This window comes from Pseudomonas sp. 05N433 (assembly GCF_056396925.1).
The window spans coordinates 1-57,671 of sequence record NZ_JBFTML010000029.1 but is presented as its reverse complement, the minus strand read 5'-3'; the positions used below and the strand labels follow the sequence as shown (position 1 = coordinate 57,671).

Annotated in this window: 43 protein-coding genes and 1 pseudogene (1 of these 44 running past the window's edge); 25 read left to right on the top strand and 19 right to left on the bottom strand. The window is 60.4% G+C overall.

The features are described from left to right. Together AC1DIS_RS16670 and AC1DIS_RS16665 are read left to right on the top strand one after the other, a co-directional pair. On the top strand, window positions 1-315 hold the 3' end of the coding sequence (locus AC1DIS_RS16670; RefSeq protein ID WP_018928794.1) for a threonine aldolase family protein. It extends 726 nt beyond the left edge of the window; only the last 315 of its 1,041 coding nucleotides appear in the window; its start codon lies off the left edge, out of view; its stop codon occupies window positions 313-315. 343 nt (window positions 316-658) lie between these two features. Further along, window positions 659-1,483, top strand: coding sequence for an SDR family oxidoreductase (locus tag AC1DIS_RS16665; protein WP_428636150.1), 825 nt, complete (start codon window positions 659-661; stop codon window positions 1,481-1,483). Between the two features lie 72 nt (window positions 1,484-1,555). On the opposite strand, the gene gbcB is transcribed toward AC1DIS_RS16665, so the two are convergent. Continuing rightward, the gene (gbcB, locus tag AC1DIS_RS16660; protein ID WP_018928792.1) at window positions 1,556-2,656 is read right to left on the bottom strand and encodes a glycine-betaine demethylase subunit GbcB; all 1,101 of its coding nucleotides are present in this window, start codon (window positions 2,654-2,656) and stop codon (window positions 1,556-1,558) included. A gap of 282 nt (window positions 2,657-2,938) precedes the next feature. Here gbcB and gbcA point away from each other — a divergent pair, with 282 nt between their 5' ends. Next, complete coding sequence (gbcA, locus tag AC1DIS_RS16655) at window positions 2,939-4,234, top strand: glycine-betaine demethylase subunit GbcA (RefSeq protein WP_064621364.1); 1,296 nt, start codon at window positions 2,939-2,941, stop codon at window positions 4,232-4,234. Between the two features lie 48 nt (window positions 4,235-4,282). Here the strand turns inward: gbcA and AC1DIS_RS16650 are convergent, their stop codons facing one another. The 10 genes from AC1DIS_RS16650 to AC1DIS_RS16605 form a co-directional block, all read right to left on the bottom strand. Then, window positions 4,283-5,527 carry a metallophosphoesterase family protein gene (locus AC1DIS_RS16650; protein ID WP_018928790.1) on the bottom strand — a complete coding sequence of 415 codons (1,245 nt, stop codon included), beginning with the start codon at window positions 5,525-5,527 and terminating at the stop codon, window positions 4,283-4,285. 26 nt (window positions 5,528-5,553) lie between these two features. Further along, window positions 5,554-7,422 carry a c-type cytochrome gene (locus AC1DIS_RS16645; protein WP_477780979.1) on the bottom strand — a complete coding sequence of 623 codons (1,869 nt, stop codon included), beginning with the start codon at window positions 7,420-7,422 and terminating at the stop codon, window positions 5,554-5,556. A 191-nt stretch (window positions 7,423-7,613) separates the two neighbouring features. After that, entirely contained in the window at window positions 7,614-11,066 is a 3,453-nt protein-coding gene (locus AC1DIS_RS16640) for a GMC family oxidoreductase N-terminal domain-containing protein (RefSeq protein WP_477748752.1), read from the bottom strand. 1,641 nt (window positions 11,067-12,707) lie between these two features. Next, on the bottom strand, window positions 12,708-13,274 hold the full coding sequence (locus tag AC1DIS_RS16635) for a GNAT family N-acetyltransferase (protein WP_018928787.1): 567 nt from the start codon (window positions 13,272-13,274) through the stop codon (window positions 12,708-12,710). Between the two features lie 99 nt (window positions 13,275-13,373). Further along, window positions 13,374-14,150 (bottom strand): electron transfer flavoprotein subunit beta, encoded by a 777-nt coding sequence (etfB, locus tag AC1DIS_RS16630; RefSeq protein ID WP_018928786.1) that lies wholly within the window; start codon window positions 14,148-14,150, stop codon window positions 13,374-13,376. Window positions 14,151-14,165: 15 nt separating this feature from the next. Next, entirely contained in the window at window positions 14,166-15,386 is a 1,221-nt protein-coding gene (gene etfA / locus AC1DIS_RS16625; RefSeq protein WP_064620846.1) for an electron transfer flavoprotein subunit alpha, read from the bottom strand. Beyond that, window positions 15,386-17,335: a dimethylglycine demethylation protein DgcB gene (gene dgcB, locus AC1DIS_RS16620; protein ID WP_018928784.1), complete on the bottom strand. Its 1,950-nt coding sequence runs from the start codon at window positions 17,333-17,335 to the stop codon at window positions 15,386-15,388. The genes etfA and dgcB overlap by 1 nt, the downstream gene beginning before the upstream one ends. Before the next feature lie 210 nt (window positions 17,336-17,545). Then, window positions 17,546-19,606, bottom strand: a complete 2,061-nt coding sequence (gene dgcA / locus AC1DIS_RS16615) for a dimethylglycine demethylation protein DgcA (protein WP_086944436.1) — start codon at window positions 19,604-19,606, stop codon at window positions 17,546-17,548. Between the two features lie 15 nt (window positions 19,607-19,621). Then, a complete protein-coding gene (locus AC1DIS_RS16610) occupies window positions 19,622-20,152 on the bottom strand; it encodes a DUF5943 domain-containing protein (protein WP_007926354.1) in 531 nt (176 codons plus the stop codon). A gap of 79 nt (window positions 20,153-20,231) precedes the next feature. Next, window positions 20,232-21,209: a dipeptidase gene (locus AC1DIS_RS16605; RefSeq protein ID WP_007907542.1), complete on the bottom strand. Its 978-nt coding sequence runs from the start codon at window positions 21,207-21,209 to the stop codon at window positions 20,232-20,234. A gap of 235 nt (window positions 21,210-21,444) precedes the next feature. Here AC1DIS_RS16605 and AC1DIS_RS16600 point away from each other — a divergent pair, with 235 nt between their 5' ends. Then, complete coding sequence (locus tag AC1DIS_RS16600; RefSeq protein WP_018928783.1) at window positions 21,445-21,846, top strand: lysozyme inhibitor LprI family protein; 402 nt, start codon at window positions 21,445-21,447, stop codon at window positions 21,844-21,846. A gap of 78 nt (window positions 21,847-21,924) precedes the next feature. After that, on the top strand, window positions 21,925-22,341 hold the full coding sequence (locus tag AC1DIS_RS16595) for a DUF3010 family protein (protein WP_019580672.1): 417 nt from the start codon (window positions 21,925-21,927) through the stop codon (window positions 22,339-22,341). A 117-nt stretch (window positions 22,342-22,458) separates the two neighbouring features. On the opposite strand, the gene AC1DIS_RS16590 is transcribed toward AC1DIS_RS16595, so the two are convergent. Further along, window positions 22,459-23,406, bottom strand: a complete 948-nt coding sequence (locus AC1DIS_RS16590) for a GlxA family transcriptional regulator (protein WP_064620848.1) — start codon at window positions 23,404-23,406, stop codon at window positions 22,459-22,461. A gap of 210 nt (window positions 23,407-23,616) precedes the next feature. On the opposite strand from AC1DIS_RS16590, the gene AC1DIS_RS16585 reads away from it, so the two are divergent. The 6 genes from AC1DIS_RS16585 to AC1DIS_RS16560 all read left to right on the top strand — a co-directional run bounded on the left by AC1DIS_RS16585 (window position 23,617) and on the right by AC1DIS_RS16560 (window position 29,137). After that, window positions 23,617-24,561, top strand: a complete 945-nt coding sequence (locus AC1DIS_RS16585; RefSeq protein ID WP_007937989.1) for a choline ABC transporter substrate-binding protein — start codon at window positions 23,617-23,619, stop codon at window positions 24,559-24,561. A gap of 100 nt (window positions 24,562-24,661) precedes the next feature. Then, window positions 24,662-25,549, top strand: a complete 888-nt coding sequence (cdhC, locus tag AC1DIS_RS16580; protein ID WP_477780978.1) for a 3-dehydrocarnitine:acetyl-CoA trimethylamine transferase CdhC — start codon at window positions 24,662-24,664, stop codon at window positions 25,547-25,549. A 153-nt stretch (window positions 25,550-25,702) separates the two neighbouring features. Next, window positions 25,703-26,668, top strand: coding sequence for an L-carnitine dehydrogenase (locus tag AC1DIS_RS16575; RefSeq protein WP_018928778.1), 966 nt, complete (start codon window positions 25,703-25,705; stop codon window positions 26,666-26,668). Between the two features lie 179 nt (window positions 26,669-26,847). Continuing rightward, window positions 26,848-27,324: a thioesterase family protein gene (locus AC1DIS_RS16570; protein WP_477743640.1), complete on the top strand. Its 477-nt coding sequence runs from the start codon at window positions 26,848-26,850 to the stop codon at window positions 27,322-27,324. Window positions 27,325-27,337: 13 nt separating this feature from the next. Beyond that, window positions 27,338-28,501, top strand: a complete 1,164-nt coding sequence (locus AC1DIS_RS16565; protein ID WP_477743639.1) for a gamma-butyrobetaine dioxygenase — start codon at window positions 27,338-27,340, stop codon at window positions 28,499-28,501. A gap of 372 nt (window positions 28,502-28,873) precedes the next feature. After that, the gene (locus AC1DIS_RS16560) at window positions 28,874-29,137 is read left to right on the top strand and encodes a hypothetical protein (RefSeq protein ID WP_019580667.1); all 264 of its coding nucleotides are present in this window, start codon (window positions 28,874-28,876) and stop codon (window positions 29,135-29,137) included. Window positions 29,138-29,201: 64 nt separating this feature from the next. On the opposite strand, the gene gbdR is transcribed toward AC1DIS_RS16560, so the two are convergent. Then, window positions 29,202-30,305 carry a choline metabolism transcriptional regulator GbdR gene (gbdR, locus tag AC1DIS_RS16555; RefSeq protein WP_007975492.1) on the bottom strand — a complete coding sequence of 368 codons (1,104 nt, stop codon included), beginning with the start codon at window positions 30,303-30,305 and terminating at the stop codon, window positions 29,202-29,204. A gap of 490 nt (window positions 30,306-30,795) precedes the next feature. Next, on the bottom strand, window positions 30,796-32,172 hold the full coding sequence (locus AC1DIS_RS16550) for an L-serine ammonia-lyase (protein WP_018928774.1): 1,377 nt from the start codon (window positions 32,170-32,172) through the stop codon (window positions 30,796-30,798). A gap of 436 nt (window positions 32,173-32,608) precedes the next feature. Here AC1DIS_RS16550 and AC1DIS_RS16545 point away from each other — a divergent pair, with 436 nt between their 5' ends. From AC1DIS_RS16545 to choV, 3 genes are all read left to right on the top strand, one after another. Next, the gene (locus AC1DIS_RS16545) at window positions 32,609-33,556 is read left to right on the top strand and encodes a choline ABC transporter substrate-binding protein (RefSeq protein ID WP_018928773.1); all 948 of its coding nucleotides are present in this window, start codon (window positions 32,609-32,611) and stop codon (window positions 33,554-33,556) included. Between the two features lie 66 nt (window positions 33,557-33,622). Further along, complete coding sequence (gene choW / locus AC1DIS_RS16540; protein ID WP_477780977.1) at window positions 33,623-34,468, top strand: choline ABC transporter permease subunit; 846 nt, start codon at window positions 33,623-33,625, stop codon at window positions 34,466-34,468. Continuing rightward, window positions 34,465-35,643 (top strand): choline ABC transporter ATP-binding protein, encoded by a 1,179-nt coding sequence (gene choV / locus AC1DIS_RS16535; RefSeq protein ID WP_018928771.1) that lies wholly within the window; start codon window positions 34,465-34,467, stop codon window positions 35,641-35,643. The genes choW and choV overlap by 4 nt, the downstream gene beginning before the upstream one ends. 256 nt (window positions 35,644-35,899) lie before the next feature. Here choV and AC1DIS_RS16530 read toward each other — a convergent pair whose 3' ends face one another. Continuing rightward, window positions 35,900-37,849, bottom strand: coding sequence for a BCCT family transporter (locus AC1DIS_RS16530; protein ID WP_231508959.1), 1,950 nt, complete (start codon window positions 37,847-37,849; stop codon window positions 35,900-35,902). Window positions 37,850-38,229: 380 nt separating this feature from the next. Between AC1DIS_RS16530 and betI the strand changes: the two genes are divergently transcribed. From betI to yccS, 9 genes and pseudogenes are all read left to right on the top strand, one after another. After that, window positions 38,230-38,823, top strand: a complete 594-nt coding sequence (gene betI, locus AC1DIS_RS16525) for a transcriptional regulator BetI (protein WP_018928769.1) — start codon at window positions 38,230-38,232, stop codon at window positions 38,821-38,823. A gap of 110 nt (window positions 38,824-38,933) precedes the next feature. Then, on the top strand, window positions 38,934-40,406 hold the full coding sequence (gene betB, locus AC1DIS_RS16520; protein ID WP_477743638.1) for a betaine-aldehyde dehydrogenase: 1,473 nt from the start codon (window positions 38,934-38,936) through the stop codon (window positions 40,404-40,406). Window positions 40,407-40,620: 214 nt separating this feature from the next. After that, on the top strand, window positions 40,621-42,318 hold the full coding sequence (betA, locus tag AC1DIS_RS16515) for a choline dehydrogenase (RefSeq protein WP_064620863.1): 1,698 nt from the start codon (window positions 40,621-40,623) through the stop codon (window positions 42,316-42,318). Window positions 42,319-42,576: 258 nt separating this feature from the next. After that, window positions 42,577-44,019 (top strand): TldD/PmbA family protein, encoded by a 1,443-nt coding sequence (locus AC1DIS_RS16510; protein ID WP_018928766.1) that lies wholly within the window; start codon window positions 42,577-42,579, stop codon window positions 44,017-44,019. After that, a complete protein-coding gene (locus AC1DIS_RS16505; protein WP_477743637.1) occupies window positions 44,019-45,368 on the top strand; it encodes a TldD/PmbA family protein in 1,350 nt (449 codons plus the stop codon). The genes AC1DIS_RS16510 and AC1DIS_RS16505 overlap by 1 nt, the downstream gene beginning before the upstream one ends. Before the next feature lie 25 nt (window positions 45,369-45,393). Continuing rightward, entirely contained in the window at window positions 45,394-46,980 is a 1,587-nt protein-coding gene (mdtD, locus tag AC1DIS_RS16500) for a multidrug transporter subunit MdtD (protein ID WP_256663648.1), read from the top strand. 230 nt (window positions 46,981-47,210) lie between these two features. Continuing rightward, window positions 47,211-48,434, top strand: a pseudogene (gene dbpA, locus AC1DIS_RS16495) (ATP-dependent RNA helicase DbpA); the annotation flags it as partial. 94 nt (window positions 48,435-48,528) lie between these two features. Then, a complete protein-coding gene (locus AC1DIS_RS16490; RefSeq protein ID WP_428632040.1) occupies window positions 48,529-49,707 on the top strand; it encodes a BaiN/RdsA family NAD(P)/FAD-dependent oxidoreductase in 1,179 nt (392 codons plus the stop codon). A gap of 138 nt (window positions 49,708-49,845) precedes the next feature. After that, on the top strand, window positions 49,846-52,029 hold the full coding sequence (gene yccS / locus AC1DIS_RS16485; RefSeq protein ID WP_086944428.1) for a YccS family putative transporter: 2,184 nt from the start codon (window positions 49,846-49,848) through the stop codon (window positions 52,027-52,029). Between the two features lie 61 nt (window positions 52,030-52,090). On the opposite strand, the gene AC1DIS_RS16480 is transcribed toward yccS, so the two are convergent. Next, the gene (locus tag AC1DIS_RS16480) at window positions 52,091-52,828 is read right to left on the bottom strand and encodes a substrate-binding periplasmic protein (RefSeq protein WP_018928760.1); all 738 of its coding nucleotides are present in this window, start codon (window positions 52,826-52,828) and stop codon (window positions 52,091-52,093) included. Window positions 52,829-53,085: 257 nt separating this feature from the next. Here AC1DIS_RS16480 and AC1DIS_RS16475 point away from each other — a divergent pair, with 257 nt between their 5' ends. Next, window positions 53,086-53,538, top strand: a complete 453-nt coding sequence (locus tag AC1DIS_RS16475; RefSeq protein ID WP_477748751.1) for a GNAT family N-acetyltransferase — start codon at window positions 53,086-53,088, stop codon at window positions 53,536-53,538. A gap of 98 nt (window positions 53,539-53,636) precedes the next feature. Here AC1DIS_RS16475 and AC1DIS_RS16470 read toward each other — a convergent pair whose 3' ends face one another. The 3 genes from AC1DIS_RS16470 to AC1DIS_RS16460 are packed head-to-tail and all read right to left on the bottom strand — an operon-like array spanning window position 53,637 to window position 56,625. Then, the gene (locus AC1DIS_RS16470) at window positions 53,637-53,933 is read right to left on the bottom strand and encodes a winged helix-turn-helix domain-containing protein (protein WP_007937940.1); all 297 of its coding nucleotides are present in this window, start codon (window positions 53,931-53,933) and stop codon (window positions 53,637-53,639) included. A gap of 31 nt (window positions 53,934-53,964) precedes the next feature. After that, window positions 53,965-54,456: a M48 metallopeptidase family protein gene (locus AC1DIS_RS16465; RefSeq protein ID WP_007937938.1), complete on the bottom strand. Its 492-nt coding sequence runs from the start codon at window positions 54,454-54,456 to the stop codon at window positions 53,965-53,967. A gap of 45 nt (window positions 54,457-54,501) precedes the next feature. Next, a complete protein-coding gene (locus AC1DIS_RS16460; RefSeq protein WP_018928758.1) occupies window positions 54,502-56,625 on the bottom strand; it encodes a putative bifunctional diguanylate cyclase/phosphodiesterase in 2,124 nt (707 codons plus the stop codon). Window positions 56,626-56,944: 319 nt separating this feature from the next. Here AC1DIS_RS16460 and AC1DIS_RS16455 point away from each other — a divergent pair, with 319 nt between their 5' ends. Beyond that, window positions 56,945-57,613 carry a polysaccharide lyase family 7 protein gene (locus tag AC1DIS_RS16455; RefSeq protein ID WP_018928757.1) on the top strand — a complete coding sequence of 223 codons (669 nt, stop codon included), beginning with the start codon at window positions 56,945-56,947 and terminating at the stop codon, window positions 57,611-57,613. The last annotated feature ends 58 nt before the right edge of the window (window positions 57,614-57,671 follow it).

Sequence of the window (57,671 nt, the reverse complement as noted above, 5' to 3'; positions counted from 1 at the left end):
TTCCTCTCGGCCCCCTGGGTCGGGATTCTTGAAAACGACGCCTGGCTCAAATACGCCCGCCACGCCAACCACTGCGCGCAGTTGCTGGCCGAACTGGTGAGCGACATTCCTGGCGTCGAGCTGATGTTCCCGGTGCAGGCCAACGGTGTGTTCCTGCAACTCTCCGAGCCGGCCATCGCCGCACTGACCGCCAAGGGCTGGCGCTTCTACACCTTCATCGGCAACGGCGGCGCACGGTTCATGTGCTCGTGGGACACCGAAGAAGAACGCGTGCGGGAACTGGCGGCGGATATCCGGCACGTGATGACAGCCTGACTCCCTCCCCCTCACCACAGGCTCTGTGTTCCACCTCAGCTATTTGGTTGAAATGCGACTTTGTGGCGAGGGAGCTTGCTCCCGCTCGGCTGCGCAGCAGTCGTAAAACCAGCCAACGCGGTCCACCTGACAGACCGCATGCTCAGGCTTTGGGGCTGCTTCGCAACCCAACGGGAGCAAGCTCCCTCGCCACAGGTTCTGCGCTCGACCTCAGCTATTTGATTGGCAAGAGATCTTATGGCGAGGGGGCTTGCCCCCCCTTGCCACAGTCCCGCACGAGTTGGTCTACATTGACTGCGAGCCGTTTCGATCCGCTCGGATCACGCCAATCGGGAGCGTCCGCATGTCACTACAAGGCAAAACCCTGTTCATCACCGGCGCCAGTCGCGGGATTGGTCGTGAGATTGCGCTGCGGGCCGCGCGCGACGGGGCCAACATCGTGATTGCCGCGAAAAGCGCCGCCCCTCACCCCAAACTGCCTGGCACCATCTTCAGCGTGGCAGCGGAAGTCGAAGCCGCGGGTGGCAAGGCGCTGGCCCTGGAGGTGGATGTGCGCGATGAAACCATCGTGCGCCAGGCCCTGGCTGACGCCAATGAGCATTTCGGCGGCATCGACGCGCTGATCAACAATGCAGGAGCGATCAAGCTGACCGGCGTGCAGCACATCGAACTCAAGCGCTTCGACCTGATGCACCAGATCAACACCCGCGCCGTGCTGCTGTGCAGCCAGGCCGCCCTGCCCTATCTGAAAAAATCCAGCGGCCACATCCTCAACCTGTCACCGCCGTTGAACCTGGCCACCAAATGGTTCGCCCAATACAGCCCCTACACCGTCACCAAGTACGGCATGAGCATGCTCACCCTGGGCATGAGCGAGGAATTCGCCGCCTACGGTATCAGCGTCAACTCTCTATGGCCGCAGACCATGATCGCCACGGCCGCGATCGAGTTTCAGCTCGGATCGCGCGAATCTTTCAAACATGCCCGCACACCCGCGATCATGGCGGATGCCGCCCACGTCATTCTCGACAGCAGCGGTCGCAGCATTACCGGTCGGTTGCTGATCGATGAGGAGATTTTGCGCGAGCAAGGGGTGACGGATTTTGAAGGGTATCGGTATGCGCCTGATTCCACCGACAAACTGATGCCAGACCTGTTTGTCGACTGACTGAAGCGCGCCCTCTACGGGAGCTGCCGAAGGCTGCTCCTGTAGAGGTTATTCAGCGATCATCTCGACCGATCAATACTCGATCCGCACGTCACCCTTCGGCACGCTGCAGCAAGACAGGATGAACCCCTCGGCTTCGTCTTCCTCGGTAATCCCGCCGTTGTGTTCCATTGCCACTTCGCCGGCAAGCTTCATTACCTTGCAGGTACCGCAGATACCCATGCCGCAGGCCTTGGGGATCATCAGGCCCAGCTTGGCGGCAGCGGCGTGGACGGTTTCGCCCGGAGCCACGCGGATGCTCTTGCCGGAGGCGGTGAATTCCACCTGGTGCAGGTCGGCGGCGTCGATTGCAGGGGCGTCGGCCGCTTGTTCAGCGTGTTCCTCTGCATCGGCGATAGCCTCTGGCGGTGTGGCGCCGAAGGACTCTTCGTGGTAGCGCTTCATATTGAAGCCGGCGTTTTCCAGCAAACGCTTGACCGCATTCATGTAGGGCGTCGGGCCGCAGCAGAACACTTCCCGCTCAAGGAAGTCCGGGACCATCAGTTCGAGCATCTTGTGGTTGAGATAACCGCGGTATCCGGCCCACGGCTCACCGAAACCGTGTTTCTCGCAGATCAGGTGCAGGCTGAAGTTTTCGATCCGCGCCGCCATGTGCTCCAGCTCGCGGTGATAAATGATGTCTTTCGGCGAGCGGGCGCTATGGATGAAGGCCATATCGACATTGCCGTTGGTATCGAAGAACCAGCGCGCCATGGACATCACCGGGGTGATGCCCACGCCGCCGCTGAGGTACAGCACTTTCGGGTTCGGAAAGTCGATGGCGTTGAACAGCCCGACCGGGCCGTGCACCGCCAGCTCGTAACCTTCATGCAGGGTGTCATGCAACCAGTTCGAGACCTTGCCGCCCGGTACGCGCTTGATCGTCACCGAGAAGCTGTACGGCACCGACGGCGAGCTGGAAATGGTGTACGAACGCATGATCTGCTGGCCTTCGATTTCCAGCTCCAGGGTGACGAATTGCCCCGGTTTGAAGAAGAACATGATCGGCTGGTCGGCCATAAAGCAGAAGGTGCGCACATCCCAGGTTTCCTGGATGACTTTGACGCAACGGACAATGTGTCGACCATTGGCCCAGGTCTGGGTGGTTACCGGGTTCAGGAAGTTGTTGGACATGCTGATCTCCACGGCCGACTACCGGCCTTTATGTTGGCGATTCTGCGTATAGCGCAGCCCCGCCATTTACCTATCTGCGACATTGACATACTTATCGCGACCAGCCCCCAATTACCGGGGGTTGGGCGTCGGGAACAGATTGGGCCATGTCGCCCATGGATAAGGTTCCGGGGAGCGCCGGCCCCACACTCGCCCCATACCAAGACACAACCTTTACACCTTGCGTAGCAAACCTGATCAGCCACTTTCGCGGCCACGCAGATGGCCTTGAGGAAACACATGATGGACGTCACCACTACCCTGAGCCTCGGCGATCCACTGGAACCCGCACGCAAGGCCACCGCGCAGATGCTGCATGAGCGCGAGCGCACTTTCTCGCTGCCGCAGCCTTTTTACTCTGACGAGCGGCTGTTTGATATCGACATGCAGGAAATCTTCCAGAAAGAGTGGTTGATTGCCGGCATGACCTGCGAGATCCCGACCAAGGGCAACTACCTGACCCTGCAAGTCGGCAAGAACCCGATCATCGTGATTCGTGGCGCCGATGGCGTGGTCCATGCGTTCCACAACGTCTGCCGCCACCGTGGTTCACGCCTGTGCACCAGTGAAAAAGGCAAGGTCGCCAAACTGGTCTGCCACTACCACCAGTGGACGTACGAGCTGGACGGTCGCCTGCTGTTCGCCGGCACCGAAATGGGCGCCGACTTCGACATGAAGCAATACGGCCTCAAACCGGTGAACGTGAAGACCGCCGGCGGTTACATCTTCATCAGCCTGGCAGAAAACCCGCCGGCCATCGATGACTTCCTGTCGACGCTCAGCCATTACATGGAACCGTACGACATGGAGAACACCAAGGTGGCGGTGCAAACCACCTTGATGGAAAAGGCCAACTGGAAACTGGTGCTGGAAAACAACCGCGAGTGCTACCACTGCGGCGGTTCACACCCGGAATTGCTGAAAACCCTGCTGGAATGGGACGACGTCACCGATCCGCGTGCCGACCAGGCCTTCAAGGACCACGTAGCCGCTTCCGCCGCTGCCTGGGAAGCCGAGAAGATCCCTTACGCCCACGCCAGTTTCGGCCTGCGTAACCGTATCGTGCGCATGCCGCTGCTCAAGGGCACCGTATCGATGACCATGGACGGCAAACAAGGCTGCGCCAAACTGATGGGCCGCATCAAGAACCCGGACCTGGGCTCGATGCGCATCCTGCACCTGCCGCACTCGTGGAACCACTGCATGGGCGACCACATCATCGTGTTCACCGTGTGGCCGATCAGCGCCCAGGAAACCATGGTCACCACCAAGTGGATCGTCCACAAGGACGCGGTCGAAGGCGTGGACTACGACGTGGAGCGCATGCGCCAGGTCTGGGATGCGACCAACGACCAGGACCGTCGCCTGGCCGAAGAGAACCAGCGCGGGATCAACTCCACCGCGTACCAGCCAGGGCCTTACTCCAAGACCTATGAATTCGGCGTGGTGAACTTCGTGGACTGGTACAGCGAGCGGATGCTGAACAACCTGGGGGCCGAGCCTGCGCCTTACCTCAAAGGTGTTCCGGTTCAGGGTTAATCGAAATCTGATCGTTCCCACGCCAGGCGTGGGAACGATCCTTCCTCGCTAAATTGAAGACCACCGCACCGAACCATCCTCGCCAATAAACGTCTCTTCGATGTTCTCCCCCACCAGCCGCACCTTCACATAACCGTTCAACACCCGATCCGGGTACGCCTCATCCCGCGCATTTTGCGTTTCCGACCACAGCACCCCCGGATGCCCGTTCAGCTCGCTGGCATTGCCATAGGGAATCGCCCCGTGCCCGGCGCAACGTGCATGCAAGCCACCTTGAGTGGCATAGCAGATGCCGTTATGCAAATGCCCCCAATACCAGTAATCCGGCTCGCGCCCCAAGGCATCGCAGACCGGCTTGTACAGCGCGGTCTTGTCACGCCCGGTAATGTCAAAGCCCTGGTGATGACTGAGCACCATGATCTTCTTGCGTTTGGGCAGGTCTTTCATCCAGTCGATCTGCTGCTTGTTCAGCGCGCCGTCCATATACAGGTTGATTGGACTGGAGGCATAAGCCGAGTCGATCCCGACCACCAGCCAGTCATCGTTGTACAACGCAAAATAACTGGTGCCCTGCTGCGCCGGGAAACGTTTGGCCAGTTCCTTGAAGTAGCCATGGGCGCCGCTGTACATCTCGTGGTTGGAGTTGAGAGTGAATGAGCCCTGCTTGCCCATCGGCCAACCGACCATGTCGACGTCTTCCTGGGAGCGGGTGCCGGCGTAATACACATCCCCCAGATGAATGGTGAAGTCGGCCTGGGCCAGTTGCATCTGATCGGCCACCGCCACTGCCGGGGCATGACTGTCGAACGGCCCGGTGCCCCAGTCGCCGGCAATGGCCAGGGTCACGTCACTGTCCATGCGCATCAACGCCGGGTTGGTAGCGAACGGTGCGTGATGCCGCAGGTTCTCGATCCACTTGAGCAACGCTTCGCTCCACAACAGATCCAGCAGCTCCCATTTGCGACAACCGAGCAGGCTGCCATCCTTGAGCACTTGGGTCTGCAGCTCATCTACCGATTGCGGCAAGGGGCTGGCGTTGCCGATGTGCAGGATCGACAAACCGTGGGACAACTCCCACGGCACACTCGGTTGATCGTCCGGCAAGTCGCCGTGCTTGAGCACGTATTGCGCCTGATCGTGCCCCCGCTGCAGCAGCGCGACGATGGCTTGGTACTCCTCCGGTTCAAGCTCGCTGACGAGCTTCTTCCAGGCCATTTCCAGCCGTGTGAACAGCCCGTGCAGGCGCACCTTCACCTTGTCGTATTCATGTTCCCAATGTCTGACCAATGACATGTCGCTTTCCTCCATCCGTAGTGGAATCACAGGGTTTTCATGAACTCGATGAGCGCCCGCTTATCGAGCTCCGACAACTGCGTGCCGTACAGGTGGCCACCGTTGTGGTTGCCCTCCAGGCGCGTGTCGTATTTGAAGTCCGCCGAGGCTTTCACCTGCTCGCCACTGGTGATGAAGCCGACCTTRTCCTTGTCGTAAATGTCGGAACCGGTGAAGAACACCTGCGGCCGCAGTTCCGGCGGCTGCAGCAAATCCCACAGGGTCGGCACCGAGCCGTTGTGCAAGTACGGCGCGCGCAACCAGATGCCGTCGGTGGGCGTATTGCTGTAGCTCTGGGTCTTGCGGTAAGCACCAAAGTCGAACGGCGGTTTCTTGAAGCCGTGGAAGGCTGTCACTAAACCGGTGGTGAACGAGTTCAGCCGATGGGGATCGGTGCCCAGTTCATCAATCGTGGTGGTGACCTGACCGGTGTCGGTGCGGCCGAAGTCATGGCAACCGRCACAATTCTTTTCCCAGACCGGCTTGCCCCGGGCGACCTTGGCCTGATCCAGCGCGAACGGCCAGGCCGGTGCCTTGTGGCCCAGCAGCCAATTGGTCACCCGGTTGAAACTGTCCGGCAGCACCGACTCCGGCGTCGCACCCACGGCCATGGCCGCCGCGTAGTTGCGCTCATGGATATCGTTGTTGTTGCCGTCCCAGTGCAGGTACAGCGATTCCCGGGGTTTCTGGTTCCAGACTTGCGGCAAGTCGACGGTGCCGATGGTCGAGTCATCCGGGAAGCCGAACACCACCATTTTCGTCGGGTTGAAAGTGTCGGTACGCCCCGGCCCTTGCGGTGCGCGCAGCTTCTGCCAGGCATAAGCCTGTTTCTGTTTGATCAGCGCGCTGGTGGCCATCGGGATGATCAGATAGCGGTTGTACAGGCGCTCGAAGAACCCGAGCTGGAACTTGCTGTTGATCGCAGTCATCACCGCGTCGGGGGTGAATTTGGGGTCGCTCGCGCAATCGTAGGCGAACCACTGGAAGGCCTGCAGTTGCAGGGTATTGGCCGGTGCGGAGGCCACCGGGGTAGCAACATCGCTGGCATTGGCGCGGTAGGAGCCGGTGTGGCACAAGGCGCAGTTGGGCTCCACGGTCGGGTAGCCGATCTGCCGCTTGGCCATGCCGATCGGCAGGTCCTTGCCGTTCTCGTAGAGGAAACCGAACACTTCGTAACCGCCGGGCTTCGGCAGTTTCTCCGGGCACATCTGCGGCAACACGGCGAACAGGTAATAGGGAATCCGTGCTTCGATGCCCAGGCCGATGGCGGCGTATTTGTAGTGGTCTTCGTCAGAAGCGTATTGCTCGGCCGGCACCACTCGCAGCATCTGGTACCAGGTTTCGTAACCGATAAACCCCAACGCCAGCACCACGACCAGCGTGGCGACCTTGAAGCTGTGCCGCCGCCAGCGTCGCGCCCACGCTGCGCACCACTCACGCCAGCCATCGCGAAGCAGGGCGAACGGCCGATTGGCCGGCGCGCTGCCCAGATACAGCAGAATCCCGAGGATCAGGAACATGCCCAGATCGCCCAGCAGCATCGGCACGAACACCTGGGCCTGGTTGCTGGTGTTGATCAGGTAAATCCAGAACGCCACGGCGACCAACCGTGACAATACGCACAGCCACGAATGCACCACGTATTTGGGGGCATTGAAGCCTGACGGCATGTAAAAAAGGCTGATCCCCACCAGCAACATGCCGGCGTTCTCCAGCCAAGGATCGGAGAGCTGCGGAGGCATCCCGAGCATCGAGGTCAGCAACGCCGGCGCGAACAGCGCCGGAATCGCGAAGACCATGTTCATTGCGATGCCTATCCAGATGAAGCGTTGAAACCAGCGGATGTAACTGTCCATGGCATCCATTTCCTTGTAGTCGCCAATCCCAAGTCAGCACACGGCTTTTGTGGCGAGGGAGCTTGCTCCCGTTCGGCTGCAAAGCAGTCGTAAAACCAGAAAACGCGGTGTATCTGATCGATCGCATCCTCAGGTTTTGGGGCTGCTGCGCAACCCAGCGGGAGCAAGCTCCCTCGCCACAAAAAGCCCGATCAACCGAGGGCGGTTTTCTCCAGGTGCTGCAGGATGATCGGGTACACATCGACCACCGCGTTCTTGCCGAACATGCAGTCGATATGCCCATAACCCGGCACCACATGCCGGCTGTAGCGTTCCGGTCCATGGATTTTGCACACGCGCTCATAGGTCCTGAGCGTGCTTTCGGGCAAGTAGCACTGGTTGTCTTCGCCACTGATGAAGCAGATCGGCATGGTCAGCCGGTCGAAGTGCGGCATGTAGACGTCCTGGCCCTTGAAGTCCACCAGATGGCCTTTGCGCAGGATCAGCGCCAGGTGCTCGAAGGTCTGTATGTTCGACTCGCCGAACAACTCGTGCAGGTTGTCGTGCAGGGTTTCGTTGAGTGTGTCGTGGCGGTACAGCGACGCGTACATGAAGGTGATGCGGTGGCACACCGGGTTGGTGCAGTAACCTTGAGCCTCGATGCGGGCGTAGATGTTGAGGGCCTTGTCATAGAGTTTGTTGAACCAGCTCTCCTTGTTGTCGGCATACGCGGTGAGGGATTTGATGCCGATGGCGTCGAGCATCCCCGGCAAATGCAGACCGGCCTTGAGCCCCGTTGCCGTGGCGACCACCGTGTCCGCGGCGATCTGCGAACAGACCACCGAACGCACGCCCTGCAATCCGGCCAGCAGTGACATGAAGAAGGTCGTCGCGCCGTAGCAATGCACCACGCACTGCACGTCAGCGGCGAGGGTGGCCTGCTGGATATGCTCGATGGCGGCCTTGAAGTCGTACTGGGCAATCTGGTCGCCGTTCCATTCATGTTTGCTGGCCGGCAGCAGGATGCTGACCCGGAAATCCAGGAGCCAGACGTCGTACTCGTGCTTGCACAGGTACTCCAGCAGGTTGGTCTGGATGGTGTCGGTGGAGAAAATATTCGAGCCCACACCCAAACCATGCACCAGCATCACCGGCCCCTTGGTGCCGCCCTGATAGCGGGTCAAGCGTAGCTGGACGCTGTCTTCGGTCTGGAAGAACTGCACGCTTGGCGTCGGCGCATCCAGCGGCCGTTTCTGCCGGGGCGGCGCATCGGGGTTGAAGTAGATGTCGCCCGCGAACACCCCGCCGTAGCTCTCCCACAAGATGCCGGCGAAGAACTTGCCGAACCGCGCCAGCCCTTCAATGCGCTCACGTTCGTTGCGCGCGTTGAGCACCTTCATGGTGGTCATCTGCTTGGCAAAATCGGCCGGCTCGATGTGCATCACCCCCGAGCCGATCACCTCGCCCGTCTTGTCCGGCCCGCGATACAGCGTCACATAGAGCGTACTGGTGTCGTGCCAGACGTTCAGCACGCCGTTGTCTTCGGGCACGGTCTTGAATGCGCTGAAGTAATAATCGCTGCCGTCCTCGGCGGTCAGTTTCATGTCGTAATTCATGTGCCGCACGCCGACCTGTTCCTGATATTCCTCGAACAGATTGAACACGCCATTGCTGGCGGTCAGCGGCTCTGGCGACAGGCCCGGCGCATCCAGGGTGCCGACCAGTGTCGCGGCATGTTCCGGCTCCTTGATCATGCGATTGAGGTCGTTGGCGGTGATGGTCAGGGTGAACTCGATCGGCGAGTTATCCGACTTGCCGCGTTTGGCCGCCGCTTCGTAGAGTTTGAGATCGGTGCCCTGGGGCTGGGTGAAATCTTTGGAGAAATAGCCCTTCATGGTTTCGGTGAACTGCACGCCGAGGGTCGGTGCCACCACCGGTTTGCGCGGTGCCGAGGGCAACGTGTAGTCGATGTGCCACCCGCGATCGGCGGCCAGCAGCCCCATGTTGCGCTCGCTCACGGCAGAGATGGTCAGCAACGGATTGACCGCCAGTGAGGTCGGGATCACCGCACCGTCGGCCACGTATAGCCCGGCATAGACATCGGTGCCGCTGACGCCGCTGAACACCTGGCCCTTGTGGTTGACCACGCCTTGCGTCGCATCCTCGCCCATCACACAACCGCCCAATGGGTGCACGGAAACGATGCTGTGTTTGAGCAGCTCGGTCCAGATCGGGTTCTCGACCCAGATCCCGCCCAAGGCCTTGGTGCTCTGGTGCAGGCGCTCGTTGCCGATCTTGACGTTTTCCTGCTCGCCAACGCCCGGCCAGTCGATGCGCAACTGATCCTTGCTGTCGAGCACCATGTGGCCCTTGCCGTCGTCGTGGCTCATGATCAGGTAGGTCTGCATGTTGTGCAGGGCGCCGTGGTACGGACCTCGCAGGAAGCTTTCGGCTTCGCGCTCGGCGTATTTGAGCTTGCCGGTGAAGCTGTCATCGGTGGGTTTGCCGATCAACCCGGCGAATGTGGCCATGCTCGGCACCATGGGCCGGCCGAGTGCGCCGGGGATCGAGCCTTCTTCGATGACCATGCGGCTGCGCCAGTCGCCTTCGGTGCGCATGTCGATGATCGAGGTGATGCACGGGCCGACCGGTTTCATCTCCTTCGCCGGATGGGCACCGAAACCGATGCCGTTGATCGTTTCATCGCAGTTGTGGCCGAAACCGAGGATGTCGCCGTTGCCGCTCATGTTTTCGCCAAGCTGATTGGACGTCGACAGGCCTTTGTCCCGAGAGCGCAGGAGGATTTCGGTGGAACCCAGAGTGCCGGCCGACACCACGACGATGTCCGCCTTGACGAACAGCGTCGGCGCGGAGAATTTCTCGCGGCCGCTGTCCAGGTATTGGAAGTGCACGATCCAGCCATCGCCGTCGCGCTCCAGATGCCGGACCTCGGCCTGGCAGAAAATCTCTGCGCCGTGGTTGCAGGCATCCGGCAGGTAATTCATCAACGTGGTGTTCTTGGCCTTGTTGTTACAGCCCGAAACGCAGTCGCCGCAGTGGTTGCACGGCAATTGCTCGACGCCGACGTGGTTGAGGTTGTTCGGCAGCTTGTCGAAGGTCACGTTGATCGGCGGCTTGTAGAAGTGTGCGCCTTGCTTGAGGTAATCGGCGGACTTCTGGTTAGCCTCGAGTTTGGGCAAGGTCGGAGCGGTTTTCGGATAGGGATTGGGCTTGAGCATCTCCCGAGCCCGGGCGTAACCGTCCTTGAGCAGCGTGTCGCGATGTTCACGCACCGCCAGCGGCCAACGCGGATCATCGAACACACCGGGTTCCGGTTCCAGCGCGACGTTGGCGTTGATCAGCGACGTGCCACCCAGGCCGCAACCGACCACTACGTTCTGCTGGGCGTTGACGTGCAGGTCGAACAGCCCGGTGCGCGAGCCGATGTGCCCGTCCGGGTCATGCACTTGCAGCTCTTCAGTGGCCGCCAGCATCGTATTGGGGTATTCGCCGGGCTGGATTTCCCGGCCTCGCTCCAGCAGGCACACCCGCTTGCCGGCCCGGGACAGGCGCGACGCCGCGATCCCGCCGCCGTAGCCGGAGCCAATGACGATCACGTCGTAATGTTCCTTGATATCGCTGATGGGCGTGGCGATCCGTGTCATGGGTCATTTCCTCTCGGGCAGATGGGGCAACTCTGCGGTTGCCTGCAATCGATAGACGAACAAACGCCTGGTCACCGGGCACGGTCGGGCCTCAATGGCAGCGGTGTTATGGCATAAGGGGGCCAGGCGCTATAGACGAGCGCGCTGATTGGCGGCGCGACGATGAATCCGCTTGTGCAACGAGGTGGCGGATGTCGGAACACAGGTCACGCAGGGGCTGGGGTGCGAATGTGGCTGCGAGCGATGTGGCTGGCTATCCATCACGCGTTCTCCCTGAACCAGATGTGGATAAGTGACAGTTGTCCTTATGCGATGAGAGTGAAGACAGGCGACAGATCGAAGTCAAGGAAGTGCCTTAGAACTGTATGAAATCTGATCTATCGCGTTCCGGCCTATACGGGCCGTGGCTTACAGGGTTCAGCGAACAAGTTATCCACATCTCCACCCACAGCAAATGGGGACAACTGTGGATGACAGGCTAAATCTATTCACAAAAACCGAAGAAAAACCGTGACTTATCCAGAAGCAGGGTTTTAGCCAGGCACTGGTTGTTTTTTAATCAGAAGCTTGCAGACCACGTTTTACATAGCGTGCAGGGGATGGCGAACACCTTATCCACAGAAGCACCAACAGACTTTGGGGGCAACTTTGCGGTCTCTGTGGAAAACCGCTGAAACCCGCGAGTATTCCGGGTTTACGGGACGATTAGCGGAGGAAAACGTCGAATTGAACAATATTTGATCAACCCACTGAAAGCCGCGATCTGTATGGCCTGTAGCGGACAGCGAACATCTTATCCACAGAGGCGCCAACAGAGATTGGGGGCAAGTGTCGGCCAGTGAGCGACGTTACTCTGTGGAAAAAGCCCGAAAAAACCGTGGGTTAGGCTGGTTGTTTTTTGTACGGAGGGCTGCAGGGCTTGATTGGCATGGGGTGTAGCGAGGGGCGAACATGTTATCCACAGAAGCGCTAACAGGGATTGTGGGTAACCCAAGTGCGTTAGGAGTACATATCCGTTTCTGCGGTAACGGCGGCTYATGGTTCCGCTCTTACAGCGGGTCACTTTGGAAAAGCGCCAAAGTAACCAAAACGCTTTTGCCCCGCCATTCGGTGCCTCGCCTAGGCTCGGCATACCCTCACTCCGGCATTGCTCCGGGGGCCCGCCGCCATCGGCCATCCATGGCCGGGGGCGGCTACCGCGGCATCCTTGCCGCGGTGCCCCCTGCGCAACGCCTGCGTTCGGCCTCTGGGAAAGGGGCGTACAGATCAAGATCAAAAACCAAAGCAAAGCAAAGCAAAAGCAAGATCAAAAGATCGCCACCTCGCTTCGCTCGACAGCTCCTACAGGGAAATGCGTGCACGTGAGATCAGGCCGGCCGGTAGGCCGCCTTGCTTTTGATTTTGACGCACCGCCCCCTCGAGAGGCCGAGTGGAGGTTCTGCGCAGTGGGCCCACGGAGCAGGACCGGAGTGAGGGCATGCCGAGCCTAGGCGAGGCACCGAATGGAGGGGCAAAAGCGCTTTGGTTACTTTCGCCTGGGCCGGCATTCCGGCTTTTCGAAAGTGACTCGCTGTAAAAGCGAAACCGCCAGTCGCCATTACCGCAGCAACGGATATGTGCACAATCAAAAACGGGAAGCCCCTAAGGCCGATGCATGAGATAGGCATCACCCGTCACCCGAATCATCGGATGAGGAACGACCTGGCAAGTTTTGACGATCCCAAAACCATGGCGCTCATAAAAACGCCGGGCCCCGGTATTCGCTGCATAGTCGATCAGGCTCAGGCCGTTGAGTTCCAGTTGATCGGCGCGCTGTTGAGCATGCTCGAGAAAGCGCACACCCAAGCCTTTGTTGCGCCAACCTTCATGCAGGGCCAGGCTCGAAATATAGAGGGTATCGGGAACTTCCATGTCGGCGTAAGGCGCCAGGACCGGATCAGTCACGGGAGCTGCCAACGGATCGTGACGCGTCACGTAACTGTGCATCATGCCGATGACCCGCCCCTGTGCCTGCGCGATAACGCAGTTCTGATAGGAGAAATCGACATCTTCACGGGCGTAACGAATGGCCCCCACTTCAAGCAGATCCTGCCCGGGCTCCGCCAGCTGGCTCCAGATGTAATCCGAAGCCCCCTCTGACGAAATCTGGAACAAACGGGCAATCTCGCGCGCATCCGTGCGCAGAGCCGGACGAAATTCAACTTCCATTGATGTAACTCCCCAGAATACGAGCGACCTGCTTAGCGTGCAGGTTGATACGTAACAACCGGCCAGGCCAACGGTTTTATGGCCGGTTGTCGCTGTGGATCAACCCTGACGGACCACGCCTTCTTCAATCAGCAACTTGAGGATGGCTTCGGCGCCCGCCTGCGCGGTCACGCCCTTGAGCACTTGCCCACCGCCGCCACTGGCCTTGGCCGTCGCGGCCTTCATGCGGTCAGCACCGCTCTTGGCCTTGATCACTTTCAGGCGCTTGGGTCGTGGCTTGGCCGGTTGCAGCGTGGCCACTGCCAGCAGTTCATCGTCGACCACTTCAACTTCATCTGCCTGCAATACCCCGCGTCGCGCCGGACCGTAGGCACTTTGCCGAGGCTTGGGCGCTGCGTTATCCACAGTCGCCAGAAACGGCAGGCGCACTTTCAAGCGACGGCGCTGACCGCGCGGCAAGGCCTGCAGAACCAGCGCCGAACCACCGTCGATGGATTCGACTTGCGCCAAACCCACCACCAGCGGCCAGCCGAGGCTTTCGGCCAGCAGGAACGGCAACATGCCCGAGCCTTCACCGGTTTCCGCCTGGCTGCCGGTCAACACCACCTGCGCCCCGGCGTCACGCAAATAGTCGGTCAACGCTGGCAGCGCATCTGCGCCGACCGGTTGTTCCAGCACATGCAACTGTTCCAGGCCCATGCCCAGATAGGCACGCAGCGCCGGTTCCGCAACGTCGCCGGCGTGCAGCACTTGCAGGTTATCCCCAGCCAGCTGCAGACCCAGCTCAACGGCCCGCGCGTCCTGCTCGGCGCGGCGTGGCCGGCCGGAGGTCGGGTGGGCACCGATGGACACCAGGCTGATGATTTTCGTGCTCATAACCCTTTCCTTCCCTTAAGCCGCATCGCGCTTGGCGTCGTTGCGGTAAGCCTCTACCGCATCGATCAAGGCTTGAAGAATCTCGGCGCTCTCGCCGATCACCGACAGGTCGGCCCGTTTGATCATGTCGCAACCCGGATCGAGGTTGATCGCCACCACCTTGTCGCAGGCACCGATGCCTTGCAGGTGCTGGATCGCCCCGGAAATCCCCACCGCCACGTAAACCCGCGCGGTTACCCAGGTGCCGGACGCGCCGACCTGACGGTCGCGCGCCATGAAACCATCGTCCACCGCCACCCGCGACGCACCTTCGGTCGCGCCCAACGCTTCGGCCGTCCTGTGGAAAAGTCCCCAGTCCTTGACACCGTTGCCGCCAGAGAAGATGAACTCGGCTTCGGCCATCGGAATCGCCGCCGGGTCCACCGCCACCGCGCCCAGATCTTCGATCCGCGACAGGCTGCGAGCGACCGTTGTGGATAACTCCACCGGCAACGCTTCGTGACGGGTTTCGCTGACCGGTTCGGCGCATTCGGCAGCCGCCAAAATCAAGCGGGCCACCGGCCGCGCAAGGTCCTGCAAACCGGCACCGGCACGGCCGATGCATTCCTGATCCTTGACCTGCCAGACCCGTGTGGCCGGACGTTCGCCCAGTGCGGCAGCAAAGCGTCGACCCAGTTCGCCGCCACCACTGCGGCTGTCCGGCAGCAGCCAGTGACGCGGGCTGAACTGGTTATCCACAGCCCGCAGGCCCTGGACGCGTTGTTCCGGTGCATAACCACTGAATTCGTCGCCTTCCAGTACCAGCAAGCGGTCAACGCCTGCCGTGGCGAAGGCGTTTTCCTTGTGCTCACCGAAGACCACCGCCAGTACCGCGCCGTCCTTGCCGGCCAACTGATGGGCCAGGCCGAGCAAATCGCGGTCGTGGCTGCTCAAGCGGCCGCCGACCATGTCCGGCACCACGCTGATGTAGAACGCGGGTGCAGCCACTTGATGCAGCGGCAATTGCACTTCAACCGCGGCCGAGCGTTTAGTTGCCCCGCCCTGCTGAGCGCCACTGCGGTCGATCCGTTTGATCCCGTTGGGACCGATAAAACCGATCCCGTGGGGATTCTTGCGGATGACGCCGTTAGGCCCCATCCAGCTGTGTTGCACCGGTTGCATGGCCGCGTGCAGCGGGTGCAGACGGTTGCGGGCGATCCATTCAGCGCGAGGGTCGCGGCGGATAATGTCGCTCATCAATGCACCTCCGCAGGTTCACGTTTGGCCGGTGCCGAAGGCTTTCCCGGCGCGGCGTCTTCAAGCAGCGCATCAGCCACCAGTTCGGCGATGTCCTTGATCAATGGCCGTGGCTCGACCACGCCCTCAAGCATCGCGGTGCACTGTGGACAACCCACGGCCACCAGTTCGGCGCCGGTTTCGCGGATGTCTTCCATGCGCATGTCAGGGATCCGTTGCTTGCCCGGAATGTCGGTGATCGGCGCACCGCCACCGCCGCCGCAGCAGCGCGAACGGAAACCGGAGCGTTGCATTTCCTTGATCTCGATGCCCAGGGCGCGCAGCACTTCGCGTGGCGCCTCGTATTCGCCGTTGTAGCGGCCGAGGTAGCACGGGTCGTGATAAGTCACGCTGTTGCCTTTGTGCTGACCGAGGTTCAGTGCGCCTTCGCCAATGATCTCCGCCATGTAAGTGCTGTGGTGCTGCACGAGGTAGTTGCCATCGAAGGCGCCGTATTCGTTTTTCAGCACATGGAAGCTGTGCGGGTCGCAGGTGACGATGCGGTTGAAGCGGTATTTGGCCAGGGTCTGGATGTTGCGTTTGGCCAACAGCTGGAACGTCGCCTCGTCGCCCAGACGCCGGGCCACGTCACCGCTGTCGCGCTCTTCAAGGCCCAGCACTGCGAAGTCGACCTTGGCCGCTTTCAGCACTTTGACGAAGGCACGCAGGGTGCGCTGGTTGCGCATGTCGAAGGCACCGTCGCCGACCCAGAACAGCACGTCGGTGGTTTTCTTTTCGCTGAGCAGGTTCAGGTTCAGATCCGCCGCCCAGTTCATCCGCCCGCCCGGCGCGAAGCCGCCAGGGTTGTCGGTGGCGATCAGGTTTTCCAGGACCTCGGCGCCCTTGTTCGGGGTCGCGCCTTTTTCCAGAGTCAGATGGCGGCGCATGTCGACGATGGCATCGACGTGCTCGATCATCATCGGGCACTCCTCGACGCAAGCGCGGCAGGTGGTGCAGGACCACAGGGTTTCAGCGTCCACCAGACCGTTGACGATCGGTTGATGCGGATTACCGGCGTGCTCACCGATCGGCTTGCCTGGGTAAGGGCTGCCGGCAAACTTGGCATCCGTACCACCCGCCAGGCCGACGACCATGTCCTGAATCAGTTTTTTCGGGTTCAGCGGCTGGCCGGCGGCGAACGCCGGGCACGCAGCTTCACATTTACCGCACTGCACGCAGGCGTCGAAGCCGAGCAGTTGGTTCCAGGTGAAATCCTTGGGTTTTTCCACGCCCAGTGGCGCGGTCGGGTCGTTCAGATCCAGCGGCTTCAAGCCAGTGGAACGACCGCCGCCAAACCGTTCGGAGCGACGGTGCCAAGCCAGGTGCAAGGCACCGGCGAAGGCGTGCTTCATCGGCCCGCCCCAGGTCATGCCGAAGAACAGTTCCGACACGCCCCACAGCACACCGACGCCGAGAATCGCCGCCAGCACCCAGCCACCGAAGTTTTCCGGAAGGATGCCCGCCACCGGCAGGGTCAACAGGAAGAACGACGCCGAGAACGCCAGCAGGCTTTTCGGCAGGCGCATCCACGGACCTTTGGACAAGCGGGCCGGCGGGTTGCGGCGACGCAGGAAGACAAAGATCGCACCGACGAACATCACTGCCGTCATCAACAGCAGTGCATAACCGAGGATGCGGTTATGCAGGCCGAAACCGTGAACCAGAATCGCCAGCACAATGGACGCCACCGCACCACCGGCCGTGGCGACGTGTGTATTGGCGATGTATTTGTCCCGCGCGACGACGTGGTGCAAATCGACCATGTAACGCTTGGGCATGGCGAACAGACCGCCGATCAGGTCGACTTTCGAAGCCCGGCCCTGACGCCACATAGCCACCCGCCGCAACGCGCCCAGGACAGCCAGGCCCAGGGCAGCGAACAACAGGATTGGAAGAAGGGTGTTCAACATGGTGGAGCTCCCAAAGACCTCGGGGTCATGTGCGTGCCGATGAGAGCGACGCACCTACTTGTGGCGAGGGAGCTTGCTCCCGCTGGAGTGCGAAGCGCTCCCAAAACAGTCTCAGGTGTACACCTGATACACCTCGACTGCAGGTTTTGGGGCTGCTTCGCAGCCCAGCGGGAGCAAGCTCCCTCGCCACAGGTGATGGTGGTAAATCCGTTAGAAATCCTTGCACAACCGCAGCGCGTCGTAGATCGCCGCGTGAGTGTTGCGCTGGGCCACGCAGTCACCGATGCGGAACAGCAAGTAGCCGTCGCCCGCCTGGCTCAGCGAAGGTTGTGGCTTGATCGCGAACAGGGCTTCGATGTCCATCTGGCCTTTGTTGCGCGAGCCTTCCTTCATGGCGTAGTAGATTTCTTCGTCCGGACGCACGCCGTTCTCGACGACCACCTGGTCAACCACCCGCTCCTCTTTGGCGCCGGTGTATTCGTTTTCCAGTACCGCCACCAGCTTGTCGCCTTCGCGATAGACCTTTTCCAGCATCATGTCGCCGGTCATGATCACTTCTTTCGGGTACATGCTGCGGTAGTAAGTCGGGAACGACGTACCGCCGATGGCCACGCCCGGCTTGATGTCGTCAGTGACGATCTCGACCTGGCTGCCTTTGTCGGCGAGGAAGTCGGCTGTCGACATCCCGGTGAACTCGCAAATGGTGTCGTAGACCAGCACGTTCTTGCCCGGCGCCACTTTGCCGTCGAGGATGTCCCAGCTGCTGACCACCAGGCCTTCAGCCGCACCCCAGTGCTCGTTCTGCTCCAGGAACGGATGGCCGCCAACGGCGAGCACCACGACGTCCGGACGCAGGTCGAGAATGGTCGCCGCATCCGCCGCCACGCCCAGGCGCAGGTCGACTTTCAAACGCGCCAGTTCCAGCTGGAACCAACGGGTGATACCGGCGATCTGGTCCCGTTGCGGGGCTTTCGAGGCGGTAGTGATCTGCCCGCCGATGAATTCTTTCTTCTCGAACAGGGTCACGTCGTGGCCACGTTCAGCGGATACACGAGCAGCTTCCATCCCGGCAGGGCCGGCACCGACGACCACAACTTTGCGCTTCGGCCCGGTGGATTTCTCGATGATGTGCGGCACGCCCATGTATTCACGGGAGGTCGCGGCGTTCTGGATGCACAAGACGTCCAGGCCCTGGTACTGACGGTCGATGCAGTAGTTGGCGCCCACGCACTGTTTGATCTGGTCGACCTGGCCCATCTTGATCTTGGCGATCAGGTGCGGGTCGGCGATGTGAGCGCGGGTCATGCCGACCATGTCGACGTAACCGCCTTCCAGAATACGGGTTGCCTGGTTCGGGTCCTTGATGTTCTGCGCGTGCAGCACAGGAGCCTTCACCACTTCCTTGATACCGGCGGCCAGGTGCAGGAACGGCTCCGGTGGATAACTCATGTTGGGAATAACGTTGGCCAGGGTGTTGTGGGTATCGCAACCCGAGCCCACGACACCGATGAAGTCGATCATGCCGGTGTCGTCGTAGTACTTGGCGATCTGCTTCATGTCCTCATGGCTCAGGCCATCAGGGTGGAATTCGTCACCACAGATACGGATACCAACGCAGAAGTCCGGACCGACTTCCTTGCGCACAGCCTTGATCACTTCCAGGCCGAAACGCATGCGGTTCTCGAAGCTGCCGCCCCATTCGTCGGTACGCTTGTTGACTCGCGGGCTCCAGAACTGGTCGATCATGTGCTGGTGCACGGCAGACAGCTCGACGCCATCCAGGCCACCGGCCTTGGCACGCGCCGCGGCGCTGGCGTAGTTGCCGATCACCCGCCAGATTTCTTCCGGCTCGATGGTTTTGCAGGTCGCGCGGTGCACCGGCTCGCGGATGCCCGACGGCGACAGCAGGGTTGGCCAATGCTCACCGTCCCAGCGGGAGCGGCGACCCATGTGGGTAATCTGGATCATGATCTTGGCGCCATGCTTGTGCATGGCATCGGCCAGATTCTGGAAGTGCGGAATAATCCGGTCGTCGGCCAGGTTGACCGACTTCCACCAGCCTTGCGGGCTGTCGATGGCCACGCTGGAGGAACCGCCGCAAATCGCCAGGCCGATCCCGCCCTTGGCTTTCTCTTCGTAATACTTGACGTACCGATCGGTGGTCATGCCGCCGTCGGTGGCGTAGACCTCAGCGTGCGCGGTGCTGAGCACGCGGTTGCGGATGGTCAGTTTGCCGATCTGGATCGGCTGGAACATTGCTTCGAAAGCCATGGCGGGTTCCTCGACTTACAACGGCTTGACGGTGAACAAACCGTCGTCGTGGCCTTCTTCGGAGCCACCGTAAACTTGTTCGGCGACGGTGCGGATCTTGCTGCCGCGAGCAGCCAGGATCTGGTCCATGGCGCCGGCGAACCAGCCAGTGAACATGTAGTCGACCTTGCGCCCGACCTTGCCGTACACGTAGACGAATGCGGAGTGTTCGAGCTTGACGCTGGCGGTGCCTTTGTCGAGGTCGATGTCCTGGATCTTGAACAAGCCCCAGCCGCGCTGCGACAGGCGCTTCATGTAGTGCTCGAACACCGCGACGCCTTCCAGGCCATGGCATTCAGCTTCTTTTTCACACCAGTGCCAGGCGGATTTGTAGCCGGCCTTGTAGAGGATTTCGGCGTAGGCGTCGGCGCCCAGCACTTCCTCGATGCCCATGTGGTTGTTGACGAAGAAGTGACGCGGCACATACAGCATCGGCAGGGCGTCGGAGGTCCAGACACCGGTTTCGCTGTCGACTTCGATTGGCAATTGCGGGGCGATCTTGGCCATGGAAACTTAACTCCAGAAAATTCGTTGTGTTGCCCCCGGCACGGACGGCCGGGGGAAAGGATTCTTCAGATGCGGCGGCTTATTCGCCCCAAACGTCTTTCAAAACGTTGACCCAGTTTTCGCCCATGATCTTGCGCACCACGCGCTCGGAATGGCCGCGCTTGAGCAGGGTTTCGGTCAGGTTCGGGAACTCGCCCACGGTGCGGATGCCCAGCGGGTTGATGATCTTGCCGAAGCTGGTCAGACGGCGGGCGTAGCCCTTGTCATGGGTCAGGTATTCGAAGAAGTCCTGGCCATGGCCCTGGGTGAAGTCGGTGCCGATGCCGATGGCGTCTTCGCCGACGATGTTCATGGTGTATTCGATGGCTTCGGCGTAATCGTCGATGGTCGAATCGATACCCTTGGCCAGGAACGGCGCGAACATGGTCACGCCGACGAAACCGCCGTGATCGGCGATGAACTTCAGTTCTTCATCGGACTTGTTGCGCGGGTGCACTTTCAGGCCCGACGGCAGGCAATGGGAGTAGCAGACCGGCTTCTTGGATTCGAGGATGACTTCTTCGGAGGTCTTCGAGCCGACGTGGGACAGGTCGCACATGACACCGACGCGGTTCATCTCGGCAACGATTTCACGACCGAAACCCGACAGGCCGCCATCGCGCTCATAGCAACCGGTACCGACCAGGTTCTGGGTGTTGTAGCACATCTGCACAATACCGACGCCCAGCTGCTTGAAAACCTCGACATAGCCGATTTGGTCTTCGAAGGCGTGAGCGTTCTGGAAGCCGAACAGGATGCCGGTCTTGCCCTGCTCCTTGGCTTTGCGGATGTCGGCGGTAGTGCGCACCGGGATCACCAGGTCGCTGTTCTCGCGAATCAGCTTCTGACTGGCGGCGATGTTGTTGACGGTGGCCTGGAAGCCCTCCCACACCGACACGGTGCAGTTGGCCGCGGTCAGACCGCCCTTGCGCATGTCTTCGAACAGCTCACGGTTCCACTTGGCAATAATCAGGCCGTCGATAACGATGCTGTCGGCGTGTAATTCGGCTGGGCTCATCAGGCAGTCCCCTATTAACGATTCATGCGCCGAATCGTGTGCCGGCGCTTTGGGGCCAGCATATGCCTGAGGGACGGTGCAGCCGGGTGCAAAAACGACAGGGGAATTGCCGAAAGCGTCAATCCGCGACAAAGGGTCGCCAACCGACATGATTGCCTACCTGTTCAAGCCCGTTCGCATGGGCCAGAATTCGTCGCATCACCGAATGTTTCACTGAATTAAGGGCGGCGACGCAATGAAATCCATCTTCTTGGCTTTGGCACTGATAGCGACCGGCGTACAGGCGGCCGAAGGGGCCGACGACAACCCCTGTGACGCCGTCGAAAACGAAGTCCAGACCCTGGAATGCTCGGCTTACAGCAGAAACACCGCCGAACAGCTACTGAGCGACAACTACCAAGGCCTGAACGAACGCATGCAAACGCGCTATGGCAGCAACAAGGCGCAACTGGCCGACATCACCGCAAAAATCAAAACTGCGCAACAACAATGGCTGAAGACCCGGGATGCCGATTGCGCAGTGGAAGCGTTCCCGGCGACGAGCGGCAGTAAAGCCTTCAACATTGCGCAAAATGATTGYGTGGCGCGGATGAGTGACGAGCGGTCGGAGTTTTTGGAGTCGATTGGGCAGGAGTAAAAAGGCCACAGCGGTTGACATAAACACTTGCCAACTTGAGCTGTAAGCTGCACGTCATCAGCCAGTAAAGGGATTCAAATGAAAATCTGCGGCATCGAAATCAAAGGCAGCGAAGCAATCCTTGCCGTGGCCTCCCTCGACGATCAGGGGCTGACCCACGTCGCGCTGGCCACCAAGAAAATCGCCCTCGACGATGACGACGAAGCCGCCAACGTCAAAGTCTTTGCCGCTCAGGTGGCGTCGTTTATTCGTGAGAATTCAATCGACCGGATCGCGATCAAAAAGCGCAGCAAGAAAGGTGAGTTCGCCGGTGGGCCGACCACCTTCAAGATCGAAGGGGTTTTCCAGTTGCTGGAAAATTGCGAGGTGACGCTGCTGTCGCCGCAAACCATCAATGCGCAGAACAAAAAGTTCGACTTTGAACTGCCGGCCACGCTGAACAAGTATCAGCACGAGGCCTACAAAGCGGCCTGCTCGGCGCTGATGAAGAAATAAAAACGACACATCTCCTGTAGGAGCGAGGCTTGCCCGCGAAGGCGTCGTGTCAGACAACAATGATTTCGAATGTGCCGGCCTCTTCGCGGGCAAGCCTCGCTCCTACAGGGGTCGGTTTCAGGCCTTCTGGCTTTGTCGGCGATCCTCCCGCGGGCACCGCTCAAACCTCGCCCGATAACTGCGGGTGAAATACGACGGCGATTCAAACCCGCAGGCGATACTCACCTCCAGCACACTCATGTCCGTCTGGCGCAGCAGCTGCCGCGCCTTCTCCAGCCTTAGTCGCAGATAGAAATTGCTCGGCGTGTCGTGCAGGTGCAGGCGAAACAGGCGCTCTAGCTGACGCCGGGTCACTTTGATCGATTCCGCCAGCTCCAAAGTGCTGAGCGGCGGTTCGCTGTGCTGTTCCATCTCCCCAATGACATGCACCAGTTTCTTGTTGCTGATGCCATATCGCGTGGCGACTTCCATGCGTTGGTGGTCTTTGCGCGGGCGAATGCGCCCGAGTACGAATTGTTCGCTGACCTGAATCGCCAGTTCCGGACCATGAGCCTGACCGATGAGGTCAAGCATCAGGTCGATCGAGGCGGTGCCGCCGGCGGAGGTGATACGCCGTCGGTCGATCTCGAACAGCTCCTGGGTGACGCTCAGCTGTGGATAAGATTCCTTGAAGGCGTCGATCGCTTCCCAGTGCAGGGTCAGGCGATGGCCGTCGAGCAGGCCGGCTTCGGCGAGGATGAAACTGCCGGTGTCGATGGCGCCGAGGGTTACGCCTTCGTTGTCCAGCCGACGTAACCAATGCTCCAGGGCCGGGGTGGCGAACTTCAGCGGTTCGAAACCGGCGACCACCAACAGGGTTGCGCCTTTCTTCAGCGGCTCCAGCGCCGCATCGGCGTTGACCGACATGCCGTTACTGGCCAAAACCGCCCCGCCATCGGCGCTCAACACATGCCAGCGGTACAACTCGCCGCGAAAGCGATTGGCGACCCGCAGCGGCTCGATTGCCGAGATAAAACCGATCGCCGAAAAACCCGGCATCAACAAGAAGTAGAAATCCTGGGACATGGAGCGCACTCGACTGGCAGGCAACGAGAGGGCGGGAAGCGTGTGGACGTTGATACGCCACTTGCCAGCAGCATTCAAGTGCGCAGGTCGCCGCAGTGCAAGAGCTGGTCGCCGCAGTGCGTTTTCACGGGGGCTTTGCTGCGTAACTTGGCATCACCGGCGCATCAGACACCGGAACCCACAATAAACGACCTGCCGAGGAACCCCGACATGAAACGACTGATCAGCAGCTGTGTTCTTGCACTCAGCGGTACCGCTTTCTTGAGCGCCAGTGTCATGGCAGCCGAACCCGCGTCGTGCCAGAACGTGCGCATGGGCGTAGTGAACTGGACCGACGTGATCGCCACCAGCGCCATGACCCAGGTCCTGCTCGACGGCCTCGGCTACAGCACCAAACAAACCAGCGCCTCCCAGCAAATCGTCTTTGCCGGCATTCGCGACCAGCGCCTGGATTTGTTCCTGGGCTACTGGAACCCGCTGATGACCCAGACCATCACGCCGTTTGTCGATGCCAAGCAGGTCAAAGTGCTTGAAGCGCCAAGCCTCAAGGACGCCCGCGCCACCCTCGCAGTACCGACTTACCTTGCCGACAAGGGCCTGAAAACCTTCGCCGACATCGCCAAGTTTGAAAAAGAACTGGGCGGCAAGATTTACGGCATCGAACCTGGCTCGGGCGCCAACACCCAGATCAAGGCGATGATCGCCAAGAACCAGTTCGGCCTCGGCAAGTTCCAGCTGGTCGAGTCCAGCGAAGCCGGCATGCTGGCGGCAGTAGATCGCGCGGTACGCCGCAAGGAAGCCGTGGTGTTCTTCGGCTGGGCGCCGCACCCGATGAACGTCAACGTGAAGATGACCTACCTCACCGGCAGCGACGACGCCCTCGGCCCGAACGAAGGCATGGCCACGGTCTGGACCGTCACCTCGCCGAACTACGCGCAGCAATGCCCGAACGTCGGTCGCCTGCTGAGCAACCTGACGTTCACCGCCGAAGACGAGAGCCGGATGATGCAGCCGCTGCTGGATCACAAGGACGCTTTCGAATCGGCCAAACAGTGGCTCAAGGATCACCCGCAAGACAAGCAACGCTGGCTTGAAGGCGTGACCACATTCGATGGCAAGCCGGCCGCTGAAAACCTGAAGCTGACCAGTAAATAGAACCGAAAGGAACCACCGATTCGCAGCCCGATGCGGGCTGCGAGCGGAATCTCCACGCCCAAGCTCCGCCAAAAAACTCAAGCCTGAAGGAAACCGCCTCATGAACCACGACGTCATCATCACCTGCGCACTCACCGGTGCTGGCGACACGACCGCCAAGAGCCCACACGTGCYGGTCACCCCGAAACAAATCGCTGCCGCCGCCGTGGAAGCCGCCAAGGCGGGCGCTACCGTGGTCCACTGCCACGTTCGCGACCCACAAACCGGCAAGTTCAGCCGTGACGTGGCGCTGTACCGCGAAGTGATGGAGCGCATCCGCGAGGCGGACGTCGACATCATCGTCAACCTCACTGCCGGCATGGGCGGCGACCTGGAAATCGGCGCAGGCGAGAACCCGATGGAGTTCGGCCCGAACACCGATCTGGTCGGCCCACTGACCCGTCTGGCCCACGTTGAAGAATTGCTGCCAGAAATCTGCACCCTGGATTGCGGCACCCTGAACTTCGGCGACGGCGACACCATTTACGTGTCCACCCCTGCCCAGCTGCGTGCTGGCGCCAAACGCATTCAAGAGCTGGGCGTCAAGCCTGAGCTGGAAATTTTCGACACCGGTCACCTGTGGTTCGCCAAGCAGATGATCAAGGAAGGTCTGCTGGATAACCCGTTGTTCCAGCTGTGCCTGGGCATCCCTTGGGGCGCGCCGGCTGATACCACCACCATGAAAGCCATGGTCGACAACCTGCCGGCCAATGCGGTCTGGGCGGCGTTCGGCATCGGGCGCATGCAGATGCCGATGGCGGCGCAAGCGGTGCTGCTCGGTGGCAACGTGCGGGTCGGCCTGGAAGACAACCTGTGGCTGGACAAGGGCGTACTGGCGACCAACGGCCAACTGGTCGAACGCGCCTCGGAAATCCTCAGCCGCCTCGGCGCCCGCGTTCTGACCCCGGCAGAAGGCCGGGCAAAAATGGGCCTGACCAAGCGCGGCTAAACCACACATACCTCCCCGTAGGAACGAGCGATGCGGCGATCCGACTTGCCCGCGAAGAGGCCGGTACATCCGGTAGATCTCTTGCGGCAGGAAAGCCGTCTTCGCGAGCAAGCTTCGCTCCTACAGGATCATCGAACTCTTTAGGAAGTCGCCATGAGCTTTATCACTGATATCAAAACCTTCGCAGCACTGGGCAGCGGTGTCATCGGCAGCGGCTGGGTGTCCCGCGCCCTCGCCCACGGCCTCGATGTGGTGGCCTGGGATCCGGCACCCGGTGCCGAAGCGGCGCTGCGCAAACGTGTCGCCAATGCCTGGGGCGCGCTGGAGAAACAAGGCCTGGCACCCGGCGCATCGCAGGATCGGCTGCGCTTTGTCGCCACCATCGAAGAATGTGTTCGCGACGCGGATTTCATTCAGGAAAGCGCCCCTGAGCGCCTGGACCTGAAACTGGAACTGCACAGCAAAATCAGCGCGGCGGCCAAGCCCAACGCGTTGATCGGTTCCAGCACCTCGGGACTGTTGCCGAGCGAGTTTTACGAGAGTTCGACGCACCCGGAACGCTGCGTGGTCGGGCACCCGTTCAACCCGGTTTATCTGCTGCCATTGGTGGAAGTGGTCGGCGGCAAGAACACCGCGCCAGAAGCGGTGCAAGCGGCGATGAAAGTCTATGAATCCCTGGGGATGCGCCCGCTGCATGTGCGCAAGGAAGTACCGGGATTTATCGCCGACCGTTTGCTCGAAGCCTTGTGGCGTGAGGCGCTGCACCTGGTCAACGACGGCGTGGCGACCACGGGTGAAATCGACGATGCGATTCGTTTTGGCGCGGGTCTGCGCTGGTCGTTCATGGGCACCTTCCTGACTTACACCCTGGCAGGCGGCGATGCCGGGATGCGGCACTTCATGGCGCAGTTCGGACCAGCATTGCAGCTGCCCTGGACGTACCTGCCGGCACCGGAGCTGACCGACAAGTTGATTGACGATGTGGTGGATGGCACCAGCGATCAGTTGGGCACACACAGCATCTCGGCACTGGAACGCTATCGTGACGATTGCTTGTTGGCGGTGCTGGAGGCGGTGAAAACCACCAAAGAGAAGCATGGGATGGCCTTCAGCGAATAAACACACACCCTGTGGCGAGGGAGCTTGCTCCCGCTCGGCCGCGAAGCGGTCGTAAAACCAGCAAACGCGATTTGACTGATACCTCGCATCCACCGGTTTTGGGACTGCTTCGCAGTCCAGCGGGAGCAAGCTCCCTCGCCACACATGTGTACACCAGCGATTATCTGTGGAGTTCCACCATGCCCACCCTCACCACCTACCAAACCAGAATCGTCCCCGATTGGGTCGACTACAACGGCCATCTGCGCGATGCCTTCTACCTGCTGATTTTCAGCTACGCCACTGACGCGTTGATGGATCGGCTGGGTATGGACAGCAACAACCGCGAGGCCAGCGGCCACTCGCTGTTTACCCTCGAACTGCACCTCAATTACCTGCACGAAGTGAAACTCGATGCCGACGTCGAAGTGCATACGCAGATCATCGGCCACGACCGCAAGCGCCTGCACCTCTACCACAGCCTGCATCTGGTGGGCGGTGACAAGGAGCTGGCGGGCAATGAACAGATGCTGCTGCACGTCGACCTCGCCGGGCCGCGATCCGCGCCATTCAGCGAAGAAACCTTGAGCAAGCTACAGGCCATTGTCGCTGATCAAGCCGACTTGCCCGCACCCGCCTGGATCGGCCGAGTGATCGCATTACCCCCCGAAAAATAACAAGGAGCCCGCCATGAACACCGCCGCCGCTTTTGCCGATTTCCGCACCTATCCATTGATCAGCGCGTTGACCGCCGTGCACACCCTGGCGGACCGCATTCAAGTGAAGTGGGCGGACGGTCGGGTCAGCCCTTTTCATCATCAATGGCTGCGGGACAACTGCCCGTGCCCACAGTGCGTCTACACGGTGACGCGCGAGCAAGTGCTGGAAATCGTCGATGTCGCAGAGCACCTGATGCCTGAAAACGCCACGGTCGATGACGAAGGCTGCCTGTGCGTCGATTGGCAGGATGGCCACCTCAGCCGCTTCGATCCGGGCTGGCTGCGGGCCCATGCCTATGACGATGAGTCCCGCGCCGAACGCCAGGCGGGCAAACCGAAAGCCAGGCTTTGGCACAGCGATTTGCAGCTGCCAGTGTTCGAATACCAGGCCCTGATGGAAAACAACGACGCCTTGTTGCAATGGCTGCTGGCCGTGCGCGATATCGGCCTGACTCAAGTGCGCGGAGTCCCCACCGAGCCGGGCTCGCTGAAGCTGATCGCCCAACGGATTTCGTTCATCCGCGAGAGCAATTTCGGCGTGCTGTTCAACGTGCAATCCAAGGCCGATGCCGACAGCAATGCCTACACCGCCTTCAACCTGCCACTGCACAGCGATTTGCCGACCCGGGAGTTGCAACCGGGGCTGCAATTTCTGCATTGCCTGGTGAATGACGCCGACGGTGGCGAGAGTATTTTCGTCGACGGTTTTGCCATCGCCCAAGCTTTGCGTCAGGAAGATCCAGAGGCGTTTCAAGCCTTGTGTGAAATCCCCGTGGAGTTCCGCAACAAGGACCGCCACAGCGACTACCGCTGCCTGGCGCCGATCATCGCGCTGGATGCATTCGGGCAAGTGTCGGAAATCCGCATGGCGAACTTTCTGCGCGGGCCATTCGATGCTTCAGTGGAGCAGATGCCCAGGCTGTATCGCGCTTACCGGCGCTTCATTGCGATGACCCGCGAGGCGCGTTTCCGGGTGATGACACGGCTTAACCCCGGCGAGTTGTGGTGCTTCGACAACCGCCGCACCCTCCACGCCCGCAACGCCTTCGACCCCGCCACCGGCGCCCGGCATTTCCAGGGTTGCTATGTCGACCGGGATGAATTGCTGTCGCGCATTCTCGTTTTACAACGCTAGACCGCGTCATCGTTCATCGCGGGCAAGCCACGCTCCTACAGGGTATTCGCGATCCCTGTAGGAGCGAGGCTTGCCCGCGAAAGCGTCAGCCCAATCAACACGTCCATTACCGATTCACAGGCAAAAAAAACCCCGATCAAGCCGTGACAAGATCGGAGCTGAGGAGGGTACTGTTGAGGAGCTGTTGCGCGAGGGTGACCAAACCTTCGTGATGCCAGCTGAGTCCAGTGTGCCTACTCCCATCCTTAGCAAGTTAGCCGAAAACGACCTGTTCATAGGTATTGCGGCCATTGCGACAAATCGTCCTTGCCGACGCCTACAGCCCCTACCAGAATCGAACCACGACACCGTTCCCTGAAGAAGGATTGCGTCATGATGTACGCCGATTTGATAGACCAGGAAGACCTGTTGAGCCAGCTGAAAGCGCTGGGGTTTTCAGTGCCCCCCGGCGCAACCGCCGAGCAAGCCTGCGAATGCGCAGTACGGGGTTTGAACAACGAGCGGGCAATGGAACTGCGGACCATGGTCAAGCAGATGTACACCAGCAGCGCGTCAATCCAGCCGGCCGTGCGTCAGGCCATTGACAAGCAACTGTTACCGGCATTGGCGCAGTACCAACAGAGCCATAGCGCCTGATTTCCGGGGTGTGAACACTTTGTGGCGAGGGAGCTTGCTCCCTCGCCACAATAGTTTGCCTGGTTTAGAGCCTTACGCTGGCAAACGTCGATTCATTACGCGCCTGGCTCAACGCCGACAGCGGCCCGGACAACGGCGACAGCACCAGTGCTTGCGGCAGCGGCATCATCGCCACTTGTTGCGTGGTATTGGAGCCTACGCGCTCGTCACGCGGCGGAATGCCGAAGTATTCGCGGTAGCACTTGGAGAAGTGCGGCGTGGACACGAACCCGCACACCGACGCCACTTCGATGATCGACATCGGCGTTTGCTTGAGCAATTGCCGAGCACGGATCAGGCGCAGTTTCAGGTAGTAACGCGACGGCGAGCAGTGCAGGTATTTCTGGAACAGCCGCTCCAGCTGACGACGCGAAACGGCGACATAAACCGCCAGTTCATCGAGGTCGATCGGCTCTTCGAGGTTAGCCTCCATCAGCGCCACGATTTCCTGCAGTTTCGGCTGGTTGGTGCCGAGCATGTGCTTGAGCGGCACGCGCTGGTGATCCTGCTCGTTGCGGATGCGCTCGTAGACGAACATCTCCGAAATCGCGGCCGACAGTTCACGACCGTGATCGCGGCTGATCAGGTGCAGCATCATGTCCAGCGGCGCAGTGCCGCCGGAGCTGGTGAACCGGTTACGGTCGAGGGTGAACAGCCGGGTGCTCATGGCCACCCGCGGGAAAGCTTCCTGCATAGCGGCCAGACATTCCCAGTGCACGCTGCAATCGAAACCGTCCAGCAGGCCGGCGCACGCCAGGGCCCAGCTGCCGGTGCAGACCGCGCCGAGACGACGGGACTGACGCGCCTGGCTTTGCAGCCACGACACATGCTCACGGGTTACGGTGCGCTGAATGCCGATACCGCCGCAGACAATGACGGTGTCCATGGGTGGTGCTTTGTGCATGGAGGCGTCGGGGGTGATCTGCAGGCCGTCACTGGCCCAGACCTGACCGCCATCGACGGTGAGCGTGGTCCAGCGGTACAGCTCGCGACCGGACAATTGGTTGGCCATGCGCAGGGGTTCTACTGCGGAGGCCAGAGAAATCAGCGTGAAATTGTCCAGCAGCAGAAAGCCGATGGATTGAGGCGCACGGTTCTGGGGTTGGGCCCCGGAGTTGAACGTCGTCATCGCGGTATCTCCTCACACAAAGCGGGTGATGGCCTCAGGCGGAGGCTCTTTTTATTGCCATCGTTCTCGCGTGGGAGACGGGCTTTGTAATGACAGAGCAATTGCCATGCCTAAATTGAATGCGCGTTCAATAACTCCTGAAAACGACGTCGCGATGCGTCTAGATATGGCGCGCAGAGATAAGAGGTTAAAAGTGCCATCAAAGGCCCCAAACCCGTGCCCCCGTTGCGTGTGAGCAAATCGGTAGCACTTGTGGGAACAGGTCTGCGACGCGGCGGTCAAGAGTGTCACCGCTGGCACAGGTGACGAACGGTCAGGGTTTGAATTTGATCCCCGACCGGGGAGCCGGGCTTGCCTGTTTGCGACGCGCCAAAACGTGGCGCGTTTTAGTGCGCGTGTTCACTTGGTGCGCAGTTTTGACTGGTCTGGTGTAGCACATGAGGTCTTTGTGGAGAGCAGGCTTGCCCCCTCTCCACAGGTCAACTCGGTTTCAGCACTCCACCGCGCTAACCGCCAAGCCACCGCGCGACGTCTCTTTATATTTGTCGTGCATGTCGGCACCGGTATCACGCATGGTGCGGATCACCCGGTCCAGCGAGATAAAGTGCTGGCCGTCACCGCGCAGCGCCATCTGCGCGGCGTTGATCGCTTTCACCGCAGCAATCGCATTGCGCTCGATGCACGGTACCTGCACCAGCCCGCCCACCGGGTCGCAGGTCAAGCCGAGGTTATGCTCCAGGCCGATTTCCGCCGCGTTACACAGCTGCTCCGGCGTGGCACCAAGAACCTCCGCCAACCCGGCCGCCGCCATGGCGCAAGCCGAACCGACTTCACCCTGGCAACCGACTTCGGCACCGGAGATCGAGGCGTTCTTTTTGCACAGAATCCCCACCGCCGCGGCACTGAGGAAGTAATCGACCACATTGGCGTCGGTCACCGCCTCGCTGAATTTCATAAAGTAGTGCAACACCGCCGGAATGATCCCCGCCGCACCGTTGGTCGGCGCCGTGACCATGCGCCCGCCGGCAGCGTTTTCTTCGTTGACCGCCAGCGCGAACAGGTTGACCCACTCCATCGCGCTCAAGGTCGAGCCGATCACGTTGGGCTTGTTCAGCTCTTGCAAGCTGCGGTGCAACTTGGCCGCGCGACGGCGCACATTGAGACCGCCGGGCAGGATGCCTTCGTGCTTGAGGCCTTGCTCCACACAATCCTGCATGGCGCGCCAGAGCTTCATCAGGCCACTGCGGATTTCTTCTTCGCTGCGCCAGACTTTCTCGTTGGCCATCATCAATTCGGCCACGCGCAGGTTGTGCTTCTTGCACAGGCTGAGCAATTCGACGGCACTGGAGAAGTCGTAAGGCAGTACGGTGTTATCCAGATCCACCACACCGCTGGAAGCTTGCGCCTCGTCGACGACAAAACCGCCGCCGATGGAATAATAGGTATCGCGATGCAGCTCGCCGTGATCGCCTTCGGCGACCAGGGTCATGGCGTTCGGATGGAACGGCAGGTTCTCGTCGATCAGGCGCATGTCCCGAGCCCAGATGAACGGGACCGACAAGCGGCCGTCGAGCAATAGCGTGTGAGTTTCACGCAAGGCTTCTATACGGATGCCGATTTGCGACGGATCGATCGCGTCGGGCCACTCGCCCATCAACCCCATGATCACCGCGTTGTCGCTGCCGTGGCCGATGCCGGTGGCCGAGAGCGATCCGTATAGCTGAACTTCGATGCGACACACCTGCTCCAGAAGCCCCCGCTCGCGCAAACCTTGCACGAACAGCGCCGCGGCGCGCATAGGCCCCACGGTGTGCGAACTGGAAGGGCCGATGCCGATTTTGAACAAGTCGAAAACGCTGATAGCCATTACTGCTGAACTCCTGGATGTGCCTGCTCCAGGCGCAAAAGCGCCCAGTGACGGAGCTGCTACGCTCAAGCTGCAATCCGTCGAGATGGCCGCATCATCAGGCTTTTACCATGTCGTTCAACGTCTCACACCGACGCACTCATGCCCACTAGCGCCGCAGGTCTCTTACGCAATGTTTTCGCCGTTTTTTTGCGGATCAGCGGGGCAAATCGGGCTGAAAAAAGCTGTAAACGACGTCACCGACACTGGATGCGACCATCCCTGTACTGGTTACGACGCACCCTGTAGGCGTCAGATTTTCACTGGTACATGATCGTATCGACTCGATTGCAAGGCGCTGTGGTAGAGCTGTCTCCAAAACGCCATCCAACCGCAACAGATAAGTGCGGTGGTCCAGTCGGAACACTGCCAAAAAAAACACTTAGGAGTCGCCCCTATGAAAGGTTCCCCGTCGTTGTTGTTGGCCGCCATGCTGAGTCTGCCGTTCCTGGCTCAAGCCGCAGAGCCGGCCCAATGCAGCACCGTAAACTTCTCCGATGTCGGCTGGACGGACATTACCGCGACCACCGCGACCACCAGCGTTGTGCTCAACGCCCTCGGCTACAAGACCAAGACCACGATGATTTCCGTGCCGGTGACCTACAAGTCCCTGGCCGACGGCAAGAACATGGACGTGTTCCTGGGTAACTGGATGCCGACCATGGAAAACGACATCAAGGCCTATCGGGATGCCGGCACAGTGGAAACCGTGCGCACCAACCTCAAAGGTGCCAAATACACCCTCGCCGTACCACAAGCGCTGTACGACAAAGGGCTGCATGACTTTGCCGACATCGCCAAGTTCAAGAAAGAACTCGACGGCAAGATCTACGGTATCGAGCCAGGCAACGACGGCAACCGTCTGATCCAGAGCATGATCGACAAAGACGCCTTCGGTCTCAAAACCGCCGGTTTCAAAGTCGTCGAATCCAGCGAAGCGGGCATGTTGTCGCAAGTCGACCGTGCGCAAAAACGCGACACCGCCGTGGTGTTCCTCGGCTGGGCACCGCACCCGATGAACAAACGTTTCAAGATTCAGTACTTGACCGGTGGCGATGACTTCTTCGGCCCGGATTTCGGTGCTGCCACCGTTGCGACCAACACTCGCAAGGGGTATACCCAAGAGTGCAGCAACGTCGGCCAACTGCTGAAAAACCTGGAGTTCACCGTCGACATGGAGAGTACGCTGATGGGCAACATCCTGGACGACAAGATGAAGCCTGAAGCGGCCGCCAAGGCCTGGCTGAAAAAGAACCCACAGGTGCTCGATACCTGGCTCGCTGGCGTGACCACCATTGACGGTAAACCAGGCCTGGAGGCCGTGAAAGCCAAGCTCGCGCAGTAATCGCTTACGCCGGGCAGGCTCGCCTGCCCGGGCTGTTTATTTCCTTGCATGCGGACGTTCACTACCATGCTGATTGATCAGAAAATACCCTTAGGCCAGTACATCGCGAGCTTCGTTGAATGGTTGACGCAACACGGCGCCAGCACCTTCGACGCCATCGCCGTGTCACTGGAAACGATGATCCACGGCGTGACTTTTGCGCTGACCTGGTTCAACCCGCTGGCATTGATCGGCCTCATCGCACTACTGGCACATTTCATCCAACGCAAATGGGGCCTGACCGTTTTCGTCATCGCCTCCTTCCTGCTGATCCTCAATCTGGGGTACTGGCAGGAAACCATGGAAACCCTCGCCCAGGTGTTGTTCGCCACCCTGGTCTGCGTAGTGATCGGCGTGCCGTTGGGTATCGTCGCCGCGCACAAACCGATGTTCTACACACTGATGCGGCCGGTGCTCGATCTGATGCAGACCGTACCGACTTTCGTGTACCTCATTCCTACCCTGACCCTCTTCGGTCTGGGTGTGGTCCCGGGTCTGATCTCGACGGTGGTGTTCGCGATTGCCGCGCCCATCCGCCTGACCTACTTGGGTATCCGCGATGTTCCGGACGAACTGATGGACGCCGGCAAAGCCTTTGGCTGCTCGCGCCGTCAGTTGCTCTCGCRCATCGAACTGCCCCACGCCATGCCAAGCATCGCGGCCGGTATCACCCAGTGCATCATGCTGTCGTTGTCGATGGTGGTGATTGCGGCACTGGTGGGCGCCGACGGCCTGGGCAAACCTGTGGTCAACGCACTGAACACTGCTGATATCGCACTGGGCTTCGAAGCAGGCCTGGCGATCGTATTGCTGGCGATCATGCTCGACCGTATCTGCAAACAACCCGAAGCCAAAGTAGGGGGTGACGCATGAGCATTATTCGCTTCGAAGACGTGGACGTGATCTTCTCCAAAGATCCACGCGCCGCTCTCAAACTGCTCGACCAGGGCATGACCCGCAACGAGATTCTGAAAAAGACCGGGCAAATCGTCGGTGTCGAAAAGGCCAGCCTGGACATCGAGAAAGGTGAAATCTGCGTACTGATGGGTTTGTCCGGCTCCGGCAAATCCAGCCTGTTGCGCTGCATCAACGGCCTCAACACCGTTAGCCGTGGCAAGTTGTTCGTCGAACACGAAGGCCGGCAGATCGACATCGCGTCCTGCACCCCGGCGGAACTGAAGATGATGCGCACCAAGCGCATCGCGATGGTGTTCCAGAAGTTCGCCCTGATGCCTTGGCTGACGGTGCGCGAGAACATCAGCTTCGGTCTGGAAATGCAGGGTCGCCCCGAGAAAGAACGCCGCAAACTGGTGGACGAGAAGCTTGAGCTGGTGGGCCTGACCCAGTGGCGCAACAAGAAACCCAATGAGCTCTCCGGCGGCATGCAGCAGCGTGTCGGCCTGGCCCGTGCGCTGGCGATGGACGCCGACATCCTGCTGATGGACGAACCGTTCTCGGCCCTCGACCCGCTGATTCGCCAAGGCCTGCAAGATGAACTGCTGGAACTGCAAAACAAGCTGAGCAAGACCATCGTCTTCGTGAGCCACGACCTCGATGAAGCCCTGAAGCTGGGCAGCCGTATCGCGATCATGAAAGACGGCCGGATCATCCAGTACAGCGTGCCGGAAGAAATCGTCCTGAACCCTGCGGACGATTACGTGCGCACCTTCGTCGCCCACACCAATCCGCTGAACGTATTGTGTGGTCGCAGCCTGATGCGCACCCTGGACAACTGCAAACGCATCAACGGTTCGGTGTGCCTGGATCCGGGCGGCGATTCGTGGCTGGACCTGGCCGAAGGCAACACCATCAAAGGCGCGCGCCAGAACGGCTCGAGCCTGGATCTGCAGAAATGGATACCTGGGCAAGCGGTTGAAGCCCTGGGCCGTCGACCAACGCTGGTGGACTCCAACATCGGCATGCGCGATGCGCTGCAGATTCGTTACCAGACCGGCAACAAGCTGGTGCTGCACGACAACAACAAAGTGGTCGGGATCCTGGGCGACAGCGAGCTGTACCACGCGCTGCTCGGCAAGAACCTGGGGTAAGCAAGACAGCAGACACAAAAACGCCGCGAGATGATCGCGGCGTTTTTGTTTGTGCAGATATCAGGTCTGGAATACCGACAACTGTGGCGAGGGAGCTTGCTCCCGCTGGGTTGCGGAGCGACCCCAATCCAGACACCACGGTATTTCAGATAGATCGCGTAACCAGGATCTACGACTGCTTCGCAGCCGAACGGGAGCGAGCTCCCTCGCCACAATGGAGATGCGGTGCATTCACTGCACCGCATCACCTCAAACCTCAGCTATAAACCCGGCCTAGCAGCTGCCGATGGCTTTCAAACTGATCGAGCACGTCACGGGTGATCTGATCCTGAGTGAAGCCCATCAAGTCATAGTCCTGGCTGCCGTTGTGCAGGTACACCTCAGCGCGGTAGTAACGTGCGCGCGGTTCATCGGCACTTTCGGCCGACACCGCTTCACTCGCCGCCGCCAGATAACCGTCCAGGCTCACTTCGTAGACAAAAGGGTTGCCCTCTTCCATCTCGATCCGCAGGCCCATGCAACGCTTGGCTTTACCCAGCAACGTTTGCACGTTCAGGCCCTTGCCACGCAGTTGAACCACGGCCTCTTCCAGCGCCGGGCTGACTTGTTTGTCCATGAAACGCTGAACAATCGACTGATTCGGCTGCAAATCCAGCTGGGTCAGACGCTCGCTGAAACCACGACGACCACGCGCCGCCAGCTCCGCTTGCTCCTGTTCGATCTGCACGTCCTGGCGCATGGCCTTGTGCAAACCGAACATGAAGAACACCAGCACCACCGAGAACGGCAGCCCTGCCAGCACCACCATGGTTTGCATGGCTTCGAAGTTACCGGCGAACAGCAGACCGATGGTCACCAGGGTGATCACCACCGACCAGAAAATCCGCAGCCAGTGCGGCGCGTCTTCGTCGACGTTGCCGCCCTTGCACGAAAGGTTGGCCATCATCACCGCGCCGGAGTCCGCCGGGGTCAGGAACAGCACGAAACCGACAAAAATCGACACGCCAATGACAACTTTCGACGCCGGGTAATGCTCAAGCAACTGGTAGATCGCCATCGATGGCTGTTCCAGCGCCGTCTTCCCGAGCTCCACCGCCCCATGGTTCATCACCAGGTCCAGGGCCGAGTTACCGAAGATCGACAGCCATGCCAGGGTGAAACCCAGCGGAATCAGCAGCACGCCGGCGACCAGCTCACGCACCGTGCGACCACGGGAAATACGCGCGATGAACATGCCTACAAATGGCGCCCAGGAAATCCACCAGGCCCAGTAGAACAGGGTCCACAGGCCCAGCCAGCGGTCAGACTTCTCACTGTCGCCTTCATACACGTAGAGGTCGAAGGTCTTCAGCACCACGCCATTGAGGTAGTCACCGATGTTCTGCACAAAGCCGTTGAGCAGGTGCAGGGTCGGGCCGAACAACAGCACGAAAATCAGCAGACCGCTGAACAGCACGATGTTCAGGTTGGACAGACGGCGAATGCCGTTTTCCACGCCGGACACCGCTGCGATGGTCGCCACGGTGCTCATCACGATGATCACGATCAGCAAGTTGGTGTTGCTGTGCGCCATGCCGAACAGGTTTTCCAACCCCGACGAGACTTGCAGCGAACCGATCCCCAGGTTCGTCACCAGCCCCAGCAGGGTCACGAACATGCCGAAACCGTCCACCGCATGACCGGCCGCGCCTTTGACCCAACGCTCGCCGACCAACGGATAAAGCGCCGAACGCAAGGCCAACGGCTGGTTATGACGGTAAGCAAAGTACGCCACGGCCAGGCCGACCAAGGCGTAGATCGCCCAGCCATGCAGGCCCCAATGCAGGAACGTCAGCTGCACTGCCTGACGTGCGGCAAGGTTGCTGCCGGCGACGCCTTCCGGCGGGTTGAAGTAATGGTCCAGCGGCTCGGACGCACCGAAGTACAACAGCGAGATGCCGATACCCGACGAGAACAGCATCCCCGCCCAGGCGCCGTAGCTGAAATCCGGGGTATCGTCCTTGCTGCCCAACTTGAGCTTGCCGTAAGACGAAAACGCCAGGCCGACGACAAAAACCAGATAGGCGGCGATCACCACCATGTAGTACCAGCCGAAGCTGCGGGACAACCAGGCCTGGGCAATACCGAGCATTCTGCCGGCCTCTTGCGGGGCGACGATCAGAATGGCGGTCAACAGCAGGATCAGCGCGGTAGAGGTGTAGAACACCCAACCGTTGACCATCACCTTCTCGGGTGGGGTCTTTATTAGAGAGGCAGAACTCATGGCACAGATGCTCCGGGCAGTGCGAGAGAAGAACACAAGGCAACGCGGTACCCGACCAATCGATTAGTTGGCAGCCGACCGGCGGGTGATATAAAGACACCCCGAAAAAAGCCCGAAACCCCTGGAACGCGTCTGCGTATGGGTTTCGAGCATTTTTGGATGTCGGTTTATCGTCATTTACACGTAGGAAAAATCTGTAAGCAGCGACGAATTGTCGCAGATCTTATTCTTTGTTGATTGAACGTTCAATCAAAACAAAATAGACTGGCCCTCAATCCGGTAGGCGTATTTCGTCCACCGGGAGGCCTAAGGAGATGTGCAAGATGCCCAAGGTCGGTATGCAACCCATCCGCCGCCAGCAATTGATCGAAGCCACGCTACAGGCCGTCGATCAGGTCGGCATGGGGGACGCCAGCATTGCGCTGATCGCCCGTTTGGCCGGTGTCTCGAATGGCATCATCAGTCACTATTTTCAGGACAAGAATGGCCTGATCGCCGCCACGATGCGGTATCTGATGAGCGTCCTCAGCGAGAACGTCACCGCACGCCGTCAGGCGATGGCAGATGACAGCCCACGGGCGCATCTGCAGGTGATTATCGAAGGCAACTTCGACGCCAGCCAGGTCAATGGCCCGGCAATGAAAACCTGGTTGGCCTTCTGGGCCACCAGCATGCACCAGCCGTCTTTGCACAGGTTGCAGCGGATCAACGATCACCGTCTGTATTCCAACCTGTGCTGCCAGTTCCGCCGTGCGTTGCCGCTTGATCAAGCGCGCAGCGCCGCCCGGGGCCTGGCAGCCCTCATTGACGGTTTGTGGTTGCGCGGCGCGCTGTCGGGAGATGCTTTCGACACCGAGCAGGCGCAAAGAATCGCTTACGAATACATGGATATCCAATTGGCCAAGCAGGTGAGTTAGAGCACACATAAAACCGCTCAGCCCCTGAACGCCACTGATCAGCGTCGCCAACGCTACACGGCACGTCCCAGTGGTTAACGCCAACCAACTTATGCACTTGCGAGGACTTTATGGCCCGTTTCGAACTGCAAAAACTCTACATCGACGGCGGCTACAGTGACGCCAGCAGCGACGCCACCTTCGAAGCCATCAACCCGGCTAACGGTGAAGTCCTCGCAAAAGTACAGCGTGCGACCAAGGAAGACGTCGAGCGTGCAGTGGTCAGTGCCGAAAAGGGCCAGAAAATCTGGGCCGCGATGACCGCCATGGAGCGTTCGCGCATCCTGCGTCGTGCCGTCGACATCCTGCGCGAGCGCAACGATGAACTGGCCGCCCTGGAAACCCTGGACACCGGCAAGGCGTACTCCGAAACCCGTTACGTCGACATCGTCACCGGCGCTGACGTGCTGGAATACTACGCAGGTCTGGTACCGGCCATCGAAGGCGAGCAGATTCCACTGCGCACCACTTCTTTCGTCTACACTCGTCGCGAGCCACTGGGCATCGTGGCCGGTATCGGCGCGTGGAACTACCCGATCCAGATCGCCCTGTGGAAATCCGCTCCAGCCCTGGCGGCCGGTAACGCGATGATCTTCAAGCCAAGCGAAGTCACCTCGCTGACCACCCTGAAACTGGCCGAGATCTACACCGAAGCCGGCCTGCCGGCTGGTGTGTTCAACGTGTTGACCGGCAGCGGCCGTGAAGTCGGCACCTGGCTGACCGAACACCCACGCATCGAAAAAGTCTCCTTCACCGGCGGCACCGACACCGGCAAGAAAGTCATGGCCAGCGCTTCCGCCTCCACGCTGAAAGACGTGACCATGGAACTGGGCGGCAAATCCCCGCTGATCATTTTCGACGACGCCGACCTCGATCGCGCCGCCGACACCGCGATGATGGCCAACTTCTACAGCTCCGGTCAGGTCTGCACCAACGGCACTCGCGTGTTCGTCCCGAGCCACCTGAAAGCCGCGTTCGAAGCCAAGATCGTTGAGCGCGTTGCGCGCATCCGCGTTGGCAACCCGGAAGACGAAAACACCAACTTCGGCCCGCTGGTCAGCTTCGCCCACATGGAAAGCGTGCTGGGTTACATCGCCAAAGGTAAGGAAGAAGGTGCTCGCCTGCTGTGCGGCGGCGCTCGTCTGACCGACGGCGAATTCGCCAAAGGCGCATTCGTGGCTCCGACCGTGTTCACCGACTGCACCGACGAGATGACCATCGTGCGCGAAGAAATCTTCGGCCCGGTGATGAGCATCCTGACCTACGAAACCGAAGAAGAAGTGATCCGTCGCGCCAACGACACCGACTTCGGTCTGGCTGCCGGCGTTGTTACCAAAGACCTGAACCGCGCGCACCGCGTGATTCATCAACTGGAAGCCGGTATCTGCTGGATCAACGCCTGGGGCGAGTCCGACGCCAAGATGCCGGTCGGCGGCTACAAGCAGTCGGGCGTGGGCCGTGAGAACGGCATCAGCTCGCTGAACAACTTCACACGCATCAAATCGGTACAGGTCGAACTGGGCGATTACGCCTCGGTTTTCTGATCTGACGCGAACCTGAAGCTGGGGCCTTTGTGGCGAGGGAGCTTGCTCCCGCTGGGCTGCGAAGCAGCCCCAACTTCAGGTTCAGCGCTCATTCAGACAGAACACGGTCGCTGATTTGCGACTGCTGCGCAGCCGAGCGGGAGCAAGCTCCCTCGCCACAGTAAGTGACAAATCCGCGACCGCGACCTGACCAACTTCAAAGAGGGTGCATTCAATGTCCCAAGTATTCGATTACATCATCATCGGTGCCGGCTCCGCCGGTAACACCCTGGCGACCCGTCTGACTGAAGACGAAGGCGTCACCGTCCTGCTGCTCGAAGCGGGCGGCCCGGATTACCGTCTGGATTTCCGCACACAAATGCCGGCGGCTTTGGCGTTCCCGCTGCAAGGTCGTCGCTACAACTGGGCGTACGAAACCGATCCAGAGCCACACATGGACGGTCGCCGGATGGAATGCGGTCGCGGCAAGGGCCTGGGTGGTTCTTCGCTGATCAACGGCATGTGCTACATCCGCGGCAACGCCATGGACTACGACAACTGGGCGAAACTGCCAGGCCTGGAAGACTGGACTTACCTCGACTGCCTGCCGTATTTCCGCAAGGCGGAAACCCGTGACATCGGCCCGAACGACTACCACGGTGGCGACGGTCCGGTCAGCGTGACCACGCCCAAAGCCGGCAACAACCCGCTGTTCAGCGCGATGGTTGAAGCAGGCGTGCAGGCCGGTTACCCGCGTACCGAAGACTTGAACGGTTACCAGCAGGAAGGTTTCGGCCCGATGGACCGCACCGTGACGCCGAAAGGCCGTCGCTCCAGTACCGCTCGCGGTTACCTGGACATCGCCAAGAAGCGTTCGACCCTGACCATCGTCACCCACGCCCTGACCGACAAGATTCTGTTCGAAGGCAAGCGTGCAGTCGGCGTGCGTTACCTGATCGGTGCCGCCGAAGAACGCGTTGAAGTCCGTGCCCGCAAAGAAGTGTTGCTGTGCTCCGGCGCCATCGCGTCGCCGCAGATCCTGCAACGCTCCGGTGTCGGCCCGGCCGAACTGCTGAAAAAGCTTGATATTCCGGTGGTCCACGACCTGCCGGGCGTCGGTGAAAACCTGCAGGATCACCTCGAGTTGTACCTGCAATACGCCTGCACCCAACCGGTCTCGCTGTACCCGTCGCTGCTCCTGCACAACCAGCCGGCCATCGGTGCCGAGTGGCTGTTCAACGGCACCGGCATCGGCGCCAGCAACCAGTTCGAAGCCGGCGGTTTCATTCGTACCCGCCCGGAATTCGAATGGCCGAACATCCAGTATCACTTCCTGCCGGTAGCGATTAACTACAACGGCAGCAACGGCGTGAAAGAGCACGGCTTCCAGGCACACATGGGTTCCATGCGTTCGCCAAGCCGCGGTCGCATCCAGGCCAAGTCCAAGGATCCGCGCGAATACCCGAGCATCCTGTTCAACTACATGGCTACCGAGCAGGACTGGCAGGAATTCCGCGATGGCATCCGCCTGACCCGTGAAATCATGCAACAGCCGGCGCTGGATGCCTTCCGTGGTCGCGAAATCAGCCCCGGCATCGACGTGCAAACCGACGAGCAGCTGGACAAGTTCATCCGTGAGCACGCCGAAACCGCGTTCCACCCGTCCTGCTCGTGCAAGATGGGCACCGACGAAATGGCCGTGGTCGATGGCGAAGGTCGTGTGCATGGCATGCAAGGCCTGCGCGTGGTCGATGCTTCGATCATGCCGATCATCACCACCGGCAACCTGAACGCACCAACGATCATGATGGCCGAGAAAATCGCCGACAAGATCCGCGGTCGCAAACCATTGCCGCGCAGCAAGGCCAAGTACTACGTGGCCGGCGGTGCACCGGTGAAGGGCAAGCCGTTGCGGGATGTGAGCGCTCAGTAAGCCGTAACACCGAGGCGCGGCCTTCGCGGGCAAGCCTCGCTCCTACAGGGAATCGCATTCGCCCTGTAGGAGCGAGGCTTGCCCGCGAAAGCGTCCGCCCAAGCAATAGATAAATTCCTGACTCACCCAACCTCAACTCTTCCTACACCGCTCTTCACTTGATCCTACCCCCCACGCAGGCCTAATCTAGCGCCACGCAAACGTTTCCCCCCCTCGCAACACCGATTCGCCGCCACTCCATACCAAGGAGGTTCCCGAATGTTCGATTTCCACCCCCAGCTCAAGCAGCGCTTCGCTGCGTTGCGCACGGGCGCTGAATTCTTTTCGCTGCGTTATGTTCGCGAATCCGGTCAGTATCTTTCAGTGCGCAAGAACGTCGCCGAACCACCGAGCCTGAGCCGGGACGAAGGTGCGATGCTGACCGTTCGGGTCAACGGCGTCGAAGCCTATGCCGCGACCAACGACTTGTCCCAGTCCGGGCTGCAAGCCGCGCTGGAGAAGGCCGAGCAACAAGCCCGTCGACTCAAGCCACACGCCCTCCTCGACTTGCGTGAGCAAGCGGTTTCCAGCGAGCGCGCCGACTATTTCTCGCCGAGCCTCGACCAACCCTTCCCGTCTCTCAGCGATTGCTACCAACTGCTCGGCGCCGAATCTGCCGCCGTGCCCAAGGACGAACGCCTGGTGAACTGGCAGGCGAGCATCGGTATCACCAACGTCGAGCAGATCTACCTCAACAGCGCCGGCGCCGAACTGCGCCAGGCCCAGCGCTTCGTCTACCCGAGCATGGACGTCACCGCCTACGACGGTAGCGACAGCCAGACCCGCACCCTCGGCCGCGAGAATTTCGGTCAGCAGGGCGGCTTTGATGTGATCAGCCGCTGCGGCCTGATCGGCGCCGGCCCGAAAGTCGCCGACCAGGCGTTGCAATTGCTGCTGGCACCGAACACCCCGCAAGGCCCGCGCGACCTGTTGCTGATGCCCGACCAGATGATGCTGCAGATCCACGAGTCCATCGGTCACCCGCTGGAACTGGACCGCATCCTGGGCGACGAGCGCAATTACGCCGGCACCAGTTTCGTCAAGGCGCAAGACTTCGGCCGCCTGCAATACGGCTCCGAACTGCTCAACGTGACATTCGACCCGGACATCCCCGAACAGCTCGCCAGCTACGGCCATGACGACGAAGGCACCGCCGCCAGCAAGCAATTCCTGATCAAGCAAGGTTTGCTGCTGCGACCATTGGGCGGCGCGCTCTCGCAGTTCCGGGCCAGCCTCGACGGCGTGGCCAACAGCCGCGCCTGCGGCTGGAACCGTCCGCCGATCGACCGCATGGCCAACCTCAACATCGAGCCCGGCGATCAGCCGCTTGAGCAACTGATCGGCAACATCGAGCACGGCATTTTGATGAGCACCAACCGTTCGTGGTCCATCGACGATGCGCGCAACAAATTCCAGTTCGGTTGCGAATGGGGCCAGTTGATCGAAAACGGCGAACTCAAAGGCGTGGTGAAGAACCCGAACTACCGGGCGATTTCCGCGCAATTCTGGAAGAGCCTGCGCGCCGTCGGTGACGTCAGCACCTTCAAGGTGCTGGGGACGCCGAACTGCGGCAAGGGCGAACCGAACCAGGTGATCCGTGTCGGCCATGCGTCGCCGGCCTGTGTGTTCAGCAACGTTGATGTGTTTGGGGGAGATGCCTGATGAGTACGTCCACGAGCACTTCAAAAAACCAGGCCGATTCGTTCAAGGCCTTGGTCGACTGGCTGCGCGATGCACTGCGCACGCCTGAGCAGTTCACCCTCAGCTACGCCGCCGAATCGTCGGCCTTCGTGCGCTTCAACCACGCCAAGGTGCGTCAGGCCGGGCAGGTGCAGCAGGCAAGCATCGGCTTCAAACTGATCAACGACGGCCGGCACGCCGACCTCGATATCACGTTGTCGGGCGATCCGGAAGTCGATCTTCAGCGTCTGGCCGAGGGGCTACAACAGTTGCGCGAAACCCTGCCGTTGCTGCCTCAGGACCCGTACCTGCTGCTCAACCATGACGACTGGCAGAGCAACAACGTGCAGGATCATCCGCTGCCGGACACCGAGCAGGTGGTCGCTGAAATCACTCAGGCCGCCGAGGGGCTGGATCTGGTCGGTTTCTATGCCGCCGGGCCGATCAGTCGCGGTTTCGCCAGCTCCTCGGGCGCGTTCGGCTGGCATCAGGCCAATAGCTTCAACTTCGATTTCAGCCTGTTCCATGAAAACGGTCAGGCGGTGAAAGCCAGCTATGCCGGGCACGACTGGAACAGCGAAGGCTTTGCCCGGCGTTTCCAGCAGGCCCGCGAGCAGTTGGCGTTTCTGGGTCGGCCAACGCGCACGCTGGCGCCGGGTCAGTACCGCGCCTACCTCGCGCCGGCAGCCCTGGAAGAAGTCATGGGCATGCTCAGTTGGGGCGGGTTCTCGGCGCAGTCGATTGCCAGCAAGAGCAGTCCGTTGCAGAAGCTCTACGGTGGCGACAGCTCGTTCAGCCCGTTGGTGTCCCTGGATGAAAAAGTCAGCGGCTCCCTGAGCCCGGCGTTCTCCGGTGAAGGTTATCCGCGCAGTGATCTGCGGCTGATTGTTGAGGGCAAGGCGGGCGAGCAACTGGTCGGTTCACGCAGCGCCGCCGAATACGGACTGACCGCCAACGGTGCTGGCGGCGGTGAAGCGCCAAGTGCGTTGAACATGGCGGCCGGCTCGTTGCCTGACGCCGAGATCCTCAAGCAACTGGGCACCGGTTTGTATATCAGCAACCTGTGGTACCTGAACTACTCGGACCAACCGGCGGCGCGCCTGACCGGCATGACACGGTTCGCGACCTTCTGGGTCGAGAACGGCGAGATTCAGGCACCGGTCAGCACCATGCGTTTCGATGACAGCGCCTACAGCCTGCTCGGTTCGCAGCTGGAAGCGTTGACCGAGGAACGCGAGCTGATGTTGTCGGCCAGCACCTACAGTCAGCGGAACACGTCTTCGGCATTGCTGCCGGGAGCGCTCGTCAGCCGACTGACCTTGACCCTGTAAACACAAAAACCTGTGGCGAGGGAGCTTGCTCCCGCTGGGCTGCGAAGCGGCCCCAGACCGGCAATGTGCTCTATCAGACAGACCGCATTCACCGGATTTACGACTGCTACGCAGCCGAGCGGGAGCAAGCTCCCTCGCCACAGGGTTCAGCGCCAGCCACGAATCTGCATTAACAAGAGGCCCCATGCCCAACCGCCCACCTCTCGACGCCGTCACCGCCCGCTGGTTGCCATGGGTCGTGGCCATTGCCTTCTTCATGCAGTCCCTCGACGGGACAATCCTCAACACCGCCCTCCCCGCCATGGCCCGGGACCTGGCCGAAGACCCGCTGCGCATGCAGGGTGTGATCATCGCCTACATGCTCACCGTCGCCTTGCTGATTCCCGCCTCCGGCTGGATCGCCGACCGTTTCGGCACCAAGAAAATTTTCTTCGGCGCCATCCTGTTGTTCAGCATCGGCTCATTGCTCTGCGCCTTGTCGAGCACCCTGAGCATGCTGATCGGCGCCCGGGTGATCCAGGGCCTGGGCGGCGCCTTGATGTTGCCGGTCGGACGCTTGGTAGTGCTGCGCGCGTATCCGCGCTCGGATCTGGTGCGGATCATGGGGTTCATCACCATTCCCGGCCTGCTCGGCCCGCTGATCGGCCCGACCATGGGCGGCTGGATGGTGCAATACCTGACCTGGCATTGGATCTTCCTGATCAACCTGCCGGTGGGCGTTCTCGGTTGCTACGCGGTATGGAAATTCATCCCCGACTTGCGCGGCAGCGAGCGCACCCGCTTCGATAGCCTGGGCTTCTTGCTGTTCGGCGCGGCGATGGTGCTGATCACCATCGCCATGGAAGGCCTCGGCGAACTGCGTCTGCCGCACTTGCGGGTGATGTTGCTGTTGTTTGCCGGCATGGCCTGTCTGGCGGCCTATTGGCTGCGGGCCGGGCACATCGACAATCCACTGTTTGCGCCATCGCTGTTCAAGACCCGGACCTTCGCCGTGGGCATCCTCGGCAACCTGTTCGCCCGGTTGGGCAGCGGCGCATTGCCGTTCCTGGTGCCGTTGCTGCTGCAAGTGGCGCTGGGCTATTCGCCGTCACAGGCCGGGATGAGCATGCTGCCCCTGGCTGCGGCCGCGATGGTCGCCAAATCGGTGGCGCGGCCGTTGATCGAACGTTTCGGCTACCGCATCGTGCTGACCGGCAACACACTGGCGCTGGGGATCATGCTGGCGAGCATGGGCCTGGTCAGCGAGCAGACACCGTATTGGCTGTTGCTGGGCCAGTTGGCGATTCTGGGGGCGATCAACTCCTTGCAGTTCACCGCRATGAATACCGTGACACTGATCGACCTCGACGACGCCAGCGCCAGCAGCGGCAACAGTTTGCTGTCGGTGGTAGCGCAATTGTCCCTGAGCCTGGGCGTGGCGTGCGCCGGTGCGCTGCTCGGCGGATTCACGGCGGAGATGGGCAATGACGACGTGGACACGGTGCTGGGCGCGTTCCAGCTGACGTTTGTGACGGTAGGAATCATGGCGATGCTGGCTGCAACGATCTTCTCGCAGCTTTCACCAAAGGATGGCCGACGGATGGTCAGCCGTGAGCACGATATCGAGCACTGACCCGTAGCAGCTGCCGAGGCACGAGGCTGCGTTGGGCTGCGAAGCGGCCCCCCGGGGCGGTCCTGCGGACACGCAACGCAGCCTCGTACCTCGACAGCTGCTACGGCTATTCGTCCAGAATTTGCAGGTGGAGAGCCTGGGACTGATACACTGCGCGACATTTTGTTTTGCAGGCCAGTCCCGTGACCACCATCGCCACCGCTTTTAATACTTTGCCGCTGTCCGCCGCCATGCTGGCTAACCTCGACTCCCTCGGTTATGCCCAGATGACGCCGATCCAGGCGCAAAGCTTGCCGGTGATCCTCAAGGGGATGGACCTGATCGCCCAGGCCAAGACCGGCAGCGGCAAGACCGCCGCCTTCGGTATCGGCCTGTTGAACCCGATCAATCCGCGCTTCTTCGGTTGCCAGGCACTGGTCATCTGCCCGACCCGTGAGCTGGCCGACCAGGTCGCCAAGGAAATCCGTCGCCTGGCCCGTGCCGAAGACAACATCAAGGTCCTGACCCTGTGCGGCGGTGTGTCTTTCGGCCCGCAGATCGGCTCGCTGGAGCACGGCGCACACATCATCGTCGGCACGCCGGGGCGTATCCAGCAACACCTGCGCAAGGGTTCGCTGGTGCTTCACGGTCTGAACACGCTGATCCTCGACGAAGCCGACCGCATGCTCGACATGGGTTTCTACGATTCCATCGAAGAAATCATCGCCCAGTGCCCGGAACGTCGCCAGACCCTGCTGTTCTCCGCCACCTATCCGGTGGGCATCAAGCAGTTGGCGTCGAAGTTCATGCGTAATCCACAGCAAGTGAAGGCCGAGGCGTTCCACGACGACACGCAGATCGAGCAGCGCTTCTACGAAATCTCCCCGGAAGAGCGCATGAGCGCGGTGACCAAGGTGCTCGGCCACTTCCGTCCGGCGTCCTGCGTGGCGTTCTGCTTCACCAAGCAGCAGGTGCAGGAAACCGTCGATCACCTGACGTCCAAAGGCATCTCCGCCGTCGGCCTGCACGGCGATCTGGAACAGCGTGACCGCGACCAGGTGTTGGCCATGTTCGCCAACCGCAGTACGTCGGTACTGGTCGCCACCGACGTCGCCGCACGCGGCCTGGACATCGATGCGCTGGACATGGTGATCAACGTCGAACTGGCCCGTGACTCGGAAATCCATATTCACCGTGTCGGCCGTACCGGTCGTGCCGGCGAGAAAGGCATCGCGATCAGCCTGGTCGCACCGTCCGAAGCCCATCGCGCCCAAGCCATCGAGCAACTGCAGAAGTCGCCGTTGAATTGGGATCAGGTGGATAACCTCACGTCCCAGGGCGGCGGTCCGCTGCTGCCGCTGATGAGCACGCTGTGCATTGGTGCGGGCCGTAAAGACAAAGTCCGTCCAGGCGACATTCTCGGCGCACTGACCGGTGAGGCGGGCATTCCCGGCGCCCAGGTCGGCAAGATCGCCGGTACACCTGATGCAACGCGTTATCGTTCTTCGCGGGCAAGCCTCGCTCCTACGGGATCGCCGTTAGCTCTGAGATTTATGTGAGGACACCGTTTTGCGCTCTACCGAAGTCGTGATCATTGGCGCTGGCGCCGCAGGGTTGATGTGTGCGCTGACCGCCGCCGGGCGCGGGCGCAAGGTGATGTTGCTTGACCATGCCAACAAGGCCGGCAAGAAAATCCTCATGTCGGGCGGTGGCCGCTGCAATTTCACCAACATGTACACCGAGCCGAGCAATTTCCTCTCGCAGAACGCACATTTCTGCAAATCTGCGTTGGCACGTTACACCCAGTGGGACTTCATCGGTCTGGTGGCCAAACACGGCGTGCCGTACCACGAGAAGAAACTCGGCCAGTTGTTCTGCGATAACAAATCCAGCGACATCCTCGACATGCTGCTCGACGAGTGCAATCAGGTTGGCGTCAGCCTGCACCTGGACACCTCGATCCAGACCATCGAGAAGCTCGAAAGCGGTTATCTGCTGGATACCACGCTGGGCCAGATCACTTGCCAATCCCTGGTGATCGCCACCGGCGGCCTGTCGATTCCGACCCTCGGCGCCACCGGCTTCGGCTATCAGGTGGCCAAGCAGTTCGGCCACGACCTGCTGCCGACCCGAGCCGGTCTTGTGCCATTCACCATCACCGATCAGCTCAAGGAGCTGTGCACCGAGCTGTCCGGTACGTCGGTGGATTGCCTGGTGAGCTGCAACGACCAGAGTTTCCGCGAGAACATCCTGTTCACCCACCGCGGTCTCAGCGGCCCGGCGATTTTGCAGATTTCTTCGTTCTGGGAATCCGGCGACACGGTAGAGATCAACCTGATGCCGGATCACGACGTACCGAGCTGGCTGCAACAGCAGCAAGTCGAACGCCCCAACAGTGAGCTGAAAACCCTGCTCGGTGAAATCTTCACCAAGAAGATGGCCAACCTGCTGGCAGACAACTGGTTCGTCTCCAAACCGATGAAGCAGTACACCCACGCGGAAATTGCAGACATCGCTGAAAAACTGGCGAGCTGGAAAGTCGTGCCGGCCGGCACCGAGGGCTACCGCACGGCCGAAGTGACCCTGGGTGGCGTCGACACGCGCGAAGTGTCATCCAAGACCATGGAGTCGCTGAAAAGCCCCGGCCTGTATTTCGTCGGTGAAGTGCTCGACGTCACCGGGCATCTGGGTGGTTTCAACTTCCAATGGGCCTGGGCCTCCGGTTACGCGGCGGCGCAATACGTCTGACCGATCGCGAAGACGTCCTGACAGGCAACACAGAACGAGGAAGGAACAGATTTTGCTGTCTGATGTGATCGGCGCCATTGCGTCGGCGTCATTAGTGGCTCAATTTAGCGTCATTGCCTCGGAAGGCCTTCGCACTTCATGTCATCGACCACATTTCGGCAGTCTCTGCGTCGCCTCTGGGCGCTGGATAAATTCAGTTACAGCGTTCGGGTATTCATCGCCCTGACCGGCACCATGGCGCTGTGTTGGTCTCAGGATCAAATGGGGCTGCTGATCCCGTTGTTCCTGGGGATCATCGCCAGCGCCCTGGCCGAAACCGACGACAGTTGGCAGGGCCGCCTCAACGCACTGGCCGTGACGCTGGTGTGTTTTATGGTCGCCGCCCTGTCCGTCGAACTGCTCTTCCCCTACCCCATCCTCTTTATCATCGCCTTTGCCCTGGCCAGCTTCTGCCTGACCATGCTCGGCGCGCTGGGCGAGCGTTATGGCGCGATTGCGTCAGCGACGCTGATTCTGTCGGTCTACACCATGATCGGCGTGGACCAGCGCGGCGGCGCAGTCACTGATTTCTGGCACGAGCCGGTACTGCTGGTGGCGGGTGCGGCGTGGTATGGCTTGCTCTCGGTGTTGTGGCAGGTGCTGTTTTCCAACCAGCCGGTGCAACAGAGCCTGGCGCGGTTATTCCGTGAACTGGGTTATTACCTGAAACTGAAATCGTCGTTGTTCGAACCGATCCGGCAGTTGGACGTGGAAGCGCGCCGCCTGGAACTGGCCCAGCAGAACGGTCGGGTGGTGGCAGCCCTGAACGCCGCCAAGGAAATCATTCTGCACCGGGTCGGCGATGGCCGGCCGGGGGCGAAACTCAGCCGTTACCTGAAGCTGTACTTCCTCGCCCAGGACATCCACGAGCGCGCCAGCTCCTCGCACTACCCTTACAACGCGCTGGCCGAGGCGTTCTTCCACAGCGACGTGCTGTTCCGCTGTCAGCGCCTGCTGCGCCAACAAGGCAAGGTGTGCCGCGCGCTGGCCGAATCGATCCAGATGCGCCAGCCGTTCATCTATGACGCCAGCTTCGCCGAAGCCCTGAGCGACCTGCACGCCTCCCTCGAACACCTGCGCATCCAGAGCAATCCGGCCTGGCGTGGTCTGTTGCGCTCGTTGCGGGCATTGGCCGCCAACCTCGGCACCCTCGACCGTTTGCTCAGCGACGCCAGCAACCCCGATGCGCTTGCAGACGCCACCGACAGCAGCCTGCTCGACCGTTCGCCACGCAGTCTCAAGGATGTGTGGATTCGCTTGCGCACACAGCTGACGCCAACGTCCTTGCTGTTCCGCCACGCCCTGCGCCTGCCCCTGGCATTGAGCATCGGCTACGCGATGGTGCATTTGATCCACCCCTCGCAAGGTTACTGGATCATCCTCACCACGTTGTTTGTCTGTCAGCCGAACTACGGCGCCACCCGCCGCAAACTGGGCCAACGGATCATCGGCACCGCCATCGGCCTGACAGTGGCCTGGGCGCTGTTCGATCTGTTCCCCAACCCGTTGATCCAGTCGAGCTTCGCCATCGTCGCCGGGGTGGTGTTCTTTACCAACCGCACCACCCGCTACACCCTGGCGACAGCCGCCATTACGATCATGGTGCTGTTCTGCTTCAACCAGGTGGGCGACGGTTACGGGCTGCTTCTGCCGCGACTGTTCGATACCTTGCTCGGCAGCCTGATCGCCGGCCTGGCGGTATTCCTGTTCCTGCCGGACTGGCAGGGCCGACGCCTGAACAAAGTGCTGGCCAATACCCTGACCTGCAACAGCATTTACCTGCGCCAGATCATGCAGCAATACGCCGCCGGTAAAAGCGACGACCTGGCTTACCGCCTGGCCCGACGTAACGCGCACAACGCCGACGCGGCGTTGTCGACGACACTGGCCAACATGCTGATGGAGCCGGGGCACTTCCGTAAGGAAGCCGATGTCGGGTTCCGATTCCTGGTGCTGTCGCACACCCTGCTCAGCTATTTGTCGGGGCTTGGGGCACACCGTGAAACCCAACTGCCGTCGGATGTGCGCGAGCACCTGATCGACGGTGCGGGTGTGAGCGTGGCCGCCAGCCTCGACGACATTGCCCAGGGCCTGGCGAGCAAACAGCCGATTGCGATTCAGAGTGATGAGGAAGAAGCACTGGCCAATGCGCTTGAGCAGATGCCGGATGAAATCGATGAAGGCCAGCGGCTGGTACAGACACAACTGGCGTTGATCTGTCGGCAACTGGGGCCGTTGCGGACGTTGGCGGCGCATTTGATCAAGGACACTAACGAAGCCTGAAATGTGCAGCGACCGGGCTTGCCCGCGAAKGCTTCAGCTCGGACACTGCAGGCCTTTCAGATCACATCCCATGCTGCCTGAGCAACTTCTCATAACTCCCGTCAGCCTTCATCGCCGCAATCTCGCGATCGAAACCGGCGACGATCTGTTCATGCTCCGGGTTCTTCAGGCTCACCAGAATATGCAGACTGTTCTCGCTCAACGGCTTGGGCAGGAACTCCACGGCATTGCGCACTTTGGGTGATTCCCGCGCCAGGTAATACCGGGCGACGAACTCGTCTTCCAAAGTCAGCTTGACCCGATCGGCCGCGACCATGCGCACAGCCATGGCGAAGTTATGCACCGGGACCTTCTGCAACGACACATCCTCATCAAATTCCTGCGAATAGGCATAACCGCGTACCACCGCTATCGGGTAGGTGTGCAGTTGTTGCAGGTTGTTGTATTCGATTGGCGTGTCTTTGCGCTTGAGAAAGCGCACGCGGTTGAGCAGGTACTCGCCGGAAAATTGCCCCAGCTTCGTGCGCTCGTCGGTGTACCAGGTGTTGACCAGTACGTCGTAACGTCCCTCGCCCACCCCAAACAAGGCCCGGGCCCACGGCACTTGTTCGAAATCGCTGGCGTAACCGGCCCGGGCCAGCGCGGTGCTGACGATGTCCGTGGCCACACCGCCATTGACCAGCGTGGCGTCGGTAAAGGGTGGCCAGGCATCGGCGACCAGACGCAGCTTTTCCGCAGCCTCGGCCTGTGTCAGCAACAGCAATCCGATCAAAGCAAACGCTCGATGAAACCGCGGCATGCCAGAAATCCTTAGCGGGCGGGCTGCCCGACGTGTTTTTCAGCCAAAACTCCAAGATTCCTCTACCGGCGAACCCAGGTCCTAACATTAGCTCATTGAGGCCATTGCACAGCGCTTCATCGCAGATTACACAAAGAAGACAACTTCGCGAGAAATGAATGATGGCATTTTGGTCTTTATCACAGATTCCCCTGCGATAAAGACATCCCGTCTCAGGGCGCTTAGTATCGGAACAACGTTGTTCAAGGAATGTGAAGATGACAATCGATTGGGTCTGCAAACACCACAGCGATCTGGGTAAAGAGCAGCTGTATGCCATTTTGCAACTGCGCGCCGAAGTGTTTGTCGTCGAGCAGAAATGCGCTTATCAAGACATCGATGGCCAGGACCTGGAAGGTGACACTTGCCATTTGATGGGCTGGGACGGGGATCGGCTGGTGGCCTACCTGCGATTGCTCGACCCGCAATTGCAGGGCGGCGACGTGGTGATTGGCCGGGTGATCATTGCACCCCAGGCACGCGGTGCCGGGCTTGGGCATGAGTTGATGAGCCAGGCGTTGAAGCAGGCCGAGAAGCACTGGCCCGAGGTGCCGATCTACCTCTCGGCCCAGGCGCATTTGCAGGGGTACTACGGGCGGTACGGGTTTGTGGTGGTGGGTGAGGAATACCTCGAGGATCAGATTCCGCATATCGGGATGCGTCGTCCTTGAGGGCCCCATCGCGGGCAAGCCCGCTCCCACAGGAACAGTGCCCCCCCTGTAGGAGCGAGGCTTGCCCGCGAAGGCGTCATCTGCAACACCGCAAAAGCTCAGGGATACTCCAGCACCGCTTTAATCTGCCGCAGATTACGCTCGATCCACCCCCGATCAATCGCCCCCCACTCGCGAATCCGATAGCGCCCCGCGTGGTTACGTGCGCCCTCTTCCTGCTCGAATTCACAAACGATATCCAGATCCGCCAACGCCGCGATGGTGTCCTGAGCCGTGCGTCGGGGCATACCGGTCACTTCGGTCAATGCAGGGACGTTACTGGCCAGCCCGCTGTCGATCAGGTACGCCACGTACAATCGGCGGTAGAAGCTGCTCTTGGTCTTGCTCACGTCCATCCATGCGCTCCCGATTAATTAGCAGATTTGTTCAGTGCATATCCCGCCATGTCAGGTATACCCGCAAATCGAACTCCACCTGGTGATACCCCGGCAACATGTGCTCGCACAACTTGTAGAACGCCTTGTTGTGATCCGACTCTTTGAAGTGCGCCAGCTCATGCACCACGATCATCTTCAGAAACTGCGGCGCCGCGTCCTTGAACAGCGAGGCGATGCGAATTTCTTTCTTGGCCTTGAGCTTGCCACCCTGCACCCGTGATATCGCGGTGTGCAGACCGAGCGCGCGGTGGGTCAGGTCCAGGCGGTTGTCGAACAACACCTTGTCGATGGCCGGGGCGTTACGCAGGTATTCCTGCTTGAGGTCCAGGGCATAGGCGTACAGCGCCTTGTCGCTCTGCACCCCGTGTTTTTCCGGATAGCGCTGGCTCAGGTAATCGCCCAGCCGACCTTCGGCGATCAGTTGGCGCACCTGGTCCTGCAACGCGGCAGGATAAGCCTGGAGGTATTTCAACACAGTCATTGGAGCGGCAACACGCATCACGAAAAGGTCGCCAGTGTAGCGAATTCAACTCGTCAGCGCGCCCCAGTCGAACGGCTCGACAAAGTGACCGGTGTCCTCGGCCATCAACGGCCGCGCCACCAGGAAACCCTGCACATACTGGCAACCGTTGGCTTGCAGCCACTCATATTGCGCCACCGTTTCAACCCCTTCGGCGATCACCAGCAGCCCTAACCGGTTGCACAAATCGATGACACTGCGTGCCAGCGCCGCATCCCGTTCGGACCCTGGTAACCGGGCGATCAAATGCCGGTCGAGCTTGAGCGTGTCCAGTTCCAGGTCGCGCAAATGCGCCAGCGAACAAGCCCCGGAGCCGAAGTCATCCAGCGCCACCCGTACCCCCAGATTGCGCAGCAAACGCAGTTGTTTGCGGGTCTCGTCGGGGTTAGACATCAAGGCCTCTTCCGTGACCTCGACTTCCAGCTGCTGCGGCTTCAGGCCATGGCGCTCCAGCACCTGACGCAGCTCGGTGACCAGGTTGGGCAACCCGAATTGGGTGCTGCTCAAGCTGACGCCCAGCACCAGATCTTCGGCAAACAAGGTTTCCCAGGCTTTGCGCTGTTTGGCCCCGCGATGATAAATCCAGCTACCCAGGCGACTGATCAACCGCGCCTCTTCCAGCAACGGCAAAAACAGCCCCGGCGGTACATCGCCGACACTCGGATGCTGCCAGCGCAACAACGCTTCGAACCCGCGGATCTGCCCATCGGCAATCGCCACCTGGGGCTGATACACCAGGTTGAAATCGCGGTTCTCGATGGCCGTGCGCACGCTCTCTTCAAGCATCAGCCGCGAGCGTGCCCGGCCGTTCATTTCGTGATCGTAGAAGCGATATTGCTGACGCCCGGCGCGCTTAGCTTCGTACATGGCAATGTCGGAGGCGCGCATCAGCCCGTCCAGATTAGACCCGCAATCGGGATAAGTGGCGATGCCGATGCTGGCACCCAAGGCGATGTCCATGCCTTCGATCTGCTGACAGATCGACACCCGCTCGATGAGCTTCTCGGCAATCTTTGCCGCCTGCTCGGGGAGCTCAAGATCCAGCAACGCAGTGAACTCATCGCCCCCCATCCGCGCCAGAATATCGAAGGGCCGCAGGCACGCCTTCAACTGCTCGGACACCCAACGCAGCACCCGGTCGCCGGCATCGTGGCCGAGGGAATCATTGACCCGCTTGAAGCCGTCGAGGTCCAGGTACAACAGCACCCAAGTGCTGTCGGAACGTTCGCCGCGCAGCAGCAGGTTTTCAACGGTCTGGTAGAAACCCCGGCGATTGAGCAGCCCGGTCAGCGGGTCGGTCACCGCCTGGAACTCCAACTGCTGATGCAGATGGCGCACCACCGACATGTCCAGCACCGTCACCACCATCGCATGTTGTTCGGCGGGCAAAGGCGCGCAAGACAACGCCACCGGCACTTGCTGGCCGGGCGCGGTACGCAGCAGCGCATCGTGCAAGCGCAGGGTTTCACCGCGTTTGTAACCGGCAAACAACTCGGAATCGGCCCAGATCGGAATGTGCGGTTTTTGCAGGAAATCCAGAAACTCCTTGCCTTGCAGGTCGTTCACCGTGGCATTGAGCAAGCGAGACATCGCCGGGTTGGCGAAGCGAATCAGCCCGTCCTCACTCACCACCAGAATGCCTTCGGCGGCGTTATCCAGCACCGAGGCATTGAAGGCCCGGGCGACTTCCAGATCATGGCTCAACCGCTGCAAGGCACGGCGATTACGCTGGTGCTCGAGCAACGCCTGGACTTTAGGCTTGAGAATTTGCGGATCGAACGGCTTGAACAGGTAATCCACCGCGCCACTGGCGTAGCCCTTGATCACGGCGTCCTGGGACTGTTCGTTGGCGGTAAGAAAAATGATTGGCGTAAGACGGGTTCGCTGGCTGCCGCGCATCAAGCGCGCCACTTCAAAACCGTCCATGCCCGGCATCTGCACATCCAGCAGCACCAGGTCGACATCGTGTTCGAGTAACAGGCCAAGGGCTTCAAAACCGGAAGCCGCGGTCATGACCTGCCAATCCTGGCGCTGTAACAACGCGCGCATGCTGATCAGGTTTTCAGGGTAATCATCAACAATTAACAGGATTGAGTTGCCTTCAGCTGGCTTAGATTGTGCGCATTCCATGCTGCATCTCTTTTTCGGGGCCTCAGGCCGGCCTTTTGTTAAAACCGGTCACCTATTGCGACTTCACTCTAGACCCGGATCCCTTAAAGCAGAAGCCGCTCGTATCCCATCACTTCGGTAAAGTTTCATATAGCCGACTAACGGTCAGCCCTGCAGGCCTTATAAACCGGGAAGGATGGCATTTCGACAGGTTGTTGACGCCAATCATCTGCCAGAAGGGCATTAACAAAGAGGCCTTCTACGCTTATAAAGACCCACCCGAAGGCGCGAGCTAGAGCTTCTGGCACGCACGTGCAGTAAAAAAGTGGAAGCTTGAATTATGATCGATCTCGCAACCTGGAACCTCAGTGTTCCCGTCGGCAGCCCGCCGTACACTGTCGAAACCACCAAGCTGGTGGACGGCTTCAAGGATCAATACTTCCACTCCGACACCGGCACTTTATTTTTCTGGTCCCCGGTCACCGGCTCCAAAACCGAAAACGCGATCTACCCGCGCACCGAACTGCGCGAAACCTACAGCAATGGCACGCTGAAAAACTGGTACTACCCTGACGCGGACAACACCCTGCGTGCCACCCTCTCGGTCAGCCAGGTGCCCAGTTCGGGCAAGATCGTCATTGGTCAGATTCACGCCTATAAGAGCCAGAAGCCCTTGGTGAAGGTCGAGTATCAATACAAAACCTCCACCTCGACCGGCAACATCGTCGCCAAAGTCCGCATGCACCCCGACGACGACACCGCCCGGGTCATCACCATCGCCACCGGCGTGAAACTCAATCAGGAATTCTCCTACCTCATCCACCTCAGCCCGGGCGGTGCATTAGGCATCAGTGCAGCGGGGTACCAATGGGACACCGACATCAGCACGATGTGGCGTGATAAGCCGCTGTATTTCAAGGCCGGGGTTTATGTGCAGGACAACACCGGGTACACCACTGAAGGCGGGGAAGTGACGTTCAGCCATCTGGATATCGATCACAATACGTAATCCCTGAAAGACCGCAGGAATCCACCCTTTGTGGCGAGGGAGCTTGCTCCCGTTGGGC

Bases quoted from the DNA above. Each gene is read 5' to 3' on its own strand.
- AC1DIS_RS16665 (WP_428636150.1), top strand. From the start codon at position 659: ATGTCACTACAAGGCAAAACCCTGTTCATCACCGGCGCCAGTCGCGGG.
- gbcB (WP_018928792.1), bottom strand. From the start codon at position 2,656: ATGTCCAACAACTTCCTGAACCCGGTAACCACCCAGACCTGGGCCAAT.
- gbcA (WP_064621364.1), top strand. From the start codon at position 2,939: ATGGACGTCACCACTACCCTGAGCCTCGGCGATCCACTGGAACCCGCA.
- AC1DIS_RS16650 (WP_018928790.1), bottom strand. From the start codon at position 5,527: ATGTCATTGGTCAGACATTGGGAACATGAATACGACAAGGTGAAGGTG.
- AC1DIS_RS16640 (WP_477748752.1), bottom strand. From the start codon at position 11,066: ATGACACGGATCGCCACGCCCATCAGCGATATCAAGGAACATTACGAC.
- AC1DIS_RS16635 (WP_018928787.1), bottom strand. From the start codon at position 13,274: ATGGAAGTTGAATTTCGTCCGGCTCTGCGCACGGATGCGCGCGAGATT.
- etfB (WP_018928786.1), bottom strand. From the start codon at position 14,150: ATGAGCACGAAAATCATCAGCCTGGTGTCCATCGGTGCCCACCCGACC.
- etfA (WP_064620846.1), bottom strand. From the start codon at position 15,386: ATGAGCGACATTATCCGCCGCGACCCTCGCGCTGAATGGATCGCCCGC.
- dgcB (WP_018928784.1), bottom strand. From the start codon at position 17,335: ATGTTGAACACCCTTCTTCCAATCCTGTTGTTCGCTGCCCTGGGCCTG.
- dgcA (WP_086944436.1), bottom strand. From the start codon at position 19,606: ATGGCTTTCGAAGCAATGTTCCAGCCGATCCAGATCGGCAAACTGACC.
- AC1DIS_RS16610 (WP_007926354.1), bottom strand. From the start codon at position 20,152: ATGGCCAAGATCGCCCCGCAATTGCCAATCGAAGTCGACAGCGAAACC.
- AC1DIS_RS16605 (WP_007907542.1), bottom strand. From the start codon at position 21,209: ATGAGCCCAGCCGAATTACACGCCGACAGCATCGTTATCGACGGCCTG.
- AC1DIS_RS16595 (WP_019580672.1), top strand. From the start codon at position 21,925: ATGAAAATCTGCGGCATCGAAATCAAAGGCAGCGAAGCAATCCTTGCC.
- AC1DIS_RS16590 (WP_064620848.1), bottom strand. From the start codon at position 23,406: ATGTCCCAGGATTTCTACTTCTTGTTGATGCCGGGTTTTTCGGCGATC.
- AC1DIS_RS16585 (WP_007937989.1), top strand. From the start codon at position 23,617: ATGAAACGACTGATCAGCAGCTGTGTTCTTGCACTCAGCGGTACCGCT.
- AC1DIS_RS16575 (WP_018928778.1), top strand. From the start codon at position 25,703: ATGAGCTTTATCACTGATATCAAAACCTTCGCAGCACTGGGCAGCGGT.
- AC1DIS_RS16570 (WP_477743640.1), top strand. From the start codon at position 26,848: ATGCCCACCCTCACCACCTACCAAACCAGAATCGTCCCCGATTGGGTC.
- AC1DIS_RS16565 (WP_477743639.1), top strand. From the start codon at position 27,338: ATGAACACCGCCGCCGCTTTTGCCGATTTCCGCACCTATCCATTGATC.
- AC1DIS_RS16560 (WP_019580667.1), top strand. From the start codon at position 28,874: ATGATGTACGCCGATTTGATAGACCAGGAAGACCTGTTGAGCCAGCTG.
- gbdR (WP_007975492.1), bottom strand. From the start codon at position 30,305: ATGACGACGTTCAACTCCGGGGCCCAACCCCAGAACCGTGCGCCTCAA.
- AC1DIS_RS16550 (WP_018928774.1), bottom strand. From the start codon at position 32,172: ATGGCTATCAGCGTTTTCGACTTGTTCAAAATCGGCATCGGCCCTTCC.
- AC1DIS_RS16545 (WP_018928773.1), top strand. From the start codon at position 32,609: ATGAAAGGTTCCCCGTCGTTGTTGTTGGCCGCCATGCTGAGTCTGCCG.
- choV (WP_018928771.1), top strand. From the start codon at position 34,465: ATGAGCATTATTCGCTTCGAAGACGTGGACGTGATCTTCTCCAAAGAT.
- betI (WP_018928769.1), top strand. From the start codon at position 38,230: ATGCCCAAGGTCGGTATGCAACCCATCCGCCGCCAGCAATTGATCGAA.
- betB (WP_477743638.1), top strand. From the start codon at position 38,934: ATGGCCCGTTTCGAACTGCAAAAACTCTACATCGACGGCGGCTACAGT.
- betA (WP_064620863.1), top strand. From the start codon at position 40,621: ATGTCCCAAGTATTCGATTACATCATCATCGGTGCCGGCTCCGCCGGT.
- AC1DIS_RS16510 (WP_018928766.1), top strand. From the start codon at position 42,577: ATGTTCGATTTCCACCCCCAGCTCAAGCAGCGCTTCGCTGCGTTGCGC.
- AC1DIS_RS16505 (WP_477743637.1), top strand. From the start codon at position 44,019: ATGAGTACGTCCACGAGCACTTCAAAAAACCAGGCCGATTCGTTCAAG.
- yccS (WP_086944428.1), top strand. From the start codon at position 49,846: ATGTCATCGACCACATTTCGGCAGTCTCTGCGTCGCCTCTGGGCGCTG.
- AC1DIS_RS16480 (WP_018928760.1), bottom strand. From the start codon at position 52,828: ATGCCGCGGTTTCATCGAGCGTTTGCTTTGATCGGATTGCTGTTGCTG.
- AC1DIS_RS16475 (WP_477748751.1), top strand. From the start codon at position 53,086: ATGACAATCGATTGGGTCTGCAAACACCACAGCGATCTGGGTAAAGAG.
- AC1DIS_RS16470 (WP_007937940.1), bottom strand. From the start codon at position 53,933: ATGGACGTGAGCAAGACCAAGAGCAGCTTCTACCGCCGATTGTACGTG.
- AC1DIS_RS16465 (WP_007937938.1), bottom strand. From the start codon at position 54,456: ATGACTGTGTTGAAATACCTCCAGGCTTATCCTGCCGCGTTGCAGGAC.
- AC1DIS_RS16460 (WP_018928758.1), bottom strand. From the start codon at position 56,625: ATGGAATGCGCACAATCTAAGCCAGCTGAAGGCAACTCAATCCTGTTA.
- AC1DIS_RS16455 (WP_018928757.1), top strand. From the start codon at position 56,945: ATGATCGATCTCGCAACCTGGAACCTCAGTGTTCCCGTCGGCAGCCCG.